At 45.0% G+C, this 57,671-nt stretch carries 48 protein-coding genes (2 of these 48 only partly in view); 15 read left to right on the forward strand and 33 right to left on the reverse strand.

Translation table 11 applies throughout. The features are described from left to right. The 4 genes in view from MJZ26_02375 to MJZ26_02390 are tightly spaced (each overlapping or abutting the next) and all read right to left on the reverse strand, a layout consistent with a single transcriptional unit that may run on beyond the window. Positions 1-485: the 5' portion of a 7-carboxy-7-deazaguanine synthase QueE gene (locus MJZ26_02375; protein ID MCQ2104614.1), read on the reverse strand. It extends 85 nt beyond the left edge of the window; only the first 485 of its 570 coding nucleotides appear in the window; its start codon is at positions 483-485; its stop codon lies beyond the left edge, outside the window. Then, entirely contained in the window at positions 478-1,146 is a 669-nt protein-coding gene (gene queC / locus MJZ26_02380) for a 7-cyano-7-deazaguanine synthase QueC (protein MCQ2104615.1), read from the reverse strand. Before queC ends, MJZ26_02375 begins: the two co-directional genes overlap by 8 nt. Beyond that, a complete protein-coding gene (locus MJZ26_02385; GenBank protein ID MCQ2104616.1) occupies positions 1,127-1,867 on the reverse strand; it encodes a hypothetical protein in 741 nt (246 codons plus the stop codon). The genes queC and MJZ26_02385 overlap by 20 nt, the downstream gene beginning before the upstream one ends. Further along, positions 1,867-2,337 carry a ParB N-terminal domain-containing protein gene (locus MJZ26_02390; GenBank protein ID MCQ2104617.1) on the reverse strand — a complete coding sequence of 157 codons (471 nt, stop codon included), beginning with the start codon at positions 2,335-2,337 and terminating at the stop codon, positions 1,867-1,869. The genes MJZ26_02385 and MJZ26_02390 overlap by 1 nt, the downstream gene beginning before the upstream one ends. Positions 2,338-2,548: 211 nt before the next feature. On the opposite strand from MJZ26_02390, the gene MJZ26_02395 reads away from it, so the two are divergent. Further along, the gene (locus tag MJZ26_02395) at positions 2,549-2,713 is read left to right on the forward strand and encodes a hypothetical protein (protein MCQ2104618.1); all 165 of its coding nucleotides are present in this window, start codon (positions 2,549-2,551) and stop codon (positions 2,711-2,713) included. 258 nt (positions 2,714-2,971) lie between these two features. Next, complete coding sequence (locus MJZ26_02400) at positions 2,972-3,949, forward strand: hypothetical protein (GenBank protein MCQ2104619.1); 978 nt, start codon at positions 2,972-2,974, stop codon at positions 3,947-3,949. Positions 3,950-3,997: 48 nt separating this feature from the next. On the opposite strand, the gene MJZ26_02405 is transcribed toward MJZ26_02400, so the two are convergent. The 8 genes from MJZ26_02405 to MJZ26_02440 are packed head-to-tail and all read right to left on the reverse strand — an operon-like array spanning position 3,998 to position 8,979. After that, complete coding sequence (locus tag MJZ26_02405) at positions 3,998-4,435, reverse strand: D-Ala-D-Ala carboxypeptidase family metallohydrolase (protein ID MCQ2104620.1); 438 nt, start codon at positions 4,433-4,435, stop codon at positions 3,998-4,000. After that, the gene (locus tag MJZ26_02410; protein ID MCQ2104621.1) at positions 4,432-4,887 is read right to left on the reverse strand and encodes a DUF1353 domain-containing protein; all 456 of its coding nucleotides are present in this window, start codon (positions 4,885-4,887) and stop codon (positions 4,432-4,434) included. The genes MJZ26_02405 and MJZ26_02410 overlap by 4 nt, the downstream gene beginning before the upstream one ends. Beyond that, positions 4,884-5,144 (reverse strand): hypothetical protein, encoded by a 261-nt coding sequence (locus tag MJZ26_02415; GenBank protein ID MCQ2104622.1) that lies wholly within the window; start codon positions 5,142-5,144, stop codon positions 4,884-4,886. The genes MJZ26_02410 and MJZ26_02415 overlap by 4 nt, the downstream gene beginning before the upstream one ends. A gap of 9 nt (positions 5,145-5,153) precedes the next feature. Beyond that, entirely contained in the window at positions 5,154-5,933 is a 780-nt protein-coding gene (locus MJZ26_02420) for a hypothetical protein (GenBank protein ID MCQ2104623.1), read from the reverse strand. 15 nt (positions 5,934-5,948) lie between these two features. After that, positions 5,949-7,016: a hypothetical protein gene (locus tag MJZ26_02425; protein ID MCQ2104624.1), complete on the reverse strand. Its 1,068-nt coding sequence runs from the start codon at positions 7,014-7,016 to the stop codon at positions 5,949-5,951. 9 nt (positions 7,017-7,025) lie between these two features. Continuing rightward, entirely contained in the window at positions 7,026-7,646 is a 621-nt protein-coding gene (locus tag MJZ26_02430; GenBank protein ID MCQ2104625.1) for a DUF2612 domain-containing protein, read from the reverse strand. Continuing rightward, positions 7,646-8,626, reverse strand: coding sequence for a hypothetical protein (locus MJZ26_02435; GenBank protein MCQ2104626.1), 981 nt, complete (start codon positions 8,624-8,626; stop codon positions 7,646-7,648). The genes MJZ26_02430 and MJZ26_02435 overlap by 1 nt, the downstream gene beginning before the upstream one ends. Before the next feature lie 2 nt (positions 8,627-8,628). Then, positions 8,629-8,979, reverse strand: a complete 351-nt coding sequence (locus tag MJZ26_02440) for a hypothetical protein (GenBank protein ID MCQ2104627.1) — start codon at positions 8,977-8,979, stop codon at positions 8,629-8,631. Between the two features lie 118 nt (positions 8,980-9,097). Here MJZ26_02440 and MJZ26_02445 point away from each other — a divergent pair, with 118 nt between their 5' ends. Beyond that, a complete protein-coding gene (locus tag MJZ26_02445) occupies positions 9,098-10,324 on the forward strand; it encodes a DUF2971 domain-containing protein (protein ID MCQ2104628.1) in 1,227 nt (408 codons plus the stop codon). Positions 10,325-10,634: 310 nt separating this feature from the next. Then, entirely contained in the window at positions 10,635-11,447 is an 813-nt protein-coding gene (locus MJZ26_02450) for a hypothetical protein (GenBank protein ID MCQ2104629.1), read from the forward strand. Between the two features lies 1 nt (position 11,448). Here the strand turns inward: MJZ26_02450 and MJZ26_02455 are convergent, their stop codons facing one another. The 15 genes from MJZ26_02455 to MJZ26_02525 all read right to left on the reverse strand — a co-directional run bounded on the left by MJZ26_02455 (position 11,449) and on the right by MJZ26_02525 (position 22,503). Beyond that, on the reverse strand, positions 11,449-12,153 hold the full coding sequence (locus MJZ26_02455) for a hypothetical protein (protein ID MCQ2104630.1): 705 nt from the start codon (positions 12,151-12,153) through the stop codon (positions 11,449-11,451). Beyond that, a complete protein-coding gene (locus MJZ26_02460) occupies positions 12,154-13,152 on the reverse strand; it encodes a hypothetical protein (GenBank protein ID MCQ2104631.1) in 999 nt (332 codons plus the stop codon). Continuing rightward, positions 13,152-13,496, reverse strand: a complete 345-nt coding sequence (locus MJZ26_02465) for a hypothetical protein (GenBank protein MCQ2104632.1) — start codon at positions 13,494-13,496, stop codon at positions 13,152-13,154. Before MJZ26_02465 ends, MJZ26_02460 begins: the two co-directional genes overlap by 1 nt. Continuing rightward, positions 13,493-14,212: a hypothetical protein gene (locus MJZ26_02470; protein ID MCQ2104633.1), complete on the reverse strand. Its 720-nt coding sequence runs from the start codon at positions 14,210-14,212 to the stop codon at positions 13,493-13,495. Before MJZ26_02470 ends, MJZ26_02465 begins: the two co-directional genes overlap by 4 nt. Further along, positions 14,209-16,074: a hypothetical protein gene (locus MJZ26_02475; GenBank protein MCQ2104634.1), complete on the reverse strand. Its 1,866-nt coding sequence runs from the start codon at positions 16,072-16,074 to the stop codon at positions 14,209-14,211. Before MJZ26_02475 ends, MJZ26_02470 begins: the two co-directional genes overlap by 4 nt. Before the next feature lie 267 nt (positions 16,075-16,341). Then, positions 16,342-16,743, reverse strand: a complete 402-nt coding sequence (locus MJZ26_02480; protein MCQ2104635.1) for a hypothetical protein — start codon at positions 16,741-16,743, stop codon at positions 16,342-16,344. Positions 16,744-16,746: 3 nt separating this feature from the next. Continuing rightward, on the reverse strand, positions 16,747-17,160 hold the full coding sequence (locus MJZ26_02485) for a hypothetical protein (GenBank protein ID MCQ2104636.1): 414 nt from the start codon (positions 17,158-17,160) through the stop codon (positions 16,747-16,749). 12 nt (positions 17,161-17,172) lie between these two features. Then, a complete protein-coding gene (locus MJZ26_02490) occupies positions 17,173-18,276 on the reverse strand; it encodes a DUF3383 domain-containing protein (protein ID MCQ2104637.1) in 1,104 nt (367 codons plus the stop codon). A 5-nt stretch (positions 18,277-18,281) separates the two neighbouring features. Beyond that, positions 18,282-18,752, reverse strand: a complete 471-nt coding sequence (locus tag MJZ26_02495) for a hypothetical protein (protein ID MCQ2104638.1) — start codon at positions 18,750-18,752, stop codon at positions 18,282-18,284. Next, complete coding sequence (locus MJZ26_02500) at positions 18,749-19,120, reverse strand: hypothetical protein (protein MCQ2104639.1); 372 nt, start codon at positions 19,118-19,120, stop codon at positions 18,749-18,751. Before MJZ26_02500 ends, MJZ26_02495 begins: the two co-directional genes overlap by 4 nt. Further along, positions 19,101-19,511, reverse strand: a complete 411-nt coding sequence (locus tag MJZ26_02505; GenBank protein MCQ2104640.1) for a DUF4054 domain-containing protein — start codon at positions 19,509-19,511, stop codon at positions 19,101-19,103. The genes MJZ26_02500 and MJZ26_02505 overlap by 20 nt, the downstream gene beginning before the upstream one ends. Next, positions 19,489-19,869 carry a hypothetical protein gene (locus MJZ26_02510; protein MCQ2104641.1) on the reverse strand — a complete coding sequence of 127 codons (381 nt, stop codon included), beginning with the start codon at positions 19,867-19,869 and terminating at the stop codon, positions 19,489-19,491. Before MJZ26_02510 ends, MJZ26_02505 begins: the two co-directional genes overlap by 23 nt. A 114-nt stretch (positions 19,870-19,983) precedes the next feature. Beyond that, complete coding sequence (locus tag MJZ26_02515) at positions 19,984-20,901, reverse strand: DUF2184 domain-containing protein (GenBank protein MCQ2104642.1); 918 nt, start codon at positions 20,899-20,901, stop codon at positions 19,984-19,986. An 18-nt stretch (positions 20,902-20,919) separates the two neighbouring features. Next, positions 20,920-21,354 (reverse strand): DUF2190 family protein, encoded by a 435-nt coding sequence (locus MJZ26_02520; protein MCQ2104643.1) that lies wholly within the window; start codon positions 21,352-21,354, stop codon positions 20,920-20,922. 3 nt (positions 21,355-21,357) lie between these two features. Continuing rightward, positions 21,358-22,503: a DUF2213 domain-containing protein gene (locus tag MJZ26_02525; protein ID MCQ2104644.1), complete on the reverse strand. Its 1,146-nt coding sequence runs from the start codon at positions 22,501-22,503 to the stop codon at positions 21,358-21,360. Between the two features lie 177 nt (positions 22,504-22,680). Here MJZ26_02525 and MJZ26_02530 point away from each other — a divergent pair, with 177 nt between their 5' ends. From MJZ26_02530 to MJZ26_02550, 5 genes are all read left to right on the forward strand, one after another. Further along, positions 22,681-23,310, forward strand: coding sequence for a hypothetical protein (locus MJZ26_02530; GenBank protein MCQ2104645.1), 630 nt, complete (start codon positions 22,681-22,683; stop codon positions 23,308-23,310). Between the two features lie 310 nt (positions 23,311-23,620). Further along, positions 23,621-24,805 carry a hypothetical protein gene (locus MJZ26_02535; protein ID MCQ2104646.1) on the forward strand — a complete coding sequence of 395 codons (1,185 nt, stop codon included), beginning with the start codon at positions 23,621-23,623 and terminating at the stop codon, positions 24,803-24,805. Between the two features lie 45 nt (positions 24,806-24,850). Then, positions 24,851-42,697 carry a hypothetical protein gene (locus MJZ26_02540; GenBank protein ID MCQ2104647.1) on the forward strand — a complete coding sequence of 5,949 codons (17,847 nt, stop codon included), beginning with the start codon at positions 24,851-24,853 and terminating at the stop codon, positions 42,695-42,697. Positions 42,698-42,720: 23 nt separating this feature from the next. Continuing rightward, positions 42,721-44,007, forward strand: coding sequence for an ATP-binding protein (locus MJZ26_02545; protein MCQ2104648.1), 1,287 nt, complete (start codon positions 42,721-42,723; stop codon positions 44,005-44,007). Next, positions 44,004-44,597, forward strand: a complete 594-nt coding sequence (locus MJZ26_02550) for a hypothetical protein (GenBank protein ID MCQ2104649.1) — start codon at positions 44,004-44,006, stop codon at positions 44,595-44,597. The genes MJZ26_02545 and MJZ26_02550 overlap by 4 nt, the downstream gene beginning before the upstream one ends. Before the next feature lie 10 nt (positions 44,598-44,607). Here MJZ26_02550 and MJZ26_02555 read toward each other — a convergent pair whose 3' ends face one another. From MJZ26_02555 to MJZ26_02565, 3 genes are read right to left on the reverse strand one after another with little or no spacing between them, the layout of a single operon-like run. Next, complete coding sequence (locus MJZ26_02555; GenBank protein ID MCQ2104650.1) at positions 44,608-46,095, reverse strand: TolC family protein; 1,488 nt, start codon at positions 46,093-46,095, stop codon at positions 44,608-44,610. Beyond that, positions 46,092-46,886 carry an efflux RND transporter periplasmic adaptor subunit gene (locus tag MJZ26_02560; protein ID MCQ2104651.1) on the reverse strand — a complete coding sequence of 265 codons (795 nt, stop codon included), beginning with the start codon at positions 46,884-46,886 and terminating at the stop codon, positions 46,092-46,094. The genes MJZ26_02555 and MJZ26_02560 overlap by 4 nt, the downstream gene beginning before the upstream one ends. A gap of 5 nt (positions 46,887-46,891) precedes the next feature. Beyond that, positions 46,892-48,382, reverse strand: a complete 1,491-nt coding sequence (locus MJZ26_02565; protein ID MCQ2104652.1) for a carboxypeptidase-like regulatory domain-containing protein — start codon at positions 48,380-48,382, stop codon at positions 46,892-46,894. A gap of 94 nt (positions 48,383-48,476) precedes the next feature. Here MJZ26_02565 and MJZ26_02570 point away from each other — a divergent pair, with 94 nt between their 5' ends. From MJZ26_02570 to MJZ26_02580, 3 genes are all read left to right on the forward strand, one after another. Then, positions 48,477-48,809 carry a DUF3467 domain-containing protein gene (locus tag MJZ26_02570; protein ID MCQ2104653.1) on the forward strand — a complete coding sequence of 111 codons (333 nt, stop codon included), beginning with the start codon at positions 48,477-48,479 and terminating at the stop codon, positions 48,807-48,809. A gap of 81 nt (positions 48,810-48,890) precedes the next feature. Then, on the forward strand, positions 48,891-49,985 hold the full coding sequence (locus MJZ26_02575; protein ID MCQ2104654.1) for an AAA family ATPase: 1,095 nt from the start codon (positions 48,891-48,893) through the stop codon (positions 49,983-49,985). Next, on the forward strand, positions 49,982-50,665 hold the full coding sequence (locus tag MJZ26_02580; GenBank protein ID MCQ2104655.1) for a DUF4276 family protein: 684 nt from the start codon (positions 49,982-49,984) through the stop codon (positions 50,663-50,665). The genes MJZ26_02575 and MJZ26_02580 overlap by 4 nt, the downstream gene beginning before the upstream one ends. A gap of 362 nt (positions 50,666-51,027) precedes the next feature. Here MJZ26_02580 and MJZ26_02585 read toward each other — a convergent pair whose 3' ends face one another. The 3 genes from MJZ26_02585 to MJZ26_02595 are packed head-to-tail and all read right to left on the reverse strand — an operon-like array spanning position 51,028 to position 55,490. After that, positions 51,028-53,250, reverse strand: coding sequence for a DUF262 domain-containing protein (locus MJZ26_02585; GenBank protein MCQ2104656.1), 2,223 nt, complete (start codon positions 53,248-53,250; stop codon positions 51,028-51,030). Between the two features lie 7 nt (positions 53,251-53,257). Then, entirely contained in the window at positions 53,258-54,304 is a 1,047-nt protein-coding gene (locus tag MJZ26_02590; protein ID MCQ2104657.1) for a hypothetical protein, read from the reverse strand. A 1-nt stretch (position 54,305) separates the two neighbouring features. Then, the gene (locus MJZ26_02595; GenBank protein MCQ2104658.1) at positions 54,306-55,490 is read right to left on the reverse strand and encodes an AAA family ATPase; all 1,185 of its coding nucleotides are present in this window, start codon (positions 55,488-55,490) and stop codon (positions 54,306-54,308) included. Positions 55,491-55,750: 260 nt separating this feature from the next. On the opposite strand from MJZ26_02595, the gene MJZ26_02600 reads away from it, so the two are divergent. The 3 genes in view from MJZ26_02600 to MJZ26_02610 are tightly spaced (at most 45 nt apart) and all read left to right on the forward strand, a layout consistent with a single transcriptional unit that may run on beyond the window. Next, positions 55,751-55,930 (forward strand): hypothetical protein, encoded by a 180-nt coding sequence (locus tag MJZ26_02600; protein MCQ2104659.1) that lies wholly within the window; start codon positions 55,751-55,753, stop codon positions 55,928-55,930. An 18-nt stretch (positions 55,931-55,948) separates the two neighbouring features. Next, on the forward strand, positions 55,949-56,722 hold the full coding sequence (locus tag MJZ26_02605) for a fibrobacter succinogenes major paralogous domain-containing protein (protein MCQ2104660.1): 774 nt from the start codon (positions 55,949-55,951) through the stop codon (positions 56,720-56,722). Positions 56,723-56,767: 45 nt separating this feature from the next. After that, positions 56,768-57,671: the 5' portion of a hypothetical protein gene (locus tag MJZ26_02610; GenBank protein ID MCQ2104661.1), read on the forward strand. The gene runs 299 nt beyond the window's last position; only the first 904 of its 1,203 coding nucleotides appear in the window; it begins with the start codon at positions 56,768-56,770; its stop codon lies beyond the right edge, outside the window.

Raw genomic sequence — 57,671 nt, forward strand, 5'->3', positions numbered from 1 at the left:
TTCTCGCGAACAAGATTGTCTCCATCAAAACAGGGGGAAAGGCACATTCTTCTCGCTGTCTTGCATGGGGTAGGTAACGGTTCGCCAGCCTTTATGACGAAACGAAGCTCGTCGATATTGTCCGGCTCGATCCTGCTTGTCTTGGGGCTGCAAACGATGTAGTCAATCCCTGCGGGAACTGGCTTTGTGCCGTTCGTCTCGATGGACTTGTACCAGCCTTTGAAGGCCTTGATAAGTTCCGCGTCAAGCTGGAGCGTCGGCTCGCCACCGCAGAAGGAGACGCTACGGCAATTTCCGCCAACTTCCTTCGCCTTTGCGATAATCTGTTCCGCGGTCATTTCCGTGAACGGTTCATGATCCGTATCGCAGAAGGGACATTTCATGTTGCATCCGCTGAAACGCACAAAGACCTGTGGCGTTCCTACGCGCTTGCCTTCGCCCTGGATGCTGAAAAAGATTGTGTTTATCCTGTAGGTCCTAGCCATTTTCACAGCCTCCCAGTTTCAAGGCGCGTTCGCGCTGTTTGCAGCTGTCGCACTTTCCACAATGGCGGTCTCCATTGTTGTAACAGCTCCAGGTGTTCTTTTCATAGTCGATTCCGATCTTGCGCCCGGCCTTGACGATTTCAGCCTTTTCCATCATGGAGAAGGGGGCGCGGATTCGGACGTTGAAGGCTGGGCTTGTGCCAAGGTTTGCTGCCTTCTCGAAAGCCTTGATGAAGGGAAGGGTGTCGTCATAGTATTGACCGCTTGCAAGCCCGTTGAAGCCTCCGTAGATTTCGCCTATGCCGTTCACTTCCGCGAACATGACCGCGTAAGAGAGCAGGATTCCGTTCCTGAACTCCACATAGCTTGTGGGTATGGAGGAATCTATCTGCTTGAAGTCCCTGTTTACGCTGATCTTCGTCTTGGAAATCAGAGAACACTTGCTTCCGGCAAACCCCAGGTCGATGGAGATAATCTTGTAGGGCTGTTTCAGTCGCTTCGCGTTCTGCGCGGCATAGGCGATTTCCTTGGATAATGTCTGCTTGTAGTCGAAAATGAGGCAGAAAACCTTCTTGCCCTGTTTCGTAAGCTGTTCCAGAACAGTCGTGCTGTCAATCCCGCCGGATAGCAGCAACACCGCATCACATTTTGATTTTTGCATATTGCATTGCCTTGAACCATTGTTGTTTGTTGTGGAATCCAAGAGTTTTCTTGTCCTTCTTGAATTTCTTTGGCAGATGGATGTTCTTCATGACTCCATCCTGAAAGAGGAAGCAGTTTCCGTACCTTTCGCCGAGGCTCCAGGTGCTTGAATCGCTGCTGAAAAAGTGGAACTTGCGCAAAAGGGGCCAGTTCGTACAGCCCAGCGCGTGAACCTTCGTGTTGTACTTCGCAGCCGTTTCCAGGAAGAAGTAGAGTGGCTTCCAGTCATTGGCCTTTAGCCATTTGCTAGAATCCGTGAATCCGGAGAGCGAGAGCGCGACGTAGGAAAAGTTCTGGACCATATCAAGCCAGCCTTCCTTCTTGCGTCCAAGATGCCAGACGGGGATGCTCTGCTTGCCTGTGGCCCGTTCTATGCGGTTGCGGATTTCCTTGACCTTCTCGTAGCCCACAATCTCGTCAATATCCATTTCGATATAGTTGTCGATATGCTCGCACTTGATCCAGTCGATATAGGCGTCGATGTACTTGTCGTCAATCTTCTTTCCGCTCGCCATGGCTGTGAAGGCGCCACTATCCGCGATGAAGTGGTTAAATTCACGAACGTCGTTGCCCATGAGCGACGACTTGTATTCAAAGGACGTAAGGATATTGAGTTCCTTCTTTGGGAACTTTGTGTAGAAATCGCCTACGAGTCCATCTGTTGCCATGTGGAGAAGCATTATTTCTCGAAACTCTTTCCACAGTGGGGGCAGGTGATAGTCTTGGGTTTCTTTTCCGGGTTTTCCTCGTTGGTGAGGAAACTGTCGAAGTCCACGTCCTCGCTGGGGTTGAAGCCGAACTGTTCGACGTCAAAGGCGATTTCATTGAGGAAGGACAGTTCCTCGTTGAGCTTCGTAAAATCCCAGCCACTAGCTTCCGCCACCTTATTGTCGGCAAGTCGGAAGGCCTTGACCTGGTTTGGGGTGAGATCGTCCGCCATGATGCAGGGGATTTTCTCCATTTCCAGCTGCTGGGCCGCGAGGTAGCGGGTATGACCGCAGACGATTACATTTTCGCGGTCGATGATGATGGGAACCTTGAAACCGAAATTCTTGATGCTGGCGACAACCTTGTCAATCGCCATCTCATTGTTGCGGGGGTTATTCTCGTATGGCTTTATGTCCGAAATTGGAACTTCTTTTATATCCATAAAAATTGAATCCTATGCAATTTGAATTAAATATAATGCAATAATAATTGTTTGTAAATGAAATTATTTGCATAGAAGTCAAATTTTTGTGGGTTTACACTCAAAAAAAGAAAACCTAACTTTAGTTAGGTTTTTGAATGGGGCAGAACTCATTTATAAATCAAATGACTATTGACTATCCTTTGACTATCGAAAAATATCGGAGAAACAGATGCCTGCTAAATGTCCCTGCTGTGGAGCGATCTTGACGGATGCCCAGGTGCGATCCATTCATTCACAGATGATCGGAAGCCGACCCAAGCCCACCTCCGCTGAAAACGGAAAGAAGGGAGGCAGGCCGAAAGGGTCAAAGAACAAGCCCAAGGAAAATGCATAAAAAATCCTCGTTCCAAGTGGAGCGAGGATTTTTTTGTCAATTTTTAGTTTTTCCTTAAAAAATTCAAAAAAAACTTGACTTTGTTTTTTTTGTTTATATTACTCCTAGTTAGATATAGTTATCTTCAATGCAAGAGGAGTAAATATGAGTTTTATTTGTAAGAAATGTGGACAGGGCGGATATCCCACTCTTAGAAGCCTGCTGGATACTCCCTGCGCCAGGGGTGATTATCACGAGCCTGTTTAGTTTGAGTTTTTTATGACAAATTACTATGGATATAGAATCAATACTTCAAGACGTGACTTTTTTAAGAAAGAGTTAATTGAGCATAAACGCCTTCGTCAAGGTTGGGGTTATGATCCTGGCCAAGATTTAAGAAGTATGACTGTAAACGAGGGGGCAGCTCGTAATAAAAGCATGTTTAAGGTTAAACAAGGCGATGTTCTGTTGGTTCCAGGCCTTTGCTCTCCAGATACTGTGGCGATTGTTCGGGCGACTGAGGATTTTGCTAAGGGATATCGTTTTGAAATTGACCCTAAAGAGGGGGACTATGGTCATATTTTTCCTGCGGAGTTTGTCACAGAATTTCGACGTCATAATCCTCTTGTAGGTTCACTCAAGGCTTCTTTACGAACTCCCATGCGTTTTTGGGGACTCAATGATTTTGCGGACGTCATAGAAAGAATGATCGAAGCGCCCAAAGAATCTTTATTGAGCGTAAAAGATTATTACGACCGTTATGATGATGTTGAAGAATCTGTTTTTGACGCTTTTTCTGAAGAAATAAAGGATAAACTGTATGTTAATATGAACTCCCAGTTTTCTGAATCAGAATGGGAATTTGCATTGGTTCGTGGATTGCAGAAGTTATACCCTCATTACAAGGTACTTCGTGTTGGTGGTAAGGCGGAAAAAGAGCATGGCGCTGACATAATTATTAAAATTCCATCACCACTCACTTATGATGAATCTTATTATATCATAGCAATTCAAGTCAAGGATTACAGCAATTCTGTAGGTTTCGGTCCTATTGATCAAGTTTTAAAAGCAGATAACTATCAAGAATGGCATAACGAGCAAAACAAATTGTTGGAGAAGTGGGTAATCCTTACCAAATGTCAGAAAAATCTGAACCTAGAATTTGTGCAGTATGCAGCGTCTAAAAATGTAAAAGTCATATGGGGTGAAGACTTAAAAGAGTTGCTTTATATAATTGCAATGAAGGGTAGTTTATAGTTTTTTGAAAAAAATGAAAAATCCGCCATTTCTGGTGGATTTTCTATATCACTTAAACAGTTTCTGTCCCCTGGGCGTCCCATCCGTCCAGCCGACATGAATGAACCTAATGGTCGAGGATTTGTCCCCGGCCTTTTTGTTATACATAATCAACTGGTCAATCTGCATTTCCTTCATCTTGCCTTCCAGAAGTGAATAAAGATTGCGATTGTCGCCCTCGTTTCCGGAATAGGCGCTAATATCCGCTGCAAGCGCCTGCAAGTGCATCGAAGTCTTTGATCCGTCCACAGCTTCATTTACCAGCCTGGAACGGTACACGCTGTTTACGCGGATAGCACGCCCAAACAGGTTTCTTACAGTTTGAAGTCTCTTGGCTGTTTCCAGAACATTTTCCAGCTGCTCAAGGGTTGAGGGAAAGTTTGGGAGACCTGTGTTCGTCACCAGCATTTCAGCCAGCGTGAAGTTCTTTATTTCCTTGGCGATCATACTTTCTCCATCGTGACAAGTTTTGAACATTTGAGGTTATCGTCACCCCAATGCAGACAGGCGAACCATTCCAGCGCCTTATCGGCACAGCCAGCCTTGAAACGGCTTATTCCGGAAATACGGAGGATGCCTCGGAAGATGCTGTCGCATTGCTCCCGCGTGAAAACGCCAAAGCCTTTGTTTCCGTAAAGTGCATCGTGAATGATGCCTGCCCAGTTGTAGATTCTGTTGTTATCGTCCCAGCTAGGCAAGAACCATTGGAAAATCTTGGGAACACTTAAACCGTCGCATTTATAGTCTGGCTTGAACTTGAATATGACCTTGTATTCCTTTCCGTCCAGCGTGTACGAAACGCAGACTTTCGTTGCGATTTGCAGCAAATAGCAATCACGTTTCTTTAGCCAGCAGGTCGGAGGGGCCTCGATTGCCGTTACATGGAGTTCCTGTTTCACTTGTGACCCGCCCTTATTTCTCCGATAAGCTGGTTCAATGATTCGTTCATCCTGTCAATCTTGCTGTCGAGACTCTTGAAATTGGAATCCCCATCATCAAGACGTTTGTCATTATGCTTCATGCGTTCCTCAAGAACTGCAAATCTTTCGTCGATGCTTTTCTTTGCCGAGGCAACTTTGCTGTCGGAGTGAAGTGCTTTCACGACAGCGCCTATGGCGGTGGCTACCGCGCCTACGTCAAGTCCTGTAATTTCCATGGTTGCTCCTTACGGAATGACATATCCCCGCCAGCTTACCTGGGGACTTCTGGAACCGCTGAAATTGGTGTCGCCTTCCAGCTTGAGATAGAGATTTGAATGGTCCTCGCTACCTCCGAAAGCGTATCTTCCGACGATTCGTCCGTAGTGCCATTCCTGATCCGTGTAGCCGGAAAAGTCGAAGGAGTCCACAAGATTATTGTTCCTGTCGAACAGCTTCACGACTGCATGGGAAAGCGGATAGGTAGTGATGTTCTTGAATCCAATGGTAAAGTCATAGAAGCCTCTGTAATACACTGGATTGAACAAGGTAACGTCCGCCAGAACGGTACTTGCGGAACCGCCGCCTGTGATGGTGACGCCCTTGCTTCCCTTGCTTACGGAAAAGTCGATGTTGTCTCCGCTGACGTTCCAAATCTTGTCAGAAGTGATTGCGCTATTTGCAATCTTGTCTCCCGTGACAGCGTTGTCCTTTAGCATTGCCGTGGTGATTCGATTGTCGCGAATTGTTGTGGAAAGCTGTTTGCCTCCTCGCGTATCAATGACAGAAAACCAGATATCGCCATGACGATGCTCCGGGCTGTCCGACAGGGAAAATTTCTGTTCAAGGGGGGCTGGGTATTCATCCTCGGAATTGACGATTACCTTGGCACAATGCAGCTGCAGTCTGGAAAGTTTCAGCTTGCGGTCGCGATCGCTTCCGCTTCCATGGACGATGTAGATGAGGTCGTTTTCGGAAAGCTCGCCAGCGTCCAACAGTTCCAAAAGGGTTGTAATATTTTCTGCCATTATGAAGTCTCCTTGCTACACGTCGGAAGCGCCGAAGGAAATGAATGGAATCTTTGCGGCTGTGTTGAAAGAACCGTTGATGGGGTCCATGAAGTCAACGCTGTTGCCGAGGGTTGATTCCAGGTTCTGACGGAGGTCAAAATCGTAGAGGTAGTTCGCGTTCTCGCGATCCTTTGCCGCGAGCTGTACGCCGACAGACCAGACTTGGACTATGTAGCGGGTGTTTCGCTTGATCTTGAGCGTTCCCTGCGATGTTTCTTTCATGTCAAAAGAACAGAGCTGCGTCCCGCTGGTAAAATCCTTGCCGACGTGGCGCAGACCTGTATGGCCCAGCAGATTACCCCTTGTGTCAAAGACCCCGATGCAGAGGCAGGCCCAGTCAAGGACGCTTCCAGCAAGAGCGATGGTGCATTTGGTGATGGAACCCTGGGCGTCCGAAATTCTCATACATTGGTAAATCTTCGCGTTGCAATAGCTGTAGGAACGGAACTCGTTATCGCCCCATTCCAGTTCCTCGAAGCCATCTTGAAGCCCGTAGGCGCCATAGTTGTTTGTGTTGCTGTCAATCTCGCTTTCCGGCATTGTGGTGAGCTTCGGGTCACTTTCTCCCGTCAAGTTCAGCCCGATGCGTAAAGTGCCGTTCATGGGCGTAAGCGTGATTTCGTCCGCGTCAGAAACGAGAATGTCTTTCAGGAAGCCAGCGGCAGAATCTTCGTCGATGGAAACCTTATGGTCGCCGGAAGTAGAAACATCATCTTCCCAATGGATGCCGTTTGGTCCGCCAATCTTGAGAACCTTCATGTCCTGGATTCCGGGAACGTCAATTTTGGGTACTAGGTAGCCAGCGACAACTCCGCCGACATTCAGCTGGATAACGGTAGGTGTTCGGACAGTATTCACGCTTACGTCCCCATGGACGGTGGGGGCGTAGGTGCTGGAGGAATAAGTCGCCAGCGAGGCGAACTGTGCGACCGGAACCTTGAAAGTCTTTCCGTCAATGCTTACGGGAACGTAGCCCTGCGCCTTGATCTCCGCGAGGGTGCTTTCTTCCAGCTCTAAAATCTTGACATTTTCTTCCGTCATTTTCTGTTCCTATAGGATGATGTGCCTGCCGTCTTCCGTTAGCAGGGGCAATCCCTGTTCGCTTGAGAGGTATCCGTTGTCGATGATGTTCTTGTCCTGTGCGACAGCGAGAATGAGCTTGTGTGGCTGTTCCACCGTTGCGAGCGCCTTTCCGGAAGTCAGTTTGAATGAAGCTCCGGGTAAGCCAAGGACGCCTGCAGGCGCCAACGAGGCGACAGTCTTGCGACTTAACTGTTTTCCCTTGGGTGTATAGACGAAAAAGACGCCATCAACCTCGTCAAGGTATTGCGGGTTTCTGTCCTTTGATAGGTCTGCCGCATTCTGGATGATGTTCTGGGGTGTTCCCGCGGTACTCTGCTTGAAAAGAATTTTCAGCCTGTCGCGGTAGCTTTTGTCACTTTCGCCATCATCGCGCGGCAGGTTTCGCAGTTTTCCGATAATATCAAGCCAGTTCCCGTCCGCTTCTTCGATATTCGCGAAGTTCGCAAGTCTGTAGGAACTGTCCTCAATGTCCTGAAAACAGCCTGTCACCTTCTCAATCAAGGCGAGAAGGTTGGTGGATTCCTTGTACTGGGTGATTACAAGGCTTTGCAGCTTTTTCCAGAGATTGTCTATATGTTGGAGAGCCATTATCCCTCCAGCGTTACGGAAACGTCCTCTGCAGCGATTGTAACCGTCGTGTCGTCGCTGACGGGGATTCTGCTGCTGGACCAGTTCTCGGAATAGACTTGTGCGACCTGGACCGTGATTGCATCCACGCCTGTGATTCCGCTGTAGATCGGAACGCACATTCTCTGCGGGATGATATCCTTTCCGCTGGTAAATTCACTTGAAGCCCAGTCTGAAATGAGCTGCTGGATTTTTTCAGCATAGTCTGTAGGTAGGGCTTCCTCATCATATTGCGTGATGGAGACCTTGACTTTGTAGGCGATGCCCTTGATGAACTGGAAACAGACCTTGTGAAGGAAACCTGCCGCATCCTTGGCAATGCCGAGGCTGTCTCCTGTTCCCTTGATTCCCGCAGGCTTGCAGTTCCAAATCTTCTGGGCTATATAGCTTTCAACGGTGTTTTCGCGCGTGGCATCCTCAAGAATGGAAATCCAGTCCTTATCGGTCTGGTCAATCATGTCGGTGGAGAAGCTGGAAGGGACATAGATGGCGAAATGGTGGGGAGGAATACCTTCGGTTTCCACGTCCTCGCAGTTTTCCTTGAGGGAGACGCTGGCTGTGATGTTTTCGCGAAGGTAGGTCAGCATCCCGTTTGGAGTAGCCAAGCCCTCAAAGGTTGCCTGTTCAATTCTTTCACGCAGCGATTCGTCGCTTTCGCCCTCGTTTCGCGTAAGTCCTGCAATGGAGGCGAGCATATCCAGGAACGCGCCTGTTGCTGTGGAAACGTCGATGTTTGCGCCTACAGTCTGGATCGCCTGGGCAAGTTCCGTGTACATATAGGCGAGAAGGTCCACCAGCATCCCATCGGGTGCGCTGGGGTCAAGGTTAATGCCTGTGCCAAAGACTTCCATGAACGCCTTGGCTATGGCCTGGCGGATTTCACGAAAGCTCTTGATGGAAATTCCGGAATTGCTGTCGATTGCGACTGCGCCTATTGCCATATCTAAAACGCTCCGATGATATTTTCATCGTCCTTGCTTCGGACGCTGAACTTTCCGGAAATGTTTCTTCCGTCTGCCTTGATTTCTATGGAGACCACCTCCTTGACGCCATCGACTTTTTCGATCTTCTCGCGGAGTATTTTCTGGGCGACGTCAAGATGGTTCATGGGAAGCCCCGCGACCTTTTCAAGCCAGGGGACGCCATGCTCTCGGTTCGTGAATGCTTCGCCTTCTTCTGTCCTTAAAAGACAGTGAACCGCCTGCTGGACGCGCTTCTGCATACGCGAAATGCGGCAGATATGGTCTCCTTGCAGGAAAATGTCGTGGGAACTGTTGAGGGCCAATTCATTCATGGTCCTTAAATTAGGTCAAAGGGATTTAATAGCGAGAATCACGCCAAATTAAGGCAAAAGAGACCAAAAAAACGATTATATTTTTTTTTTGTGTTAAACTTTTTTAGGGTAAAAGAAAATGAAGAATAATGACACAAATAATTCCCTACAAATCCTTGAAGACTTTAATAAAACTTATTTTGATAGAAAAACAACAAATAGTTCGGAAACTCAAATAGCTCAGTTGTTTGAAAATAATTGTTCAAATTGGGAAAAAAATATACACCTTCTTTACCATGGTAATTCTGTTGATGGAATGTATGGTTCCGCGCTACTTACATATTCTGCTATTATTGATCATATTGAAGTGTTTAGTCTCGATCGTTTAGAAAAATTACGAAAAAGGATTGACAATTACGAAAAAAAAGTAAAATTCCATTTAAAACGAAAAGCAGAATTGTATAGCAATCTTGCAAATGTGTACGCGAAAAAGAATCTTGATAATGATTCTGTAGAATGTTTCAAAAAATATTTTTTCTATTTATTTAGTGAAGCGAATAAAGAAATTCATGAAGAAATAATTTGTTTTGCATTTCATAGTCTTTCAAAACACATGTTTTACAATTTAAGTGAAGAAACGTTGAATGTTTCATCTCCATTAATGTTTAATGATGTTTTTGATTGTCCTTTAATTAAGTTGCTTGACAATGATGATGGCCCTTCAAAGTTAAAAAAGAGAGCCTTGTGTGACTGTGTAAAAATAGCATGTTTTGATAAGAACGAATTCTTGCCAACAGTTGAAGATTTGCTCTTGCAAAAGAGACGTAAAAAAAATGAAGAAAATAATGAAGATGAATATTGCAATGAACTTTTATGGAGTCATTATGCAGATTATCACAAAGGCATTTGCATTGAATATGTTTTTAATTCTTCTTTATTTAATTCCGCACAAACCGATTCCACGATAGTGTCTTTCTTTAAAGATGTTAACTATCTTGATAATATTGATTCAATAAAGAATGGGACATACATAAATTTACTTGATGGATTTTTTGTAAAATCAAGAGCTTGGCGGTATGAAAATGAACTAAGATTCTTCCATTTTGATTTGAACGGTTCTGGTGATTATAGTTCCGTAAAAATTCCAAATTGTGTGAAGTCTATAACATTTGGTGCTCAATGCCCTGAAAAGGATAAGATTCTCGTCATGAAACTCATGCATAATAGGAATTATTCCTTTAATGGTCGAAGTGATAATAAAATCGAATTTTATCAAATGAAACCTGACGATAAGATTTTTGGAAAAGTAAAAAGAGAATTGATTACGCTTAAAAAAGATAAAGTACATGTAAAAGGATTAATTTAGTGGAGGGTAAATCAGTTTTTGGGAGGTAAATAAACGCATGGTGAACCTTTTTCGCTATGCGATGAACGCGAGCGATGCTGTCTCTTTGCAGGAAAATGTCGTGGGAACTGTTGAGGGCCAATTCATTCATGAACATTAAATTAGGTCAAAGGGATTTAATAGCGAGAATTACGCCAAATAAAAGCAAAAGAGACCAAAAAAACATTTGAAAAATATAAATTGTCGTTTTGATTTTGGAGATTACGATTGTGAGAAAATTTAGTGAATTAGAAAAAAAATAATAAAGTCTTTAGTAGAGGGGGCAAATGATGTGAAAAGCAATTTCCCCATCAATATTCTTGATAAATGGTTCTGCACTTATAAATTTGATTTTTATGGAAACAATCCTGAAAAGCCGATCCTGATTTTTAGAGTTCCCAAGGGAAGTGTCGTAAAAGTGGATGATGTTATTTCAATAAGCATGAAGCTGTTTGAAATATCAATGCTTCTGAATTTTTTGGAGGAAAATGGTTTAATTCAACTAATAAATTATAATGGTATTGTTCTTCGTGAATGGACGCCTAATGGGAACATTACAAATTATGACGATCTAACTTATGTTATTGATAAAAAAGTTGCAGATGCTCTGGTAAAATGCATCAACAATTCAGTATTTGTTGGTCAGACTTTAAAGGACATGGTTGATAATGATTTTAAATCCATTGAAGAACAGGCATTAGACGAAGCAAAGAAACAGACTGCAAACTCACTGACCCAGCTAAAAGAGGCTCAGGCGCAAACTAAATTGAGTCTGTTTGCTGTAGTTGTAGCTCTTATTGGTGTTGTTGTTGCTGTTCTTTTAAGCCGTTGTTCTGTAACATTGGATGAAAAACAGGAACTTTTTAAACATCCAATAAAGGTTACCGATTCTACTTTGCAAAAAACTGTTGAAATTTCTTATGATAGTACTGTCAAATTATTTGATTCTATATTTGTTATCAAATCTATGGATTCTACGTTATTCCAACTAGAATCTATTAAAAGTATTGCCAAAGATATTCAGAATCATCAAGCTGACACGTTGGTGGTAAAAAAAATTATAAATATACCCCCAAAAAATCGTAAAGATTCATCAAAAAAATAATTTAGTTTGGCTGAGGCGGCGAATAAACCATAGGAGGCGCAGGTGCGCCAGTCGCAGCTGTTGCATGAGTATGACCCAGGAATGACAGCGTAGGCGTGGAGAAATCCGCGCCTTTTACGTTTCCAGACGCTTCCACATCGCCCTTGCTGGCGATGTTTCCATCAACGTCCAGCTTGCCTGTGCCCGAAATGTTGCCATCTACGCTCAAAGCGCCTGTGATTTCCACGTTTTCCGCAGAAAGTTCAACTTTTTTTGCATTTATTTTGACATTTCCCTCACGATCCACCGATATAATGGTTGCAGCTTCCTCATTGATGCGCCTCATGGGAATCGCTAGAAGGTTCAGCAGATCATTTCCGGAAAAGCTCATTGGAAGTGAGGCTTCTTCACCCCAGGTTTCCTTCTTCCAGTTTCGAATATCGCGGCTGCTGCTTATGCAAAGAACGGTGTCGCCAGCGTCCAGCTCATATTCCACATGAACGGTCTTTGTGCCGATCCATAGGACAGGCACATTCCGGATAGCCATCAGCTTTCCGTCCTTTAGAGGCTCCATCTGCATATTGCGCAGACAGTTTCGAACACTTGGACGTACATTGACGGAGCCATCATCGTTCACGCTGACAATGACCGCGGGGAAGGCTGTCTCAAAATCCTCCATCTTGTTATCGAAGAAGCGATCCAGAAGTTTTGCGATGCTGTTTGCCATTTACCAGTTTGCCTCGTTGGCTTCGCATTCAATCGTGAAATCCGAGCCATAGTTGGAACCGCGGAAATTGCATTCCGTGATGATGAAGTTTCCCTTGATTGTCATGGATTTTACGCTGTCATACTCGTCGCCGCAGCTTGAGTCTATGTTCACAAAGATGTTTGGCGCAAATTTTGGTGAAATAAGCGCAGTAAAGCGTACTTTCCTTGTTCGGTCGATTTCTTTGCTGGGCTTATTTTCAGCCGACTGTTCGTCGCTTTCATTCTGTGAGAAAAGGAAGAAGGTGGGGTCATCGCCAAAGTTTACCTTGTTGATGCTTTCGTCTCTGATTTCTTCTGCATGGAGTAAACCGCTTTGAAAATCCAGCCTGATTTGTTCCGTTTCCATTGTCTTTTCATCTTCACTAATGACAATCATTTCGTTATTGTCGAAATATAGGTGCATTCTGAACTTTGGAATAAGGATATTGTCGCGGAAACTTATGACAGCCTGACGAAATGTTGCCGAAACGCCATATTCTATGCCGATGGGTTCTGACAGCTTTGTCTGGCTTCCTGCTCGGAGAGCGATTCCGGCATAATCGCAAAGTTCCTGTAGACATTTTTTTACCGTCATATCCTCCTTAAAGAGGAACGCACAATTCAGACGTGCAAGCTGGTAGAACGTTCCACGCGCAGAAACGCAGGTGAGGATAAGCTCAACGTCCTTTCCGACGCGCCTGGGGACAGCCATTCCGATTTGGCCTACAAATATGTTTCCTACAGTCTCGTCTTGATGCCCTGCCTGCAACAGGACGCTGTTTCCTTCACTCATGACGAAGTTTATTGTGTCCGGGCTCGGATTATAAACAGTGATGGTAGCCTCGTTATCGTACCATTCGATGGAACGGATAACTTCAAAGTCAATATCGAACTGGGAAAGGTCCTTGCAGTCCTCGCTGGTGATGTTGCCAACAGCGAACTTTCCTATGAATAGTCGAACGATTCTGCCGAAGGCCATTAGAGCATACCCGCCTTTTCGAAGACGGCAACATCAGCCTTTGTTAGATAATGGAGAACGTAGGCTTTTCCTAGATTGTCGTGATTTAATTGTTCCTTGCAAGTCTTTTCTCGCTTAAATATGGCAAGATCGCCATTGTCAAGCACCTCATTTCTACTTTTTAACAGGCGAGAATTTGGGACAAGTCTGATTCCGCAACGTTTTCCGTTGACCGTTTCAAAGTCTGCAAACCAGTTTCCATCCCTCCAGTTCCAAAGAAGCCGGATTGAGAGCATGACGCCCTCGATATTGACTCGCTCCACCATGTAGGAGCCCCCGCTAGTCTCTATGGGTATCTTTATCATGCGTATTCCCTTCCTATGGATTCGTTCATCTTGTTTACGGCCTCGTCTGCGCTTTCGCTTGCGTCACCGCTGACGTTTCCTGCGTTGGCCTTCTTGCTCATTGCCTGCTGTTCCGCGTTGTTCTGGGAGGCTGGTTCTGCTGGGTTCCATTCTCCGCTGAGGTTTTCGCTGGAGAAGTTTGCTGTCCTGATCTCACGCAGGGTCAATTCGAACTTGACGCTTTCACCGTCCTCGGCTCCACGCGTCGCGTGTAGGCTTTGGATCGCCATTTCCTCATAGACTTCAAGGCAAGTGATGATACGGACTTTCTGACGCGCCTTGGCGATGGCACAGAGCTGTTCCCAGCGCTTGAGCGCGGTATTGGTGACAGCTTCCGCCTCCTGGATTTCAACCTTGTCCTTCCAGGTTCTGCTATTTCGTGTGCCATCCTCATTGACAAAGCCACCCTCACCGTTGATTGTGTGGTTTGTGAACATTCCCGTGACCTTGACGCTTCGCAGCTTCTGCTGGACGTGATCGCTGATTGTGGCACCGTTTTCAACGGCATGGTCGGTAATGTCAAATTCCAGCTCATGGCTTTCGTCCACAAGCAGGTCGAAGGGAAGGTTCTCAAGTCCGAAGTTCTCGTTTCGCGTGAACAGGGAGGCCGCTATGACGTGGGGCGGGTTCTTATATCTGGAATAGATATTGAGGGCTGTGCTGACAAAGCCAATCATAGTGCAAGCGCCTTGACCGCCTCGGAACGGTTCACGAAGGTGAGCTGGGACTGGAGAAGCGTCCTGAGGTTATCCTTGATGAGTCTTGCCATCATGTCGCTGTCCGTCTTGATGTTGTTCGTGTAGTCGATATTGGTGATGTTGGTGCTGCCCTTGGCTGTCTTTGCGACAGACTGCATGGCCTTCTGCATTTCCGCATCCAGATCGACGGGGGTGTAGGTGAAATCCACGGGCTTGAAGTCCACATCGGGGCCGTTCCCGCTGGAGTTCTTCCAGGGCAGGGAATGGTTCCTGTTCATCTTGGCCTGTCCCTGTCCGATAAGTCCCTGGTAATAGTCGTAGGCGCCCTTGGCCCTTGCCCAGTTGATAAGGTTCTCTGTCGCCCCATTGGGGAGGCTTCTCATGTCAAATCCTGCTCCAGCAGCCTTGTCCCAGCCTGGATTCCAGGGGATGCTTGGCATCTTCTTCATGAGTTCCTTTTCTTCCGGAGTCATGAGCTTTTCATAGTCCTTCATGGATCGCTGCCAGCTTCCTCTTTCCTTTGTTGCACGTTCTATTTCGCCAGCGGCCTCCTCCCTTCGCGCCTCACGCAGTTTTTCGTTGGCGAGGTCCACAAGAAGGTTGCCTGCCTCCCAAATCTTCTGCAGTCCCCAGACGGTTGCGGTAAACAGTCCAGCCTTGAGGAATCCTTGCCAGCTCATTCCTAGTCCGTTGAGGGACTTTCCGAACGCGATAGAACCCTTCTGGGCTGAATCCATCATGGGAATGACGAATTTCATGGCTCCTACAAAGGCCATTGTGGAGACGGGTGCCTGCGCGAAGATGTTCAGCAGGGTGGAAACACCGTTTGCGAACGAGGCGATTGCACCTACATTCTGGCTGAGAGTGCCGATGAGGGACTTGAGTACATTTCCGAAGCTGTGGAACAGTTTCCTTATCGAGGGCATATTTACCTTGATTTCGCGAGCTAAATCTGCAAATACAGGCAGAAGTTCCCTACCGACTTCTTCCTTGACGTCTCCAATCTCATTCTGGAGCTGGGTTATCTTTCCTGCGTCGGTATTCGCCATTTCCTTGGCGAATCCCCTTATGCTTTCAAGAGTCTTTTCCAGCGCAGCAACTTGCATATCCTCGGTGACGATACCGCCATCCTGCTTGATTTTCTGCAGTTGTTTGATGGCACTGGTATCAAAGCCCTGTTGTTCCAGCGTCATTGTACGTCCGGTAGTGATTGCGCCAAGTAGGGTCTGTGCATAGCTTTTGAGTTGATCTGCGTTTGCTTCGCCACCGTTGGTGGAGCGGGCGGCATAGTCCGCGACCATCTGCATCATTCTCTTGGAATTATCTACGCCCTTGATGCGGTTCGTCCAGGTTGAGGCTGCGGAAAGCAGGCCTTCATCGCCATACATGCTATTTTCCTGGATTCTTGATGCAAATTTTTGCAATTCGCCAAAACGGTCGGCATTGCCGTTCCTTTGCATCTGGAACTTCAGGCTACGTTCCGCTTGATCCTGCAGCTTGAAAGCCTCTACACCTTCCTTTCCAAAGCCAATGAGTTTGGAAATGCCTTGAAACCCTGCATAGGCAGCGACAGCGCCTGCGATAACGCCCTTGAGCTTGGAGAAAGAACCTTCCAGCTTATGTGTTTCCTTCTGGGCGTCCCTAGTAGCGTCCGCGATCTTGTGAGTTTCCTTGGCGGCTCTTTCAGCTTCCTTGCCGACGTTCGACGTTTCCTTTGAAAGTCTTGTCGCGTCGTCTCCAGTCTTTCCCATGGAGTCCTGAAAGCGTCCAAGGGCGGCGCTGAGGTCTCCATCGTCAACCTGGAACCGCACCGTCTGTACAAATTCGTTCTCGTCAGCCATTGTCTGGTTTGCTCCTTTGCTGTTGGTAATATTCGCCCCAGGCGCTCCTGTAATCGTTTTCCATATCCAGATAGGAACAGAAAGCCATCATTCGATCAAAAGTCCAATTCCTCTCTATATCGGAAAGCGGAACACGCGCCTTGCTGACTATGCGCCAGATTGGAGCGTATTCCGCTGCTGTTCCCTCCAGTGTACCGATTTTGCCGAGTTTTTGAAGGTCCTCTGCGTCGGTATCGCTGAAAGATGCCACTATCGGATTTGAATAGTTTAGGCTCCAGCCTGTTCCGTCGCCGGGGCCTCCACGAAAGGGCTGAGTTTCTCCAGCTTCCAGACCTTGAGAAGGATTGTGTACAACTCGCTGCGATTTGCAGCAAATTGTTCCGCGATGGCGTCACAGGAATCAAGTCTGTGATGCTTCTGCCCCTTATTGACGACCGTAACGCGGGAGAGGGTTGTTTCTACCAGCCAGCGGAAATCCTTTTCGGAAAGTTCCGAGATTGTGCTAGCCAAGGTGGCGAAGGCGTCAATTTCGTTGGAAATATCAATCCCCATCTGGGCCATGCGCCCAATAAGCCCGAGAACCTTTCTGTCAAGGTTCAGGGCTTCAAATCCGGTATGACAGATGAGCTGATAGTCGTTCTTGCCTACAGTGAAGTTAATTGTTTCCATAAATTATCCCTCAAATACGGCTTCGCCCTTGACGCGAAGCGTGACTGTCCTTGCCGCGGCTGCGCGTCCACGGGTTGCACTTCCCATACTGTGAATCCAGCATTGTCCGAGAATGGAGAAAGGACCGTTCAGATCAACGAAAGAAAACAGGTAAGGCCCTGCCTTGGTTTCCTCGTCGGCAATACGCAATGCTTCCAGCTTTGCAAGCTGAGGACTTGTTTGCATGAACGGAACAGTGACTGTGTAGAGCTTGCGCACCATGCGGGAGCGTTCGATACAGCCGTTGCTACCTTCTGTGACCTCCCATTCGTCACCCTCCTTGGTGATGGTGATGTCACCAAGGAAGTCGGAAAGTTCGATGCCTTCCACAGCCATATTGACCAAGGTATGGTCGTAGGTTCCTACAAGATTGGACATTTGCAGTTCTCCTTAAAGTGTAACGGTGAGTTCCACGTTTCTGACAGTGTGGATGGAATTGAGTCTGGAATAGCGTCCCTTTACAAGCGGAAGATTTCGCGCCTGGACGTCCACCGCGTAATTCTTCTTGAGGTATTCGTAATCCTTGATGTTTACCGTATAACCCTGCATGATGTACTGGTGATCGGTATCAGCCGCCTTGGCAAAGACCTGGAGGATTGCCGCTGCAACAGAATTGATTCCATTGTCGTCATAGGTGACTCCGTGACCGTCATTGGCTTCGCCAAGAAGGCTGTAAATCTTGGTCTGGATATTGAAGCGAATCCAGTCGTCCTTGGCGATACCGTCAATGAAGCTGGCAGGAGATTTTTCGCCTGTGCTTGCAAGCAGAACATTCTTTCCGCTAGTGCTTCCCATGAACACTCTGGATTCCCCCGCTGCAACCGTATAGACGTTGATATTGTCGGCGACGAGTGCATCAAAGTCGGATTTCTTGTAGCCGTCATATTCCACGTTCTTGACCTTCTTGTGGGCGAAAGTGCCGCGAGCGGAATCAAGGGCGCATCTGATGGAGACGATAGAGGCTGCGATATTCCCCGCTGCATGATGCTGGTAGAGCGCTACACGATCGCTAGTGGACTTGAGAAGGCTCTGGGACAGCTCCCTGATGGATGCAAATCCGTTGCTTGTATCGTCAAGTTCAAGGTGGATAATCTTGAAATTCTCGCCAAGATAGGCGTTCCAGCCACCCGTCTTGGTAAATTCCGTAGATGATGGAATGATGTCGTCGCCAAACTTGGCTACGATATGGTAAAAGTCCAGGGCTGCGTCCTGTGCGTTCTTGACGGCATCAAGAGCTTCCGCAAAGCAGCCTGCCTTGATGGCAATAACCTTTGCTGGGCAGGCACTCTGAGAAAAGGTGCTAGCAACCATTCCATAAAGAAGGCTATCCGTTCCGAAAACTTCCGCATCCTCGGAACATGAACATTCTACAAAGGCAGGTCCCTGTGAGGCTGGGCCAACAACAGCCATAGTGTTGACGCTTGTGGTGGAAACGGTTGAAATCGCCTCGTTGATGCTGATTCGGATAATGGAATCGATAATCTGCGCCATCATAACTCCTAGTTAGATTGGAGGATTAAGGGTTTGACTGTTTCGATCCTTGGCCTTTCAACCGCGATTTCATCCGTAAAGTTGACTTGGAATGAAAAACGCCATTGTCTAATGAAGAACTTTCCATCATAGGTGTCGATGGCGTTGATTGCAGTTGGTTGCCAGATCGTAAACCCCCTCTCCCTGGCGAACTCGGTAAATTGCGGAAGCTCCAGCTCATTCCTTGCCTTTCTAAGGATGTCTCCGTCGCCTTCGACTTCGACGAAGTGGACCATGGCGACTTGCGAAAACAGGAACTTTCCCTTGCCCGGAGGCGGAGACAGTTTGCGTCCATATTGTTCCACAGAATCGATTCCAACAGCGACATAGCACCCAACGGGGGCGGGGCTGTTCGTCGGACTCTTGATGAACTGGACTGAAAATCTTTCGCAGTCGTTGAAGTATTTGCATAAGGCTCCCTTGATTTCGTCAATGCTCACCGGAGCGCCTCCGGAATCTGGGCTGGCGGAATCTTGCTTGCTATGTATTTCCAGTGGGTGATGTTTGGCAGATTGCAGAAAACAAGCTCATCCACGATTTCGTACCAGTAGCCTCCCTGCTGGATATATCCGATGGCTTCTGCACCGTCCTGTGTTCGCGCAGCAAGCCTTTCGCTGGAATAGACCTTGACCATGCCCGTATTGCGCGAACCTTCGCTGTACGCGATGGCTTCTTCTCCCGTGACAGGCTGAATTGTCCCGCGAACAGTCCTTTCGGATTTCGTCTCGGAAACGGCGTTTCCCTCGGAGTCGAAATGGGGCTTGACCAGTTCGCAATAGCGAAATGTCCTAGCGAAAACCGTTGCCACCGCAGAGCCCCTGCATCCTTACTGCGCCCGTAACGCCCGGACGCGGTGAATACTGTTTTCTCAGCAGAAGGAACTGCTGTCCGAAGCTGGTGCTTGAAAGCCAGGCGTCGTCATCGTTACCCTTTGTGCTGCCATAGGAAACTGAAATGTCGCCTTCCCGCTTGCTTGTGACAGTTCCTGCATCCCCGTCGCTTCCCCTGGATTCCAATGCTGCGAGATGGGAAACCATCAGAGAAAGCGCATAGACGTAGGCCTTCTTGAAATAGCAGGCGCTTACATGGTGGGAGGCTCCCATAATCCAGGCGTCAAGTCGCTTGCTGTCCGCGTATTCCGTCGGAAGGTAGGCTATGAGTTCGTCCTTCTGTTCTTCACTTATTGGAAGCGGAATCATTTTGTTTTTTTGCCTCCATTTTTTCGTTCATTTCCTTTTGCTTGGCCTCGTCCCATTGCACGTCAAATTCGTCCAGTTCCTTCTTTCTTGCTACTGCGGCTTTCTTTACGCCTGCGCTGGTCTTTTTTACACACCCCTCGATTTCATCGACAACCTTCTGGGTGTTGGCCTTGGAAATTGCAATTTCGGCTACGCTGGGTGTTATCCTTTCCATGAAGGAGAGCTTGCCCTGTTTTTCCAGCGCCTTGATGATGGGGTGCTTTCTGTCAATAGTCCCGTCCGGAACAACATTGGAACCCGGCAGAAGCAACATGGATCCGATGTGGACGGTACATTTCTGGTTGTTCATGACTAGCATGGCGTCAAATCCTGTAGGCGAAAAGTGGGAAAGGTGAAAAAAGAGCTCCACCGCGACGGAAGGCTGGCCCTGTTAGGGAAAACGTCGCGATGGAGCCGGGGAGGGGATTCTTGACTAGAGTCCGTCTGCGTAGGCTACGGCGTTAATGTTCTTGAATGCTACGCCACCCACGCGACAATAGCAGGGAACCTTGTAATAAAGGGAATCCTTCTGAGGCGCGTCCTGCTTGAAGGGAATCGGCAGGCATCGAGTAACGACGCTTGGACTGTACTTGTAGATTACCGCACGTGTAGCGCCATCTACACCGGCATCATCGAGCTTGGAACATTCGCGCCAATTGACAATACCCTGACCTTTGAAAACCTTTTGCAGATATTCAAGGATGGTGATGTCTCCCCCCTTTTCATCCTTGGGGGTGGTAGACAGATAGACGAATGCGTCATGGGGAAGCAAAACGGTATCTGCCTTGACAGTGCGGTGGGTGTTGGTACGAACTGTGTCGATCATTGCCTGGAATGTTGCGATGATTTCGGTCAAGGACTTTCCCTTGATGGCCGTTCCGCCAGATGTTCCCGTAGGCACGACCACCAACGGAATGTTGGGGTTATTGAGGAAACCCGTTGTATTTGCTTCCTTGTCGCCAACGAAAAGAACCTCATCGACTTTTTCATCAATCTTGCGACGGGCGGTATCTGCCTCATCGCGTGAAAGGTCAATGCCTGCAGTAAGCCACTGCATGAGTTCAAATTCGCTGTAACCATAGGAAAGGCCCCATTCGCGAATATCGTTTGTCTTGATTTCAACACCGCGGCTAATAGGAGGAAAATCATCCCTATAGTCGCTAATGAGCTTTGCAACGCCCATTTCGTTGACAATCTTGTAACTCCAGGAACGCAGCCACATACCCACACCAGTCTGTGCAGGAATCAAACTGAGAGCGTCAAGATTTTCGCGGTCAAGGCCGTAAGTTTCATTGATGATTGTGTTGAACAGGCGGCTAATCCTGTTGAGTTCGTGATCCTTAAAATTCATGCGTTCTCCTTTTGGTGCCTATGCGATTTCCAGTTCAGCCAACCCGCCATCAGCTGCGTCGGTCTTGAACATTCCACCCACAATCTGGGTGCCGCCCGTTGCCGTTGCTGTAAAGGCATTGTTGGTGTCGTTGACGTAGGCGTCATCGCCTGCCTTGACTTCTCCAAGTACACGAACCCACAAACGCCCTTTCTTGACGACATTGATGGTCATGCCCGCCTTGTAGCTGTCGTTAAAGAGGGTTCGCTGTGCGATGCCGAGAAGTTTTCCGTTCTCCGGCTTATTCACATAGACCTTACCAGCTTCGTCAGCTTCGCCAGTTTTGATCCAGAGAGGGAATCCTCCTTCGGAGTCCTTGTCTTCCTGAATCACCCCTGTTTCAATGGAGTGGGGTACAAACGGAAACAAAAGCCCTGGAGCTCCAATTGCTCCATATTCCATTTCAAAAGCCATACGCTAGGCCTCCCTTGCAAAACTTGCGATGTTAAGCTTGTTGTACTTGTCGTTCATGGCTTCGAACGCCTTTTCCGTATCAGCATCATCCTTGAACTGTGTCATGTCTGGGGCAAACGGGGAATTCTTGGGAGGCTCATCTGAACCGTGGGCAGAATCCTTCAGCTTTTGAACGGCGGCTTCATAGGCGCCAGCCATATATTCTGCGCTCCTGCCGTCAAGAACCATCTGGGGGTAGGCTTTCTTGACCATGGCACTACGGATAGCCTCTACGCTGTCACTTGCCTTGACTTCTACGCCAAACTGCTTGGCACAATCGAGCAGGGCGACCTTCTCATTTACAAGACGGGCAATTTCGCTTTCATCCTTGAGTCTGGACTTGAGCTGGTCTCGTTCAGAAATTGCTGCATCACGGGAAGCAGTCATGGAGTCCAGCTTGCCTTGGAGTGCCTTGGATTCCTTTTCGGCTTCGTCACGGGCCTTTTGTGCAGCATGGAGCGTTTCAACAACTTTTTCGTCGGCCTCGTATTCGGCACCGTCAATAATGAGCTTTCTTGCCATTTCATTCTCTCCCGCCCCTAGGGGGGCATTGTCGTTTACATTGAAAATTCTGTCGAAGTCGGCACTGTCGCCGATTCTAAAGCGCACTCCGTCGCCAGCGCGCCCTTCGCGAACAAGTGCGATATGGTTGTAACGGATATTCTTCATGGCTTCGTCATAGGCGACGCCCTGCCAGTTGCCCTTGCCACGTTCTAGCCCAGCGTCATATCCGCAGGAAACAGCTCTTACACGACCCTCGCGCATTTCCTTGATGGCTTCTGCGTCCGTGATCGTCATTGTGACATAGGCGTTCAAACCGTCCCAGCTTGCATCCGTTCCGGTAAAGCCTACCTGGAGTTTCTTGGCGTTCTCTGGGGAAACGTCCTGCATGGGGTGAAGCAGGGTGACTGGTTTTGAATTGAGGCTCAGGATGCTGTCCTGTGCAGAAACTTCCTTGACCGGGCGCAGTCTGCGCTTTATTCCGTCCGTAGTCATGTAGCTGAAAACGCCCGCGCCTGTGACACGGATTTTGCCTGTAAGGTATCCTTCCGGGGTAGTCCTGAAAACAGTCTGGTCGAAGTCGTTATAGTCGCGGAGCGTTTCGTTCATGCCCCAAATTTAGAGGCGCAAACAGGCTATACGGGGGTTTCACCTAAAGGCATATAAACAGCCCCAAAAACACCAAAAAACAGCGGAAAACGCCGCTACAAGCGCGGTACGCTACCCCACAATTGACTGAATTTGTCTATGATTTGTTAAAGGATAGTTGAATCAAGGAGTTTGTATATGATTCCCGAATTATTTTCTGTAGGTAAATCACTCAAGGCTGTTTACGATTTTTCGCAAAAGGCGTCAAATTTCTTTTTGACAAAAAAGATAGATGCTTTCAACGAAAACCCGCAAAGCGAAAAGTCAAAGGAATTTTGGGCGAAATTAAAAGATGATTATCAAGAATTTGAAAAAATTATGGAGCTTCTGATTCATCATTTAATTTCAGCAGAATCTACCGTAAAAGCCAAATACATAAGAAATTTAGTGGATTCTTATAGTGAAGGAAAAATTGACTGGTTAATGTTTTGCCGAATGAATTTTATCCTTAGTCAAATTTACACCTTTGATTTAGAAAAAATAGTTGAATTCTATTATGGCAGTGAGTCCAAATTAGAAAAGAATGATGAAGAACGTTTTTTTACTTTAGGCTTGGTAAATCATGTTAGAAATCGTTCTAACGTCGTTGATTTAGCAATGACGAAAGATTTAGAAGTCAAATACGAGAAAAATGACTTGGGAGAGATTTTTGTTGATTGTGTTCTTCATGATGAAAAAATCAAAATTTCCCAGCGACACCAGAAGGATGTAGAGAAATCCTTTGATTGCTTCAATAAAGTAATGAAAAATTTATTGCATCATAAATAAAATCCAATCCGTAAAATCTAAAAACGATTACTGATTCTAAAAAATCATTATGAAGCCCCGTTTGGGGCTTTTTTTTGTGGCAAGCGTCATTTGTATACTACGCGGTGTATCATATAGGAAAAGTGCTTGTTGAACCGGTGGTTGAGGCTGTGTTTGCCAGGTGCCGTTTTGACCTGTTTTTGTATGATTCTGCCGGGATGGAGTTTGATTTCTTTAATATCTTTTGTTATGAAAGTTTGCCTATGAAGAGGCCTGGGAACAGGGCGTATTCCGTAGGTATGATTGAGATTTTAAAATTAGGAGATTCTGTATGAATACGATTAAGAGAATTGGTTTGGTGAGTGCGGTGGCTTTTGCGCTGTTCGCCTTTAACGCTTGCGGCGATGATTCCAACTCCACCAGCGCATCCGGTGAAAACAGTGCACTAAGTTCCGCTGTTGAGGACGAAGAATCCTCCTCCAGCATCAACGGCGACTCTGCCTCTTCTGTCATTCCGGGTTCCTCATCAAGTGTCATCCTGAGCGATAGCGAAGGATCTAGCAGTAGCGTCAAGGGCAGTGCCCCAGCCGATGCGTCATCTTCTTCAGTCATTTCCGACCCCGATCGGGAATCTAGCAGTTCCTCGGAAAAATCCAGCAGCAGCTCGGCTAAGTCCAGTTCCTCGGTGAACTCCTCATCAAGTGTCAAATCTAGCAGCAGTTCTTCCGTGAAACAGTCGAGTTCTAGCGAGGATCAATCATCTAGTAGTGTGCAAAATCCTTGGGGAACATCTGCGGAATGGTATCCCTTTAGTTGTAATGCTCATGGGGGGTGCTTAGAATTTACAGATGACAGGAATGGCCGGACTTATAAATATTTGAAATTTGATGGTAAAAAATGTCTAAATTACAGTGAAACTGGCAAATGCATCTCTACTAAAGATACTTCAATTTTTGCAATGGTGGAAAACCTTAATGTCGGTGATATAGTCCGTGGATTCAAGGATCAAAAAGATGATTCTAAAATTGAACGCTATTGTTATGACAATGACACATTGAACTGCCATTATTATGGAGGGCTTTACCAGTGGGCTGAAATGATGCAGTTGCCCAGTGAATGCAATACCAAAAGCTGTGCTGATCAAATCGAGCCAAATCATCGGGGAATATGCCCTGACGGCTGGCACTTGTTAACATACGATGATTTCTTTATTGTTGTCAATAGTAATGGTAATCAAGATGGTGTAAAAGGAGTTCGTTCGACATTTGGCTTTGGAGGAAGCAATGACACCGGTTTTAGCCTTGTGGGTGCAGGGATGCGTATAACTCCGATGGGCGGTGGGGGTTTTAAAGAATTAAACCAAACTGCATATTGGTTTTATCCAACAGAGAATTCCTACAAAGATTATGCTACTGCAGATAATGGATCTATGGGAAAAAATGAAAAATATATGAATAAGAATGCCTTATATAAAGAGACCGGTGTGTCTGTCCGTTGTGTTAAGAATGAGAAATAAATTCTCTAATAAAATTGCAGTTAAAATTATCTAAAGGATTTTGCTATGTCCAAATCTAAAAAAAAGAATAACGAACACAACAACTACAAAATTGAACAACTCGAAATTAGAGAGATGATGAGTGCTGATGCGCCAATTGATTTTTCTGATGTTGAGGAAATTGATAATCGATTGGGTGTATTGTACTTTTCTCTAGAAAGTGACATAGAAAATTCTGTATCAAGTCAAACGAATGATGTTGGTTATCTGATTAAAGATGAAATCGGAAATACATTCACTAATATTTCAGATCTGTTGGGTGAAGTTTCTGCCGATATAAAAGCAAATGTCCAAAGTGCCTTTGCAAATGCAAAGGCGCAAGCAGTCGAAGAACTTGAAGATAATGAAAACTCCGTAAATGCATCAACGCTGTTAGGTTATCTCGAAGAAAGTTTGCCGCAGGGGTTCTCAACAACGGTTGTTGGTTCCAAGATAACTGTTGGGTATGATTTGGTTCAGTCTGTGACTATTGGTGAACTTGGGCTTAATCTTGATTATTTGGACAACATATCGTCTGGTGCAGAACTTGATATAAGCGCTCATGTTTCCTTTGACATTGATCTTAATGCTGATAATGACAATTCGGCGCTGGAGAATGGGGATGTCTTGATTGATTCAGTGTCAATTAGTAATATTTCTGCTAAAATTGATAATCTTGGTGTGAATGCTAAGTTTATGAATCTGGGTGTCTCTGAAATTGAGGACACTTCGGAGACTGAACCGGACTTTAAGATCGAACAAGTTTCTGGAAATTTGAGTAGCACATACGATTTGGAATTTGCCTTAACGACAGATGTTTTCTCGCTAGCAAATAATTCAAAATTGGGTATTTCAAAGGATAATCAAGGAAATATAAACGTTGATTTTCCTGATGTTTTAATGAATAATGATTTTACATTGGATGGGCTTGTTCAAGCAATTGATGTAAAAAGACTTCCCTTCTTGAAGGATTTCAAAATACCTTTTAATGGCGGTGATGTTGACTTTGCTGATGTTGGTGATGTCGTAAAAACCTTTAATGAATATTGGGCTCGTATATCGGTGGCTCTTAACGGAATTGTTGACGCTTCCGGCGAGATGAACTTCAATAAATTGCAAACATTCTTCGGAGTCCTCATTCAAGAGAATGAGTCTTATGCCAAGGCAATTTTGAATACCATCAAAGTGTATGAAAGTAGCTCGCCTGCAAATTTTGCATTTGCTTATGTTAATCCAGACTTGACCCTTTCAGAATCTTCAAATTTGACCGAAATAAGCCTAGGCGATGCAAATAATAAAAAAACACTGACCTTGGAATTCTCGCCCCTGTTCGGATTTTTTGCTGATAAAATAGATTTTAAATTGTTCTCGTTAAGCGGTTTTGATGTCAACGCAATCCTAAAAGTTGATGTAGAAGTTTGGCTCGATACCGATGGAAAACTAAAATTTGGCAATTTTGCCTTGAATAATTTTGAATTGAAAATAACAAAGAATGTAAATGTTTCTGATTTACAGTTGGGTTTGTTTGAAACTTCGTTGGATGGAACTCTAGAGTATGTAATATCTGCGGATAATACCGGATTAAAAGTTCCGACTCTTGAGTTGCATTGCACTAATGCATCGTTAAATTCTGGCTCTGTTAAAATTGCTGATGAACAGGATTGCAATTTTTCGTTCAACATGATTGAAAGTGTTTGGGAGTTCCCGGAGGAATTTAAGCAATATCTGGCTTTGTCCGCTGAAACTCTTGCAAATAATGTTGCCATATACCTGAATTCTTTACGAACATCGCTTCGAAATCTGATTGAGGACAAGGTAAATCTTGATTTTCTTGATGGATCTGCTGGAAGCTTGTTCGCTGATAGCATTGCAAAAATTGATGAAGTTTTATACGGAAAAGTTAATGACCAAAATATCGATAATAAGAAGGGACTTTTCAAGGTCGATAATGGCGCTCTGGTTGCAAATTTCAATAGTGTAGAGAACTTCGCTAGTGTGTTTAATACAGCATGGAATAAGGCCTTTGAAAAAGAAGGTTCCCAACACTGCCTGCTAAAATATGTTGATGCATGGGGAAACTCAAAAACAGTTGAAGAATTTGATTCTTTGAATGAAACGCAACAGCAGGCTTTCGCTTTTGATCATTATGTTCTAGAATTCACTCTTGGTTTTGATATCGCAAAGACGTTGGATTTGAATTTGGTTGATTCGCTTGGAAACAATTTCAAAAACGTCTCCACATACGGCGCTGTCACTGCTAGTGGCGACGCGGGGATAAAATTTTCTCTTGATGTAAATTTTAGCAGTAAGAAGATAAACGATGACGGACAGGCAACAAAGTTAGAAGATTTTTGGGGACTAAAAGATGATGAATTGCTGCCGTTAAACGAGGATTATTTTGAAGTAAGTGTAACGGATTTGATTTTCGGAATGGCTCAATTTGATGTCTTAGAAAATAATACGGTCATAGACACTGTTTCAATAAGTTCGACCGATAATATTGATGTGGCAAAATCGGTTGTAGACTGTATTTTGGAAGATAATCGAGTCGTTGTTACACGAAATAATGCGGCCTTTAACTTGGGTTCCTCCGTAAATCAACTGGCTTATGCAGAATTGGGGCTCGGCGGAAGTTCGCTTCAAACAACGGTAATTGCATATGTCAATGATGTAAAAAACTGGTCTAGCGATTTAACACTAAATTTTATTTCTAAAGATGGAACGGCAAATAAAAACTTAGTGATTTCATCTAGTGTCCTTAATGAGCTTGCTGACAAGAATATTATTACAGGTGTCAATGATGCAGAAACACTAAAGAACAGCCTTAATCAGTATTTCAACTTGCAATATAACGCCAAAAGTCAGGTTGATTTGGGCATGAAGGATTCGAACGGTGGCAATGCTGTTCTTACTGGGCGAACCATCATGAATACATTCGGTCTATATGTTGTGAGTGTCGTTAATAACGCATCTAGTAACGGTTATACGATTCGGTTTGGTTGTGATTCTTCGCGAATTCAAGGATACGGAAATGGCAAACTTGATAAATCAGCGCAATTTGACTTGAAAGACGGTTCGAATGTTGTCTATATGCGTGTTTCCAATGCATTGAAAAAGACAGGTGTTATCGGAAACAAAAATGGTTTGATGCTTGAAAGGTATACAATAGGAATAAGTGATCAATTACAGTCTGTACAGAAATATGTTGACCTGAGTTCTGTGACTGGAATACAACCTGATAATTTGTATGATGAATCGGAAATAGAAAGTGCTAAAAGTGCGTTGGGAACAACTCTGCTGAATCTGGGATTCGGTGGATATGTGGTTGAACAGTATGAATGTGAAATAAATGGTCAAAAGTCCTATTCGCTAGGAGTGTCGGCGGAAGAATATTCAACTTTTATTTACAAATGTGATGTTGATGATCAAAATCATTGCCAGATTAATTTAAAAAAATACAGAATTGAAAACGAAACTTTAGTCTTGGTCGAAACAAAAAAATTAGAATTAAAATATGATTTGTCTCAGGAATACACAACGGAAGAACAGAAAGAAATCGCTGAAGAGAGACTCTTAAATTTAGAAACTACTTTGAACAGTAGCTTTAATGATGCTTTTAAAGCGAAATTTGATGAAAATACATATAAAATAGAAATTGTTCCCAAACAGACGGAATTTTATCGTGCTGTAATGTCTAATAAATTCCTGGAGATCGCCGTTACACCTGTTGGAACCTCGGAATCAACTGTTCTTCGCCTGAATACGGAAAATTGCCGTGACTTGACTACTCTAGCTCATTCAATAATTTCGGCTGCTAAAAAGGCTAATATTGTTGGGTTTAATTCTGTTGCTGTACAAGGTGATAGTATAGTGTTTGGCGTAGCAAAAGGCACTTCTGTAACATTGTCAGATACATCAATAAATTTCATTGGTTCGGATGATTTTGAAATTAACGGTAAAATCTTTGATTTTGAAACACTCCGTAAGTCTGATAGTGGTAATGGTGTTGATTTTGTAGATAAGACATGGTCTTTAGATGATGTTGTTAGGCAAATTAATAATGCATTGAATGCAGATGGAGTTGTAGTTTCATTGGAATACTTTGATAGAAATGCCGATGGAACTGCAAAGGTTGATGAAAATGGAAATGTCTTTTATTGGGATCATTTAGAATTTCGATCTCAAAGCGATTTTGAAATCAAAAGCCTTGGTTCAAGTAAAATTTTAGATAAATTAGGCTTTACTGCAAAAAAGGCGACCGAATATGCGCGAAATGATTATCGCATTGTTGGTAGAACGTTGCTTGGTATTGATTGGTCTAAGTTGATTGACTTTACAACTAATGCTGAATTAAACGTTTTTGCAAATGCCCGACTAGATGTAGGACAAAATTTTATTGGTACTTGTATATCGGATGAAGATGAAAAGATTGTATTGGAATCTAGTGAAAATTTGAATTTTGTTGTTAATGCTCTTGTGAAAGCAGCAAATGAAAATTACTACAAAATTCTTGATGTGGAAAAGTTAGAAAGTGAGGATCCTAGTGATCCGCAAATGAAAATTGTTACAACTCGTGTGACGCTAAGTCAATTTGCTGAAGGGAACCGTGTAATTGAACAAAAACTTACTTCAGCCTATATAACATCAGATGTTAATGCTACTTCAACGAATCCAACCAATTATTTCTGCTATATGGGCGGCGCTGTTGCGACGGTTGGTTTTGTTGATGTTAATCTTGTGGCGGCTGGAGCAGTCGGCTTTAACGCAAGTTTTGATTTAAAAAAATTGGGTGATAATGAAAATGCAAACAATATTGAAAATGTAGTACAGAGCTATGAATTGAAAACACCTGGTGCATCTATTTTATCAGGCTCGAATGGGAAGAATACTTTTTCAATAGAGACTTTTGTTGACATTGGAGATTTGATAAGTGAGAATATTGGCTCAGCATCGATTGCTCTCGGTGAGGATGGAAAACTAACCGTTGATTCCAAGTTAGATGGTATTGTAGATAAAGCCATGGCTACTTTTGGTAGTTTTTCGGCAGAAGATTTGTTTGCCATTCTAGATAGTTTGGTTGAACGATTACGTGACATAGCAAAGAAATCTAATGTAAAAATTCCTGTAATCAACAAGTCGGTAAGTGATCTTGTGGATGTGTCAAATAACATGCGAGATGTTGTAAACAAGTTACGCACTGATAATGTGCTTAGTTTACAAGTTCTTAATGATCGACTGAATAAGTATTTGAAGGATTTTGGCTTGGTTGCCCACGATGGCGTTGGAGGTTTATTTGAGAATGCTAATCCGTTTGTTATAGAATTTGCAGATATGGTTGATTCTACAACAAATGAAAAGGTTTTGCTATTTTCGTTCAATATCAAAAAATCGTTTGAATCGGTTCATCAGTTTAGTTTTGGTGACGATAACAAGGGCATCAGTGGCAACACAGACTTGAATGTTGTTGGTGATTTCTGGTTCTCCATGAGAGGTAAGGCCGTCCTTGGTAAAGGTACTTTTGACCTTAATCTAGAAAATGCCATTGAATTTGGGGCGAATGTCGATATTGTCGGTGAAAAACTTTCGTTCAATCTTGGTTTTGATAATATTGCCGATGTAGATTTGCTGGCAAATTTGATTACCGTAGGTTCCAACAAGAGTGATTCTTATGTTTGTGCAAAAGCTTCTTTGCTGGGAAACTTGGGACAAAGCGGACTGTCACTAAAGACCTTCAAACCAGATAATGTTGAATTTAATTTTGCTGTGCCTGTTGCTATAATGGGTAAGTTGCCTATAAGTGTAAGTAATATACCTTTGGGTGATATACTGCTGGGAATTGGTAATGGAGATTCCTTGTCTGTTGATGCTAATATTAGAACTGCAAAGGCTAACTTAGATGGAATTCTTCTCAATTATGCAAATTATTGGAATAATAAAAAACAAGGAGATTCCTTAAATGATGTTGAAAAACCAGCAGGTTTGATTGAATTTGAAAGTCTTGATGTAAAAAAATTCTTTAAGTTGGTGACTGATTATGATTATTCGCAAACAAGTGGAAATATCATTGCTGATTTTTCCGCAGTCTATAATGGTATCGGTGAACTTATAAATGGCGATATTGGCTGGTTCGAAAAGATAAAACTCGCTATTACAGGTTTCAATAAATTGTTTGACACCCTCGAATCAAGCTTAAATAGTGGCATGACGAGTAGTGTCAAGAATGTGCCTGTTGTTGGTAATGCGTTGAGTGGGGGTGTCGATTTCTTGGGAAATCTTAAGAAAAAAGTCCTTGAACCCCTGTCAAATTTCCTTTATGAATCGACAGGCATGAATGCTGAAATGGTTGCGCAGAAATTAAACGAATTATTTGGAACCTACCTGCGCACCGTGAACGTTGATGGCAGAGAGTTAGATAATGATTGGATTTCTTCTACATCAACAGGTAATCAAACGTTCTATCGTGAAGGTAAAAATAATGGCAAGAGTTATGCAGAGTGGTATCTCAGTATCGGAGATACGTATTCGTTTGGCTCTGATATAGGGTTCGATTTGGGTTTTCCTGGATTAGGCTTGAAGTCTGATGCCGGTGTGAATTTGGAACTTGAATGGAGTTTGGATTTTGGATTTGGTGTTTCTGAAGAAGGGGGCTTTTATTTCATATTTAATGATGGAGCCGAAGTGCATGTCGAAGCAAATGTTGATATCAGTGGCGTAATAAATGGCTCTCTAGCGGGACTTGGGCTAGAGATGATTTTCCCTGAAATGGATGGTGAAGGGAAAGAAATTAAAGAAGTCAAACTTGAATTTGGCGTAGATTTGGATGGCGCAAGAAGTGGAAATACAAAGGCTTATTCGATGCCTACCAAGTTTGGTGATAGATTGATTGACTATTCGAAATTGACCTTCAATAAGATAGAATTTGATTATGATGCATCTGTTGATTTTACAGCCGAAATTACGGTTGGTATAGTCCGTGATTTGCAGAGTATAGGGGATGCTCCGAAATTTCCGAATTTGAATGGAAATTTTGATTTCCATTGGAATGCTACTAAGGGAGTTTCTGCTCTTAGTTTCAATGATTTCCAATTGGATATGGGAGCTTTTATTAGCGGAGTGCTTGGCCCCATTGTGTCGAAAATACAGAAGGTCGTTGAACCACTTGAACCGCTTATTGATTTTCTCACGACTCCATTCCCAGTTCTTGATGACCTTGGCTTTTCCTATACGCCGCTGAGTCTTGCTAAAGAATTTAGTAAAGGCAAGTTCGATGACCGTATGGTGTATGCAGTAAAAGATCTTATAGAGATTAGTAAAAAGATAAGCGCTTTTAATGGTACTGGTCTGAAAATTGATTTGGGTAGTATGGAATTGGTTGAAAAGAATAACATTCTTGGGTTGAATGATAATGCCAAATCGCTTCTTGACGGAACCCTCTCCGTTTCAAATTTTGATGTCACTTCGGGCTATGCTAACGTAAGTTCTAAATTGCAGGGCGAGGCATCTTCGACGCTCATGAGTGCAGGTCTTAATATGGGCGACAGTTCCTGGCACTTCATATGGGATAATCCGACAGACGTCTTTAAGCTGTTGTTGGGTCAGGATATCATGTTGGTAGAATATGATATGCCAAAGCTCTCCTTCAATTTTGACTGGAGTACATTTGTCCGCATCTATGGCCCATTAGGCGCTCGCCTTGGGCTTTCACTTAGCGCAGATATTGATTTAGGCTTTGGCTATGATACGCTTGGAATTCGTCAGTGGATAAATACGGATTGTAAAGACTATGGCTGTTTACTAAATGGATTCTATGTCAATGATCTTCACGATGGGGCTGATATTGATGAACTTTCATTCCATGGAGGTCTAACAGCTGCTGCAGAACTTAATGCTGGTATAAGTGCTGGTGTTGGAGGCGGTGTTGGCATCAATGTGGGCTTCAACTTGCATGACCCAAATAAAGATGGTAAAATCCGTTTAGGTGAAATGACGGAAATGTTCAAAGAAGACGGTTTGTTTGGCTTCTTTGATGTAAATGGCGCCATCACTGCAAAACTTTACGCATATGTAGATTTGCTGTTTTATACAAAGGAATGGAATATCACCGGTGATAAGACCTTGTTTGAGTTTAAGAACGAACGCAAGGATAAACCCGTGATGATTAGTAAATCCGGTAGTGATGTTGTTGCTAACATTGGTTCAAATGCGGCAAATCGTATTTCAACTAATGGTATAAACAAGACGTTGACTGATGATGATGAAATATTGTACTTGAAGGTTGATGGTTCAACTATTTCGGATGATTATGATCATTGTGAATCTACAACGAGTAAATTGATTGTCAATGCCGAAAAGGGAAATGATAAAATTATTCTAAAGTCAGAAAAACCTGCCGAATTTGATATCATAATCAACGGCGGTGATGGTGATGACATTATTGATTTGTCTGGCTTAAAGGTTGCTGCGGGTCATTATGTTTTGATCAATGGTGGTGCTGGTGTTGACCATATAACCGGTGCTCAGGGTTTGAACATTATTTTTGGTGATACGGGAACGGTCCGCGTTGATAAGGAAAAAGACGAAAGCGAAAAGGATGTTTATAGATTAGTAGCAGAAGCGAATGTAGATGCGGATAAGGCTGGCGGAGATGTTATTCTAGGCGGTTCCGGCCATGACATTATCTTTGGCGGTGCTGGTGATGATAAGATTGCCGGCGGTGATAGTACCGATTACATTTTCGGTGATGGCGGTTCTTGGTCAATACTGACAAATAAAAATGATGTTGTTGCCGCACTGCATGAAATATCTAATGGTCTTGTAAAAGATAATGTTCGTATTTCCCGTACGGATATCAGCCTAGATGGCGGTAAGGATACGCTCATTGGCGGAAATGGCGATGATGTTATTTACGGCGGTGGCGGTGATGACCATATTGATGGCAGTGCCGGTAATGATTTAATCTATGGCGAAAAGGGCCATGACCGCATTCTTGGTGGTTCGGATAACGATACCATCTTTGGTGGCGAAGGTATGGATATTGTCTTTGGTGACAGGATTACGGATGGCTCCAAAGATGTTGCAGCTCCCTTTGCCGTTGATACAACGAACAAGACTGCTGCTTTTAGTCAGGAATTTATTGATGCGCAGTTTGCAAAGGATAGTCCAGATAAATATAAAATCGCACAAGATGAATTTGAATTCAATATCGAAAAATTGAATGAGAATGGGTCTGTATCTACAATACATGTGGGCAATACGGATTCCTCTGAAGACAACGGTTCCGATATCATCTACGGCGATGAAGGCAATGACCTAATCTTCGGCGATGATGGTAGCGGTACTACTAATGGTGGCGCTGATAAGATTTATGGTGGCATAGGTAACGACATCATTGATGGTGATGGTGGTAACGATACCATCAGCGGTGGCATCGATAACGACTTGATTTATGGCGGTGCCGGTGATGACATCATTGACGGTGGTGCCGGTAACGATATGCTGTACGGCGATAATGGCGTCATAGACTATGACTCGACAGGAATTACACTTTCTGGAGAAACAGGAAATCAGCTAGGAAACGACAAAATCGTTTTCGGCGATAATCTTGGCTTGCATGGCGAATTATATGCCAATGCAAAGGTAAAACCCAATGCCAATGGGGGTAATGACAAAATAACTACTGGTCCGGGCATGGACTTCGTTGATGGTCAGGGCGGTAGTGACAAGATTACCGTTAAGTTGCTGGGCGACAGTACCACGAATTACACCAATGTGACTGATTCGGGGTTGGATGGTTCCGATACACTTGTTGTTGAAGGTACGGAAAGTATTGACCGCTTGCTGTTGCGTCAGAATGAAGAACAAAACTTGGGCTTTGTTGCGCTTCTGCCAATTACAGAAAATGATTTTGACTCTGAAATTAGCGAGACTGTAAAAAAGAATCTCAATTCCAACATTGAACGTGTGAACTACACCCAGGGAGTCGATGTCCTGAATGTTAACGCAAATGGCGGCGATGACCAGGTGTATATCGATGGAACCGCGAAAACGACCAATGTTGATGGCGGTGCAGGGGCTGATAAATTCTATGTTGGGCAACTCTACAATTCTGATAGAGTTCCTGGCACTTCGGCCAATATCCAACCTGTTGATAAATTTAATGCGGTAAAGACAAACGAAGCGTCATACCTAAGCGACGGAGTATCCTCCAAAACAAAGCTCAATATTGAAGGTGGCTCTGGTGCCGATGAATTTGTTGCTCTTAACAATGCGGGTTCATTGAGTATGTCTGGTGGTTGTGGCGACGACACCTTCAGTGTATACTCTTTCCGCAAGGAAGATGGGGTAACTCCGTTTGACCGTGGTGCAATGACCATTGATGGCGGAAAAGACACGGATACGCTGAATGTTCGTGGAACCGATGCCGAGGATGTATTCGTCGTGACTAAGGAGGGCATGCTGAGTGACCTTGTTGCCATCAAGGCTGCCGGTGTCGAAAGTACTCAGTTCGATGCCGCTGCCGGTGACGATATGTTCTATGTCGTGGGCAACAAGTCTACCGATGTGACAGAACTTAATGGCGGTAAGGGCAACGATACCTTTAGCATGGGCGGTCTCGACAAGGAATACACACTCCGAAGCGCCAATATTGACGGTCAGACCGTTGATGTCAAGTATGAATTCGTTGATGCAAATGGTGTAGTCGATACGAGCAAGGAATCCTTGACAGAAAGTTTTACTGTCGTTGATTCTGATAGTGCGCCTGCCGTTTTCATCGTTGAAAACAAGGGATCCCAAAGTCAGCCCGACTATGAAATAAGGGAATCCTATGATGTGTTTATATCAAGTGAAGGGAATGCGGCAATGGCCTCCTTCTTTGTCGGGTGTGCCGGGCTTCAGGACAACCAAACTCTTGATGTAACGATAAGTGCTCCTGTTCCATCAGCGGTGGACTCTAATCGTGGAGACCGGGGTTTCCTTGTTGGATATTGGAAAAATGAGAGTGCTTCCATTGTATGGGATGAGACCATAACGGTCCACCCGACGAACGATAGTCCAGTTGAAGTATTTGTAAAGGCCCTCGAAGATGGATTGACCGAAGAATGTGCTCGTAGGGCTATCTCGATTTCGAGTACATGGAACAGTGGTTCCTCCAAGACCGTCTTGACGAAATCAGTGACTTCTGTTGGAGTCACTTTCGCTGGTGAAAAAAGAACAGACGACGTTGTCGCAGGGAAACCGCTAGTCTTTACCGAAGAATTCATTATTGGCGCAAGCAATGAGTTCAAGGTGAATTCCATTTATGTGCGACCATCCGATTCTAGTGAGACGGCTGATATAAATCAGGAACTATCTTTCTATGTGGACGGAGTAAAGCAAAATTGGACAATAAATAATCAATATAAATTATCCGACAATGTGGTAACGATTAACTCGAATCTTTTACAAACAGAAAAAACACTTACAATATGTGTGCGTTCAAATGTTCTCCGTGTTGACGATTCCAAGGTTTATCTCGCATACGAAGACATGGTGATAAGCTCCGTTAAGGTTGGTAATAAATCTGTTGGAGGTTATACAGAAGGCTGTGATCGGTACTATGAACTCAACGGCAATGTCATTACGTTCTACAACAGCATTACAAGGCAACCGATGACAATCCATGATGCCGTGACCGTGAATGCAAATTTGCCAAATAGTTACGACTGGGAAATTGCAAAACAAACAACAGCAAATGCGACTAGTTTGTCGAATGACTTGCTGACAATTTCAGCGCACAATTCCGTATTGTCCGAATCTGGAAGGCGCGATTTTACTAGCACTTCATACAATGTTGAATACAATGGCCCGTTGTCTAATGGTCAGACGGTATATGTAAAAATTACTCCGGCCCGGCTGTTGGCAAATTCGGAAGCCCTTACGGAAAGTGATCGCCTGATTGTTTCATGCCCCGGCTTTACCTCCCTAGCCGATGGTTCTATTATTATAAGTTTTGATAGCGAGAATATTTGCCGTTCCATTACCGTAACTGCAGTTCCCGATAACGCTTTGGATGATTATGGAGTCACCAAAGTAGGGCCAAGAGAAGAAAGAATCAATGATATTGATGGTGCTGTATACGCGTACGGTTATGGCAAGAGCATGATGCTTGATACCGGTAACCCGGCCATGCTTAATTACAGGCATATTGTTGAGGGACAAGGCGGCATGCAACAGGCCTCGAACTTTAATGAACTGAACAACTTTGACGAAGGAATGTTGTTCAGTCTCCAGGTTGTCGATGGCGCTGCAATGTTAGACCTGTCTTCGTTATCAGAAGCGCAGGTAGCAGTCTTGAATGGTATTATAGGAACAGAATGGAATGACGACTTGTCTGATTCACAGATATTGTCCCTGTTCTACCACAAGACTTTCAAGTGGGTCAACCAGACGACAAAGAGTGTCGGAACAACTAAGGAGCCCGTTAATCAAATTGAGTCCACGGTTGCAGACAAGTGGTTTAGAATTGAGAATGCTTCTTACGATTCAAGTTCGCATATATTAACCCTTGTCTTGAACGAGCCTGTTGTTTTGCCTACTGGTGGTGTTAACTTTGCCCTGATTTCGGGTAATAGGGATTCTCTGTTTGTTGACGAGATGGCGTCTGTGGACCGCTTGTTTGTAAATAACCAGCAGGATAGTGTTGATGCCCGTGCATCGCTTACTGGGTTTGTGAATAACAATAGGAATGAAGCCGAAAAGAATGTTGATGCCTATGACTCGCATGCTGTTCGCTTTACCCATACGGAACTTGAAGCGTTCCCCGAAAAGCAACTTGCCGAAAATGATGATCCTTTGATGATGCAGAGCGGCATCACTGCGGCGCAGATGGAATATGCTGAATACAATCTGGGTAAGGGCAAGGATACTGTTGATATCAACAAGACGCTCTACCGTGAAGATGCTTACAGGACATACACGGTAGTGAATACGGGTAATGCAGCCAACGAAAACGCCGAATTTGGATTGCACCTTGGCGATGCGGGGATTGCCGCTGAAAATGCCGCTAACGGTGCTTCGTTCAATGATGGCGTTTACCATTACGGCTTGACGCCTATTGCAAACAATGGTGTTAATGTTGTTCGCGAAGAATCTGACACCGAAGTTTACTATGTCGAAGCGATAATCAAGAAACAAGATGTTCCCCCTGCTGAAGCCGATAATTTTGTTACCCAGCGTCGCGAGGTAAAGGGCTCGTTCTCGAACCAGGATGGTTTCGATATCGAATATGACTTTGTCCTTGCCGAAGGTGAATACATAGATGGTTTCCGATTCTATCAGGCGGAGTTCGATGACGACATCAAGGTGAATAGCTACCAGGCGGACCATACAAGAAACTTGATTTGTTCCGGGACAATTTCTTCACAGCCGCCTGTGCTGAACCTGGGTGCTGTTACATACAGCTATGCAATAGATTCGGATGATTCGAGTTTGTTCGTGTCTTGGAAGGAAAAGTTTGATTCGCTCAAGGCTACAGCCGACAACATCCACAAGGATGCGCCGAACGGCTACGAGTTCAATATGTTCGTGGATGCCACGCTGAGCGACGGCAGCGTTCAGCGCCGTGCCGTTTCTGAACTGACCAGTAGTTCGTTCTCGATTTCACGGGACTTTACCTTGACAGCGGGAATTTCGATTGTATCGCTCAAGTTCGCCTATGGCTATGAGGGTGACGGCCAGCTGGTCATCAACGCACAGTCGGGCCATGACCGTATTGACGCATCGAGTACAAATGTAACTCGCAACGACATGGTTGTTTTCGGTGGTCTCGGTGACGATACCATAAACATGAACTGTGGCGGCATAGCCTTCGGTGACCGTGGCCAGGTCCTTTATAATAATGGTCAGGTAAATGGCGTAGATGTTGGCGATACGGTGCTCGGCTCTACGGTTGGCGATATTGATGCAGAAAATCCAGTGTTCATTGACGACTATACCACTGGAATCGGCAAGACTCCGGGACGTACTGCCGATGAACAAGGCAATCCAGTACACCGTCTACAGACAGATGGCGTGAACCGCGATGCTTATCGCATTCAGTCGGTAGATGCCGAAAAAGGTGGCACCGACATGATTAAGGTCGGAGGCACGAATAGTGTCGTTGTCGGCGGTGCCAAGAACGATGTAATAGTCATCGGTGGCGACAAGAATGTTGCCCTTGGTGATAATGGACGTGTTACGTACAATAATGCTGAAAATGACGAGACTGTTTATGGAGATAAGCTTGGTCTTGGCATGCACCTTGTTGAAACGACTAACGACAACGTTGGTGGAGTCGATAACATTGTTATTGCAGGCGACAAGAACGTTGCCATGGGCGGTTTCGCCGGGGACTCTATCCGTATTACCGGTTCCGACAACGTTGCAATCGGCGACGGCGGTCGATATACCGTTACACCGGAACGTCTCTATGCAGAGAGCAAGAACGAAGGGGATGGTGGCCAGGACTACATCAGTACTGGAGACGGAAAGAACGCTATCATTGGTGGAACCGATAAGGACACAATCCGCACAGGTGCAGGCAACGACGCCATTGTAGGCGACGGTGGCAAGGTCATCATGGACCTTGAGCGCAATGCGTTGATGGTCACTAACGAGGGCTTCAACGTGGGCGAGGACCTGGGAACAGCCGGAGCCGATGACATCGACGCTGGTGACGGTGACAATGTCATCTTCGGAGGCCTTGGCAATGACAATATTCGTACCGGGAGAGGGAAGGATGTTGTGTTCGGCGACAATGGCTTTGCGACATTCAGGGGCAACGCCTCGGAAGCTCTGTCGCAAGTTCACGATACACTGGCTGTCCCCGAAATCCGCGACGAGGCTACCCTTTCGTTTAATTTCGTGGGTAACTCGCAGACGGGACTTTCGTCTGAAGCTGTCGCGGGTGCGCTGAATGCCTCTCATAACGATGATTTCCGTAGTGACCACTGGAACAACATCGGCGGACCCCTTTCCGGCACTTACGGCAACGACGACCGCGAAATCGTGCGTTTTGACGACGGCACTCGCGCAAGCGCCGTGAGCGTGAGCTACGGCGGTATCGAAAGGCACCGCACCACAGGTACCGACAACCGCATCAACCTGCAGGGCTACAGCCACAACTTCGCCAACTCCTCCACTGACGCAAATGCGGCCCTGATGAACAGCGGCCTCATGACCACGGCACCGAACTCCCAGAACGAGAACAAGCTGGAAGTTTCCGTTGACGGCCTTGCGCAGTACTTCACGCACTACAGCGTGATTGTGTATCTGGACTTGCCAGACTCCCACTCTGCGGACACAAGCAGCATCCGCAAAGTCAGCCTCTTCCTGGAAGACGAGATAAGCCCAGTCACGAGCTACTTCGTAAATGACGCTGCGAACCATAACTTCAACGGTTCCTATGACCGCGGCACGGCAACGTCTGCCGAATTGGCCACAAGCGCCAACTATGTCGTATTCGATGTCGCCGCGGGCACTTCCATCGACCGCTTCCGTGTGGTAATCGAGGAAGCCTTCCCGGGACAGTCACCCAACGGCAAGAATCTGCCGGGCATCGCAGCCATCCAGGTGAATGGTTCGCTCCACGCCCAGGATGTGGCTGCATCTTCCGACATCACCCACGGTGGCGACGACACAATCTCCACAGGCGGCGGTGACGATATCGTCGTTGGCGGCACGGGTGGCGACAAGATCACCACTTATGGCGATGAACGCTACGGCATTTACGACAACGACGTTGTTTTTGGCGACAATGCCAAGATGGTCTTTACAGACCGTGACAACTCCGGGGCTACGGCCTCCATGCTTTCCATGGCCGAGTCCCTGGATTCCCGCGATATCGAAGGCAATTACGCTGACCGCATAATCACTGGCAACGGTAACGATGTCGTGGTAGGTGGGCTGGGTGCCGACTACATCGATTCCGGAGCGACTGCCGATGCCGACTCCATGCTGGATGGAATCAAGGTCGTTTCCTTCAACTTTACCCGCGAGAACGCGACCGCAGTCGAGATGGTTGCTCCAGGCGAGTATATCCCAGTGCTGGATGATAACAATAGCCCCGTTTATGAGAATGGCGAACAGAAGTTCAACTTTATCCCGCACGAGACTGCTGGCGTCGTGGCAGACAACGACTGGACAAACCTTTACATAAAGAACAACCGCCTGCATATCGTTGGCGAAAACGAAAATAACTCCGACACCCCGGTAAAGCACGATGGCGTCGGGATTTCGCTTGTTGCCTATGACACGGCCGTTGGCAATGGAACGCAAAATTCAAGCCTTATGCTGAAGGATGACGCCCAGCTGGACGGCGACACGTCAAACTCCAGGCTGTTCAACGCCTACTATGCCGCCCAGCAGCAACAGGAAATCAAGCTCACGCTTACGGGCCTTGACACGTTCCGTACGGGGAGTGAACTCGGTGCGAGTGCGGCTTGCGATGTGTATGTTTACCTTGGTGGCGACCAGCAAGGGGTTGACTCGTACAACTACCTGTTCGATGTTTGTGGTCGCCAGCCCGGAGGCAACGCGCTCGACCAGCATTACTACCTGAACGACTGGACTGGCAATCATTTCGACGGCGACTATCGCCAGGTTACATGCTCCGTATCGCCTACTAAGGAAGATCTGCTTTCGCAGGTCGCTCCCGACATGAGCCTGATCGGAAACTACGTGGTGTTCCGTAACGTGACTTCTGCGACTTTCGAAGTCCGAATCCGCAATTTGTTCACCGATACGAACCAGTGGCCGCTGAACCTTCCCGTGATAACGGCCGTGCAGGTCGTTGCCGTGGCGGACCGTAAAGATGATATTGCCATTGGTGGTGACCACGACAAGGATCTTGTCTTCGGTGACGACGCCCGCGTAACTTTCGATATTGACCTCCCGTTCGCCCGCAACGAGAACCAGGCCGATTACGCCAACCGAGCCGTCGAGGCGCAGAGCATCCATATCGACGGCAACGCCGTGGAAATTCCGCTTGATCGCGACGGGAAGCCTGTCGAAATGGGAGACACGATCCTGACCGGCAGGGACCGCGACGTGATTGTCGGCGGCGACTTCGGCGATACGATTACCATGGGCGACGGGGACGATGTGGCCCTTGGCGACAATGCCTCGTTGATCCTCGAACACAACAACCCCGTGGGCGTGTTCGCTCCCAGCGTGGAAATCATGCTGGAGCAGCACTCCGTCAATACTTCCAACGGCGAGGTGTTCCTTGGTAATGACAACACCCAGGCAAGCCAGATTCAGTCCAAGTTCGAGAATGGTGGCGTTCCGGGCGTGAGCCTTGTAGCTTCGACAAACGGTGGTACAGACACTTTCACCGATGTGACAGGCAAGGACTGGACCCTGCAACAGGAAACTTCGTCAACAACTGAATCGGGGACAGGTGGCTCAACAACCGATTCGGGAACGGGTGGCTCAACAACCGATTCGGGAACGGGTGGCTCAACAACCGATTCGGGAACGGGTGGCTCAACAACAGATTCAGGGACGGGCGACTCAACAACTGATTCAGGAACGGAGGATGATACCACTTCCGACATTACGGTTGATCTGTTCTATATCGAAGAACCTCTTCAAATTCAGGCAGGAACAAAACTTCACATTGTATGCACAGGGATTGTTCCAAATCCGTGGTGGCGTCCCTATGTCGTTATATTCCCTGCAGGTTCCTCCCTGCCACAACTCCGCTATCTTACGGAAGACGGCACCCCAGGCGAAATCATTCAACCCGAAAACAACGAATATCGTATTCTGATACCGGAAGTCTCCAACGGTGAAGTATCTCCTGTAATTCACGTTGTTAGTGATGGGAATGGTTTGATTAATGCTACTATGGGTTAGTTTTTGTTAATTTTGGAGTATAAATGCTGAATTCTCTTGATACAGAAAATGTCGGACCAATTGCAAGACTATCCGTCGGCTTCTCCAAGCGCTTGAATGTTTTGACCGGGGATAACGGCCTTGGCAAGACTTTCTTCCTGGACACGGTCTGGTATGCCATGACTCGCAAATGGCCTGCAGAAATAAACCAGAATCTGTTTTCTGGACTTATCGGCAGACCGCAAAATCCCACCTTTGAATCCTCAATTCGCTTTGCTTTGACAACCGAATCGGGGAATGTCGTGAAATACACGGCTAGTTTTGACCGTGAGGAACAGGGGTGGATAGGGCAGGTTGGCAGGCCTTACAACGCGGGGCTTGTCATTTACGCCTTGGCTGATGGAAGCTTTTGTGTGTGGGATCCTGCTAGGAACTACTGGAAAAAGGGAGCCTCTGCAGATATCCAAGAACGCAGACCTGCATTTGTCTTTTCCTCCCGTGAAATCTGGTACGGACAAAAAGATGGTGACAAGTCCATCTGCAATGGGCTGCTTGCAGATATTCTCAAGTGGCAGAACCAGAAAGGGATGGAACTTGAAATTCTCGAAAAATTGCTTGAGAGTATGTCTCCGCCTGATTTCAAACTGAGACTATCTGCACCAACGCGACTTTCTGTTGATGATGTTCGTGACATTCCTACGGTTTCAATGCCGTATGGCGATGTTCCTGTACTTCATGCTTCTGCCGGTATCCGTCGCATTCTTGCTTTAGCCTATTGCCTTGCATGGGCTTACAGTGAGCATCGCAAGGCCAGTGAACTTAGAGGCGTAACGACTACTTCGCAGGTGACATTCCTTATGGACGAGGTGGAGGCACACCTGCATCCACGCTGGCAAAAGAAGGTTCTCAACTCCATTCTTGGAGCCATTGAGAATATGTATGGTTCTGGAGCCGAAGTGCAGGTTATCGCATCGACGCATTCTCCACTGGTCATGACTGCCCTTGAGGATGTTTTTGATTCTTCCCGCGACAAGTGGTTCGATTTGGATTCTATTGAAGGCGGAGTCATTGAATTTTCAGAACGTCCATTTGTTAAAAAGGGCGCTTCAGACTCTTGGCTTACCAGCGAGGCGTTTGACTTGGAATCTTCCCGTTCACCTGAATCAGAAGCCCTGTTGAAAGAAATGAACAATGCTTTGCGCGAAGATTCCGGTTGTTCTCCAGAATACGTCCGTGAACTTTACGTTAAACTGTCGGCACGTCTTTCTCCCTTGGATGATGACCTGTTCGTTATTCGGAGAATCTGCAAGAAGAAGGGCTTTATAGAATGATTCCTGTGAAGTTGCAGATTGAACCTGCCGATTTTGATACGACTGTGCGTAAACCGGGCAATGCCTGGCTTCTATCGAATCCAGGGGTAAAGCCCAGCAGGTACAAAAATTTCTGGAAATACTGCCTGAAAGATCTTGCCAGTCTGTATGGACATTTTTGTGCCTATCTCGCCATCTACATAGAACCCGCGACTGGTGCAGAATCGGTGGACCATTTCGTTCCCAAGTCCGACCCCGTAAACGGTGCAAAATTGGCCTATGAATGGAACAACTACCGCCTTTGCTGCCTTGGCGAAAACCGTAAAAAGCGAACCTCGATTCCCCCGCTGGACCCTTGCGACCCGAACATGAAACCGGATTCGTTCTTCATCAATTTTGGAGATGGTTCGATTTACCCGAACCCGGCTTTCGACGTTGCCTACAGAAAAAAGTGTCAAGACACGATCGATGCCCTGAAGCTTGACGGAAGCGACTGTAGGGAAATGCGTAAAAGATGCTTTGAAAAATATGCTCGTGGTATAGTTTCTATTGCAGACTTGAAGGAAGACGCACCGTTCATCTATCAGGAAGTTGTACGCCAGGGCCTTTAGACTGCTATTCCTATTCCGCGGTCAAGTCCTCTCTTAAAACGAGTTTGCCGCCAGTCCAAGATTCCAGCCCATTCTGGAGCAGCAGCTTGCCAGTGGCCCGTTGCAGCCTTACGTCGATGATCCGCAATGCCCTCATATTTTCGAGCTGCCTGCGTTCCGCCTCGCGAAGGTCTTCTTCCATCTCGAAAATTTCGCGATAGTTGCTCTTGCCCAGGGCTAGCTTCTTGAATTCCTCTTCCAGTTCCTTCTTGTGGTATTCCACGGCGATCTGGCCGTAACGCCACTGTTCGCGGATTTCCTTTGCCCTGTTCTGCAAAATGCGGTATTCCTCGAATATCTGAGCCTGCAACAGGGTGAGCCTTGAACGTGCCGCCCTAACGCTGTATTTCTGTGCCGAAATTCTATGGCGTTCGGCAACTCCACCAAACAGGGGAACGTTGATTTCAATTCCGCCCGCAAGTACTGTCTGTCGCTTTTCCTCGGTCTTGAAGTTCCTCACGGCTTCCCGTGCGTTCTTGTTCCTGCTTCTTATGCCATAATTGCCCACAAGGTCAACGGTCGGAAGCCAGTCAGCCTTTCGTGCAGAAAGTTCCGATTCTCGGAGCATGAGTTCCGCTCCCTGTGAAAGGTATGCCGGGTGCATGAGCGACATGGAATCAAGGAATGTCACGGAATCCTGTTCCGTGGCCGGTTCAGGCTCCATCCCGGGCGCCATAGCGATAGGGCGTGTGTCGTGCATGTATTCTCCGGAAGAAAGAACAAGCAACAACGCGAGCCTTGCGCTTCGCAACTTGTCAAGGGCGTCGAGCCTTGCGGACTCCCTGTCGGAGTATTCTGCCTCAGCCTTGCTGTAGTCCATGGCTGAAAGCAATCCCAGCTGCAATCTTTTTCCGGCATCTTCCAGAATGTCGCGAGCGACCTTCGCAGATTCCGTGGCCGAAGCCAAAAAACGGTCCGCGTAGTAATAGTTCCAGTAGGCATCACAGAATTTTTCAAGAATTTCATTCAACGCATCACGGAACTTCTGGTATGCGATTTCCTTCCGCAACCTTCCTTGTTCCAGTTCGTTCATCGGCGACAAAAATAAAGGGCCGTCCTTGAGCAAGTGCTGGCGTAATTCCCCGCCAAAGTAAAGCTCCGACGTGTAGTCGCTGTGTGTATATGCGGCCTGGTTAAAGCCCACGTTGTACTCGGTGCCTGTAGGGAGTGCCCCCTGTACACCGATCTTGTATTCTTCCTTTGTTTCCGTGAATAGTGCACCTGGTCTTTCTGCGGTTTCCTTGAAGGCTCGACCGACAAGTCTTGGCTCGAACTTGCCCAGGGCGCTGGATGCCGACTCCGATTCCGACAGCCAGGCAAACTTGGCTTCGTTTACGTCGGCATTGTTTGCAAGCGCCGTCTGCAGCGCCGTCTCAAAATCAAGGAACAGCGAGTCACCCTCGGCAAAGGCGAATGCCGTGGCGAGCAAAATGACGGTGTATATCGCGCGGAATTTCATTTCAGGATGACTTTCCCCGTGACACCTGGTTCGATTGCCTTGTCAGCATTGTCAAAGACGATCTTTATGGTGCGAAGCATGCTGGCCTTGTCAACCACAGGCGAGACGAACTCGATTTTACCCTTCTTGCTTCTGCTCTGCTTGCGACCGTCCAGGGTAAGGCTCACCTTCTGTCCGACTTTCAGCTTGCCAGCCTTGTCTGCGATTATGTAGGCGACCATGCGGCAGGTGCGTACATCCGCGATTTCCAGGATTGGCTCCAGCGCCTCGACGCTTTCGCCGTTGTTCTTGGAGATCGTTGCCACCTCGCCGTCAAATGGGGCTATAAGGAACCTTTTAGACAGCTCTACCTTGGCCAGGTCATGTTCCAGTTTCGCACGTTCCTTATCGTTTGCTGCGGCGGAGTATTCGGCTGAGGCCACGTCGTAGTTCATCTGCTTTTCCCAGACCTGTTCAGCGCTCACGGAGTTGCTGTTCTCAAAGAGGTTCTTGGTTGCATCAAGGTCCTTCTTGTAAGTCTCCAGCTTTGCCTTTGCCGAATGCAGAGCCGAGGAGTCCTTCTCTGCCATCGCCGTAATGCGAACCCGCAGCTGCTCCTCGTTGTTCTCCAGGCTTATCAGCGTATCGCCCTTGTGCACAAAGGAACCTTCCTTCACCCAGATGCGTTCAATCTTGCCCGATACGGTGAAGCCGATGCGAGCCTGGTTTATGGGTTCTGTAATGCCATCGAAAGTACCCTGGGCAAATGCTCCCATGGCAAGCCCAAGGATCAATACGAATTTCCTGACCATACAGGCTATTCCTCAGCCTTGCTAGAAGAACTGGCGACGCTGGAAGAACTTGCTTCCGCAGAGGAACTGGATGTTACAGATGAACTAGAAGCCTCGGAAGAACTGGATTCCGGAGCCTTGGTCAGTTCAGTGAGGATGGTTAGCCCTTGCATGTAGAGGCCGTTCCTTGCGTGTACCGTAAGGTTCATGCCGATGGTATCGCCGGCAACAAGGGAGTCGTCGAAGGTCTCGAACATCTTGACGAACAGCGTATCCACCTTTGTCCATGCGTCCGCATTCGGCGATTCATTCCCTGCATAGACAGTCTTCTTTGTCTTTGGAGTCTTGCTCCATTGCACTCCGCTCCTGTCTGTTGCGAGAGTGTCGGAGAATTTAATCCACAGTGTATCGTTTACGGAGAACGTGGCGCGGTAACTGCTGTTGGATGCCCAGGCGTTGCTGGTGACCACGTACATTCCGCGACCGGTCGTAAATGCCGCATCGCCGGATAGATTTTCGGTAAGCCTTTCGCCCGACTTTGTATAACCCACGATGCTTACGGAATATCCCTTTTCTGCCTCGAAGGGAACCGCGTGACGAAGGTAGAGCGTATCGCCCTTGACTTCCGGGGTGAGCATTACGGTAGAATCGCTTGCGATACTAACTGAGAGATTTTCCTTACTCAGGGCTTCGCTGAAAACATAGTAGGGCGTGGTAAGCGGCGAAACGTTGCTGTAACCCATGCGGTTTTTATCCATCACGTTGGATGCGATGATGACTGGAGCACTTTCCATGAGGGTGTCACGGGCGAGGAACGTTCTACCAAGGTCGTAAACAGCGTCTGAACGAAGTCTTGGCAGGACCTTGTTTGCAAAGCGGTAGGTCTTGCCCTTGTAAACGAAGGATTCTGCCGTAAGCGTAAGTCCAGAATCTGCAGGAAGCCCCTTGAACGAGAAGGCCCCTAGGGAGTCTGTCGTCGCAAGGAACGTCTCTGGAGCGATGTTGATGAAGCTTGTGTCCTGATGGACGATTCTGAGCTGCACCTTTGCTGCCGGGGACTTTACGCCAGTCGCCTCTTCCTGGATAAACAGTTCGCCAGAAACGCCTGCGTTAAGCGGCGAAAGCCTGATTACACGGGAACTGCTTGCAACCACACCCTCCATATAGCTGGATTCGCCCGTAGAAGAAACCGTTACAACCTTCGGCGCATAGAACAGCGTATCGCCATCATCAACGTCATAATGGCTGAAAGTGAATGTCCGCTGGCCGTATGGCAGACCGTCTATGAAAAATGCGCCAGACTTGTCGGTAGTCGAGGTCTTTTGTTTACCGGAATCATCGACGTATTCGATTGTAGCCCCGTCGAGACCGATCCCTGTGGAGCCATTTACCACGCTACCGGAAAAGGTCCACTTGGAGTAGTCGTCGCCTTCGGAATCGGAAACGGAACAGCCCGTAACAAAAGCCATGGCGGCAATCAGCAATGAAAAAACGGAGTTGGTCTTTGACAGGTTCATAAATCCCCTTGTTTAGACAAAAAAATTTAGTAAATAGGTTATATTTTGCTAAATATCTATAAGGAATTAAACTAAAAAAACAAAGGAACTTGATATGGCCGAAAATAAACAGCCCACAGTAGAATGGAATGACAAGGACATGCGCACCACTTACGTGAACGCAACGAACGTAGTTGCCGGTCGAGAAGAAGTGATGATGATCCTCGGTGTAAATCAAGCCTGGCAGATGAACCAGGAAAAGGTCGATGTCGCAATCTCTGACCGCATCGTGATGAACCCCTACACCGCAAAGCGCCTCGCTATCATGCTCAGTGCTACCGTGCGCGCCTACGAAAACAAGTACGGCAAGATTGACCTCGGCTTGACTGCCCCGGCTGCAAGCCCGGCCCCGACAGCTCCCGCGGCAAACCAGAAACCTGCGAAGTAAGTGGGGCTATTTAGACCAAGCCTTGAGGTAAGGCGTTGAAGATTTGGCAAAGTTTGGACAAATACTGAAAGGGCTTTGTATATGAAATTAAGCAAGATAACGGTCCGTGGTTTTAAGTCGTATAATCAAGATTTGCATGAACTTGAGTTGAGTGATGTTACAGTTCTCCTAGGTGCAAATGGTGCAGGAAAGAGTAACTTGATTTCCTTCTTTAACTTGATTGCTCATGGGATGACAAATGCTTTGCAAGACTACATCAAGAAGAATGATGTAAATTCATTGCTGCACTTTGGTTCTCAGAACACTCAGGACATGAGCTTCTCATTTCGTTTTTTGGACGACAAGGCTGTTGATGAATACAAGGTTTCACTTTCTTATGCCAAACCAGAAAGACTTTATGTGAGCTCGGAATCGTTCTGTTATACAAAAAAAGATTGTGAAAAGCCCTTTGAAAGACAATTGGACGGGGATTTTGAGTTTGCCCTGGCTCGGGAAAATGATGATACAAGTGCGTTTGTGAAGAGACTACTTCAGAATGTACGCGTGTACCAGTTTCATGACACGTCTGACACGGCAAGGATAAAGCAATCTTGCTATGTTGATGATTCCGCATATTTGCGCAATGATGCTGGAAACCTCGCTGCATTTTTGTACAAAATGAAAAATACGGAACCGAGATACTATGAACGTATCGTAAAGTATATCCAAAAAGCGATGCCGCAATTCAAGGATTTCAGCATTGATTTAATTGACGGAAAAAGAGTCCGTCTAAACTGGATTAGCTCCGATAATGCTGATTATCTGTTTGGTCCGCATCAGTTGTCTGATGGCTCGCTTAGATTTATGGCCCTTGCAACGTTGCTGTTGCAGCCTCCTCAAAATCAACCCAAGGTGATTGTTTTGGATGAACCAGAACTTGGCCTACACCCACAGGCTGTATATGTGCTTTCGTCCATGATAAAGATGGCGTCACGTAATGCTCAAGTAATTATTTCGACCCAGTCAACAAACCTTGTGGATGAATTTTCTGCAGAACAAATCGCAATTATCGATCGTGATGAAGCAAAGAAAACTTCCGTCATAAAAAAATTGGATACAAGCGCTCTTAGGGAATGGCTTGATGAATACTCTCTTTCGGAACTTTGGGCGAAGAATGTGCTTGGGGGACAGCCATGAGAATGCTGAATGTGCTAGCGGAAGGATATTCTGAGAAAAATTTTGTAGAGAAAATGTTGGGACGGTATCTTGATCCGCGGAACAGAATGATTTTCTCACGGTGCGTAACCACTAGCATAGACCGCCGAAAAGGAAAAATTCATCGGGGAGGAATTTCTTCTTATGTCAAGGTGAAAAACGATTTGCAGAAATGGCTGAAGGAATGTCCCGGCAGCGATGTTCGTTTTTCTACAATGTTTGATTATTATGCCTTGCCCGTAGATTTTCCTGGATTTAACGAAGCTAATCAGAAAAATGACGTGTATGAAAAAGTCAAGATCCTAGAAGAAGCTTTTGCAACAGATATTGGAGATTGGCGCTTTATTCCATATATCCAGCTTCATGAATTTGAATCCTTGATTTTTGTTGACCCGCAAGCATTGGATTTTACCTATATCGATAAAGAGGACTCCATCAGTAATCTCGTAGAGATTGCTCAAGAATTTGGCAACCCAGAATTGATAAACAACGGACCCGAAACTGCACCTTCCAAGAGGATTCTCAAGGAAATTCCAGAATATGACAAAGTTGTTGCAGGTGTGGACACTTTGGAACTTATTGGCGTAGATTTGCTTAAGCAATCATGTAAGCATTTTTGTGAATGGGTTGGAAAACTGGAAAATGTTTTTAGGGATGCGTGAGTGATATCATTCCCCCAAAAGGTTAGTTCACCCTGCGGGAGGTTTTCTTCATACCAACAAAAGCCCAGTCTGTCTGACTGTTTTTTTTCCCCAAGTGTGTTCGTGGCCCAGCAGCTTGGCTAACCCCTCCCGCGTGGCACGGGCGAACCTTTTGCCGAACCAGCCGCTCTTGCGGTAGAGTTCGTCTATCCTTGCGCTAGTGAGCGTTGCTACCAGGTGGATCTGGGCGGACTCCTCGTCGTCGAAGGGGTGCGCCCAGCGTTCGGCAGCGCCTTGATGATGGCGCCCTGGTCGAACTGCGGCTTTTCCTGGTTCTGTGCGGTCATGGACTGTCGGTTAGGGTGTGGTTTGGGCGGAAATAATTAAGATTTAAGACTTTTTATCTTTTCCCATTCGTTTCGGTGCTGTATGCATTCGTTAATAATTTTGGATAATTCATTTTCATTAGTTAGCTTTAATGCGAACTGTTTCTTTGCGATAGCTTCATCTAATGAGTTGTTTTGCAATTTGAGATTTTGTTCGGCAAGTGCATTTGCAATGTTAGCTTTTTGGATGAAGTAGGCCATATGGTCCAATACAGAATTGATTATTTTTGCGTATACAGCATCAAATTCTTTACTGTGGTATGCAAGTTGTTCTTCTAAAAAGCGAATTTTCTTTTCTAGAAGAAAAGACTCTTTTCTATAATATGGTGTTGCTAATTTTTCAATAATAGAGTTTGCTGCGGAATCTATTGATTTGATTATATTGTCGATATTATCTTTTTCAGAATCGTAAATGTGATATCTGAATTCAACATGATGTCGTTCGCTAAGATCTTTTTTATTATTCGTGATTTTAATTATTTTTATTGCGCAAAAATATCCGTTTGAATTCTCTAGGATAATGACATTCCCTGCAACTAGCGATTTGCACCTTGAAGTAAAATTAAATGCTTCAGGAATGTTTTGATATTGAGGGAAATCTACGATGTCTGGATTGAAAAATAGGCTTTTGACTCCGTCTCGATAACAATAAATACTGTCATCGCCACATTCACTCCATCGTGTATCGAATGCTTTTTTGCCGTTTCCTATAATGAAACTGCCATTGTTTAGTGTGTAGTCTAAAATTATAGAGTCTTCTGAATTCGTGTTTACGAAAATAGGAAGTTTATTTTGTTGTGAAGAATTGCTTTCTTTTGGCATGTGTACCAAGTTGTTACGTTCAAAATAACGTAAGCCAAGAGATTCCACAAAAGACATTTCCGCCAACATTATTTCATTTTTGTGATTCTCTATATAGTCTGAATACTGTTCGTCTTGTAAATTTGGATTGTCTGTTTTTAAAAATAAAATCAATGCTTTTGAACGCACTGCTCCGAGTGAGATTTTTTTGGGAAACGCATATGTGGTGTATGGATTTTTTTCTCCATCGTCATAGAAGATTTCAGAAGATGCTCCACAAGCGTAATCAATAAATTGATTGTATGCTTTTCGTTGATAAGTTAATGAGTTGACAGTAAAGTAATTGCTGTATGAAGTTTTCCAAAACCAATTTTTTAAATCATTAATTTGTTTTTCTGAGGGGTTTGAAATCTTTCTAAAGAATTCCATTATAAAAATTAACTGCATGTTATAAGGCAGGTATTTGTATTTGTTTACATGCAATTCGTTGTGAAGGAATTGTACCGCCTTTTTGATAAAGGGGATGGTTTCTCTCGTCGTCTTTGCAAAATCATCTCGTTGGGCTAAATGCTCAATGTCTGTTTGGTCAAAATATAATTTGCCAAAAGAACTTTGAATGCAACGAAATAGAACATTTCTTGATGTTTTTTCAAATCCGAATTCTTTTAAATCGCGCTGTGTTTTTGTAATTTCATCGGAAAACTTAAAATTGTTTTTTTTGTACGACAACGCATTGACCATCCAGTCAAAAGAAATGTCTACGCCTTTGGAATTTAGCCTAGAAAAGATTTCAACAGCTTCTTCAATATTTGCATCATTAATTTCAATACATGCGATTTTATATTCGATGAAACGACTTGCAAGGGAGTCTGCTCGGTCTAAAAGATTGTCGATTTCGTCTTTAGGAATCTTTGGCTCTATGTTTGTTCTAGAATATTGGCGAAAATCACTGCTGCTCAATAAAACGTGAAGCGGGACCTGATACGGTTGCTTCATTACATCGTTACGTGGGTAGAAAAATTCTTCGTTTTTTAAATCGTAATATAAGTTAAACAAAGATTTATACATTTGCTCATCACAAGCAAAACTTGATTTATCTGGGTTTGTCAAGCAACCGAACATTGAAGAAAGTCTTTGAAATCCGTCAAGAACATACCATTTTTGGTCATTGTTTTGGGGTAGCTCGAATGGTCCAACTTTACGAGATTCTTCCCAATTCATTTTTTCTGAAGGCTTCCATAGCAGAAGAGATCCTATGGGATAATTTTTTTTAATGCTGTCAAACAAATCCTTAATATTATCACAAGTCCAAACAAAATCTCGTTGGAAGGGGGGGACGCAAACTAGCCCTTGTTTTACTTCCGTGATAAGCGAGCCTATTGTTTTGATTTTTGTGTCAATAGTAAGTTTTTTGCACATATTCCCTCTATAGAATTTTTTCAAGTTCTGAAGCAATATCGCTTAGTTCGTTAGGATTTTGAGACATTCGTTTTTGCAATGATTGTCTGTGCACATAAGATGATTCTTCAAATTGTTTTGACAAACGTTCTTTAAAATTTGCAATACCAGATCCATTCGACAAGTAATTCCAATTAGAGTCACTTATAGTAGAATAAAGTTTTTTTATTTCCTCTTTCATGAAATTTCTATCACATGCTGTACAAACAACCATTTTGTCAGGATCCTGTTCAGGTGTATATGACGAACGAAACTTGTTTCTTATTCTAAATCCACATTGAATGTCGTAGAAATCCTTTTGTATATCAGTTAAATGCATAAAAGCATTGAACCAATCGCTATGTACTCCACATATTTCTTGTATGGCATCTTCAGGTAAATAATTTTCTGCTTCTCTCTTTTCAAGAATGTGATATTTTATATTCCACTTATTCAAGTCAGATATTGCCCGATCGTATTTATGGTTTTCATCGCCGAAAAATTCCCTGTCGCTGTCCCAAAGAACATAATATCTAAAGAATTTTATTTTGTTTTTAAAATCTTGTTCTTTTCTAGAAAAAATTGCTTTTGTTGAACCACACCCGCCTAGATGCTGTGGAAGAATTTTATTCTTCTCTAAAGCTTTTTTTATTCGAGTACTTCCAAAATGCTTTATAATGCAATTAAGAAAATAACCATCGTTTTGAATGTTCTCTACATAGACATACATTGGCAAAGTAACATAATCTATAGCTTCTTGAATATTGAAAACTTTTTTTACGATTTCTGAATGACCATTCATGCAAACGTCGATAACTTCACCGCGATATGTGGGTAATGTCATGTTAACGTTAATTGATTGCTTAATTATATTTTGTAAACTTTGGGGAAGAGATTTGAACGATCCGGTTTTCAAAGATTTCGGTCTGACGAGAATTGAGTTTATTCCTGAACTAAGAGATATGATAGAAAGTAATCCTATCAACTCTTCTATAGCCCCCCTTTCAAAACAAGAATCATCAATCCTACAAAGCATTTTATACCTTATTTTGTGCTTCAAAAATAGCTATCGATTCTGCCAAAGTTTCTTCAAAAACACCTTCTGGCCAGTAATTTACTGATCCATCTTCATTTATTTCGACTGAAGCAAGTTTGCTACAGCACTCATTTTCATCAAATTCTACAGAATAAAGAGCGACGTCATTAACAGAAAGTTTTCCTTCTGCAATTAATCTTCTTAAGCGTAGAATAAAATTGATTGAGTGGGTTTCTACAAGATAAGATTTGTTGCAATCATTTTTTGTGCTTAAGGCGATTAATTCTGCAAGGTTTCCATGAGCTGCCGGATGCAAATGTGTTTCCGGTTCTTCTAGTACAATAATGGTCGGTTCCTCGCATGTACGACTTGCTCGCGTAACAATCGGAAGGGATTGGGCTATGCCTACGCCAGCATCTGTAATATTTATATTTAATTTGTCTGCTTGTTCAATTTCAATGGAGTAAACAGGATCTCTGTCACGATTTACTTTTATTTTCCATCCATTGAAATTGTTTTCATACCACTTTGAAACATTTTTTAGAAGTTCTTGATTAACTGTTTTTGAATCATCAATTAAAAACTGGTAGTTGATGCGACCATCATTTTCTTCACAAGATTTAAATGTGTTTGATTGTAAAAATGCGTATGGAAGCCAACGAAATGCTCCAATGTAATCAATGTTGAAGCGCAATGTGTTTATAATTTGTTGAGCAAACAGCTTGTATTTGTCATGACTTGGCGTAATTCCGTTAAAATACACTCCTGGAACGGGATTTTTTGTTACAAGATCATGAAGTTCGTCGTCCTCACCAGGTTCAAGTCCAATTTTGTCGTCTTTGTTTTGAGCTGTCCAGCGTTCTATTTTCGAATGGCCATTTTCTTCGTTGAAAAAAAAAGAAAATTCAAGAGAATTTTTTTTGTTATCTTCAAAAAAGAATGAAACAGCTCTATGACCACGACCATACACAAGGCTTCTCATATCCTCGATGTGTAGTCCGTTTTTTGTAGGGTCGAATACTTCAGCAGATTGGCAGTTAATGGCTGATTGTAAAATCGATGGTATTTTGAGAATAGCGCTTTTGCCAGAGTTGTTTTTTCCAAAAATTACTGTGACGGGTTTTAATGAAAGCGTCTGTTCGTTTTTGAAAATTTTATAGTAGCTAAAACGAATGTTTTTTATCATATTATCACCTAATGTGTATAATTTAGATTTAAATAACCTATAATGATTGCTGAATTCAAAAAAAAAGATGCTTTTAAGAATAGTTGTCCTGTTTTAATGTCATAACCTTGAAAAATATCCCGGTGTGACGTGTTTCACGCTGGTTGTGAAATGAATACGGTTATAATACGCCCACGTTCCAGCGGTATACAAAAAAAGTCGGACTGCGGGGCGGGGTGTGGGGTGAATATGGGGGCGTTTTACCCTCTTTTGGGGTGTTTGTGGCTGGTCAAATAGCTTTCTTTATTATCTTTTTCTTAAAAATAAGAACAGATTTTGTTCCTATGAATGAATCGGATGTAAAAGTAAAAGGGCCTAGCCCCTATTCGATTGCGCGGTTGAAACCGCGATTTATGGTGGATGCCTTATCCATCGAGATTCTGCTTTCAAAAAAAGTTTAATAACAGGAGTACCAAAAGATGAACAAGTTCAAGACACTACTTTTCTTAGCCGTGTTTGGCGGAATAGGCCTTTGGGGCTGTGACGATTCTTCGTCGGCAAGTGATGACAGACAAACCAAAACATCTTCATCTAGTTCAATTGTGTCAGCGACATCATGCAAGGACTGCGAATACGGAACATTGACCGATTCACGTGATGGTCAAACATATAAGACCATTGTTATTGGCACGCAAACCTGGATGGCTGAGAACTTAAACTTTGAGACGGAAGAAAGCTATTGCTTGGATGATGACGCGGTCAATTGCTCCAAATATGGTCGCCTGTACAAATGGGCTGCTGCGATGGACGGTGCGGGAACATGGACATCAAATGGTAAGGGTTGTGGCTATGATGTGACTTGTTCTCCAATATACCCGGTGCGTGGCATATGCCCCGAAGGCTGGCATTTGCCGGATACTACCGAATTCAAGACTCTGTTCGATGCCGTTGGCGGCGCTTCCACCGGAGGTATTGCCCTCAAGTCCACTAGCGGTTGGAAAGACAAAGATGGTTCCAGTGGTAATGGAACGGATGCCTATGCTTTTTCTGTTTTGCCTGCTGGTGAAGCGCGCGACTATGGGAGATATGATGGGGAGGGCGGTGCTGCTCGCTTTTGGAGTTCTACTGAAGCGAATAAAGAGAAAGCGTACGATATTAGATTGTTGTTTCACAAGGAGGATGTGTCCATTGATATCCTTTCCCAAAAGTTCAATGCATATTCTATCCGCTGCGTAAAGGATTTGGAAAATTAAAAATTAGGGATTGAAAGACTAAAATTTCAAAAAAGGTTCTAAATTATGAAAAATTTAAAAATGTTGTTTTGTATAGTCGTATTTAGCGTGATTGGTTTTTTGGGCTGTGATGATTCCGCTTCAAGCAATGAACCTGATGAAAATGCCTCCGTTGATTCTTCATCGTCAGTCTGTAAGGATTGTGACGACGAATCAAGTAGTTCTGCTAAAAAGATTGATTCTTCTGCTGAGAAGAATGTAGAATCATCGGATGATGCTGAAACTGGCACGTCTTCTTCAAGTAAGGGGAGGGTAATAAGTAGTTCTTCTGAATACACTACTTTATCGAATGCGTCTTCATCAAACGACAATGCTTTAGAAACATGTTCTGAAGAATTTGAAGGAATGGTAAGAATAAGAAAGGATTCGTCAGGAACTCAGTTGAAGTGGGATTGTACAGATGGTTTTTGGATTTTAAGATCTTCCAGTTCTGCGGCTTCAAGTAGTAGTTATTTCGATACCACAAAGGTTTTTAACCCTAATGTAGAGTATGGCTCCCATACGGATTCTCGCGATGGCAAGGTCTATCGCACGATAGAAATAAACAACGGGTTTATTCCCTTCACATTTTTTGCCGAAAACCTGAATTATGGCAAGATGATTGAAGCCGGAAAAAATCAGTCTGATTCAACGAAATACTGCTATAACAATGATTCATGGTATTGCGAGCACGGCTTTGGCGGACTCTACACTTGGAGCAATGCAATGGGATTCCCGAGTGCTTGTGATAGTGTTTCTGTCGGTTCGGATAAATGCCCTAGTGATTTTACATATCCACTCTCTGGAAATTCGGATTCTGCATTGTATGTATATCATCAAGGCGTCTGTGATGAAGGCTGGCATATTATGAATGCTGGAGAATGGGGACAAATAACAAAATTTTCCCAATCTCTTGCTGCGGTTATTACAT

It is taken from the genome of Fibrobacter sp. (genome assembly GCA_024398965.1).
In the GTDB taxonomy this organism is placed as follows: domain Bacteria; phylum Fibrobacterota; class Fibrobacteria; order Fibrobacterales; family Fibrobacteraceae; genus Fibrobacter.

Bases quoted from the DNA above. Each gene is read 5' to 3' on its own strand.
- queC (MCQ2104615.1), bottom strand. From the start codon at position 1,146: ATGCAAAAATCAAAATGTGATGCGGTGTTGCTGCTATCCGGCGGGATT.
- MJZ26_02385 (MCQ2104616.1), bottom strand. From the start codon at position 1,867: ATGCTTCTCCACATGGCAACAGATGGACTCGTAGGCGATTTCTACACA.
- MJZ26_02390 (MCQ2104617.1), bottom strand. From the start codon at position 2,337: ATGGATATAAAAGAAGTTCCAATTTCGGACATAAAGCCATACGAGAAT.
- MJZ26_02395 (MCQ2104618.1), top strand. From the start codon at position 2,549: ATGCCTGCTAAATGTCCCTGCTGTGGAGCGATCTTGACGGATGCCCAG.
- MJZ26_02400 (MCQ2104619.1), top strand. From the start codon at position 2,972: ATGACAAATTACTATGGATATAGAATCAATACTTCAAGACGTGACTTT.
- MJZ26_02405 (MCQ2104620.1), bottom strand. From the start codon at position 4,435: ATGATCGCCAAGGAAATAAAGAACTTCACGCTGGCTGAAATGCTGGTG.
- MJZ26_02415 (MCQ2104622.1), bottom strand. From the start codon at position 5,144: ATGGAAATTACAGGACTTGACGTAGGCGCGGTAGCCACCGCCATAGGC.
- MJZ26_02420 (MCQ2104623.1), bottom strand. From the start codon at position 5,933: ATGGCAGAAAATATTACAACCCTTTTGGAACTGTTGGACGCTGGCGAG.
- MJZ26_02425 (MCQ2104624.1), bottom strand. From the start codon at position 7,016: ATGACGGAAGAAAATGTCAAGATTTTAGAGCTGGAAGAAAGCACCCTC.
- MJZ26_02430 (MCQ2104625.1), bottom strand. From the start codon at position 7,646: ATGGCTCTCCAACATATAGACAATCTCTGGAAAAAGCTGCAAAGCCTT.
- MJZ26_02435 (MCQ2104626.1), bottom strand. From the start codon at position 8,626: ATGGCAATAGGCGCAGTCGCAATCGACAGCAATTCCGGAATTTCCATC.
- MJZ26_02440 (MCQ2104627.1), bottom strand. From the start codon at position 8,979: ATGAATGAATTGGCCCTCAACAGTTCCCACGACATTTTCCTGCAAGGA.
- MJZ26_02445 (MCQ2104628.1), top strand. From the start codon at position 9,098: ATGAAGAATAATGACACAAATAATTCCCTACAAATCCTTGAAGACTTT.
- MJZ26_02455 (MCQ2104630.1), bottom strand. From the start codon at position 12,153: ATGGCAAACAGCATCGCAAAACTTCTGGATCGCTTCTTCGATAACAAG.
- MJZ26_02460 (MCQ2104631.1), bottom strand. From the start codon at position 13,152: ATGGCCTTCGGCAGAATCGTTCGACTATTCATAGGAAAGTTCGCTGTT.
- MJZ26_02465 (MCQ2104632.1), bottom strand. From the start codon at position 13,496: ATGATAAAGATACCCATAGAGACTAGCGGGGGCTCCTACATGGTGGAG.
- MJZ26_02470 (MCQ2104633.1), bottom strand. From the start codon at position 14,212: ATGATTGGCTTTGTCAGCACAGCCCTCAATATCTATTCCAGATATAAG.
- MJZ26_02475 (MCQ2104634.1), bottom strand. From the start codon at position 16,074: ATGGCTGACGAGAACGAATTTGTACAGACGGTGCGGTTCCAGGTTGAC.
- MJZ26_02480 (MCQ2104635.1), bottom strand. From the start codon at position 16,743: ATGGAAACAATTAACTTCACTGTAGGCAAGAACGACTATCAGCTCATC.
- MJZ26_02485 (MCQ2104636.1), bottom strand. From the start codon at position 17,160: ATGTCCAATCTTGTAGGAACCTACGACCATACCTTGGTCAATATGGCT.
- MJZ26_02490 (MCQ2104637.1), bottom strand. From the start codon at position 18,276: ATGATGGCGCAGATTATCGATTCCATTATCCGAATCAGCATCAACGAG.
- MJZ26_02505 (MCQ2104640.1), bottom strand. From the start codon at position 19,511: ATGATTCCGCTTCCAATAAGTGAAGAACAGAAGGACGAACTCATAGCC.
- MJZ26_02510 (MCQ2104641.1), bottom strand. From the start codon at position 19,869: ATGCTAGTCATGAACAACCAGAAATGTACCGTCCACATCGGATCCATG.
- MJZ26_02515 (MCQ2104642.1), bottom strand. From the start codon at position 20,901: ATGAATTTTAAGGATCACGAACTCAACAGGATTAGCCGCCTGTTCAAC.
- MJZ26_02520 (MCQ2104643.1), bottom strand. From the start codon at position 21,354: ATGGCTTTTGAAATGGAATATGGAGCAATTGGAGCTCCAGGGCTTTTG.
- MJZ26_02525 (MCQ2104644.1), bottom strand. From the start codon at position 22,503: ATGAACGAAACGCTCCGCGACTATAACGACTTCGACCAGACTGTTTTC.
- MJZ26_02530 (MCQ2104645.1), top strand. From the start codon at position 22,681: ATGATTCCCGAATTATTTTCTGTAGGTAAATCACTCAAGGCTGTTTAC.
- MJZ26_02535 (MCQ2104646.1), top strand. From the start codon at position 23,621: ATGAATACGATTAAGAGAATTGGTTTGGTGAGTGCGGTGGCTTTTGCG.
- MJZ26_02540 (MCQ2104647.1), top strand. From the start codon at position 24,851: ATGTCCAAATCTAAAAAAAAGAATAACGAACACAACAACTACAAAATT.
- MJZ26_02545 (MCQ2104648.1), top strand. From the start codon at position 42,721: ATGCTGAATTCTCTTGATACAGAAAATGTCGGACCAATTGCAAGACTA.
- MJZ26_02550 (MCQ2104649.1), top strand. From the start codon at position 44,004: ATGATTCCTGTGAAGTTGCAGATTGAACCTGCCGATTTTGATACGACT.
- MJZ26_02555 (MCQ2104650.1), bottom strand. From the start codon at position 46,095: ATGAAATTCCGCGCGATATACACCGTCATTTTGCTCGCCACGGCATTC.
- MJZ26_02560 (MCQ2104651.1), bottom strand. From the start codon at position 46,886: ATGGTCAGGAAATTCGTATTGATCCTTGGGCTTGCCATGGGAGCATTT.
- MJZ26_02565 (MCQ2104652.1), bottom strand. From the start codon at position 48,382: ATGAACCTGTCAAAGACCAACTCCGTTTTTTCATTGCTGATTGCCGCC.
- MJZ26_02570 (MCQ2104653.1), top strand. From the start codon at position 48,477: ATGGCCGAAAATAAACAGCCCACAGTAGAATGGAATGACAAGGACATG.
- MJZ26_02575 (MCQ2104654.1), top strand. From the start codon at position 48,891: ATGAAATTAAGCAAGATAACGGTCCGTGGTTTTAAGTCGTATAATCAA.
- MJZ26_02580 (MCQ2104655.1), top strand. From the start codon at position 49,982: ATGAGAATGCTGAATGTGCTAGCGGAAGGATATTCTGAGAAAAATTTT.
- MJZ26_02585 (MCQ2104656.1), bottom strand. From the start codon at position 53,250: ATGTGCAAAAAACTTACTATTGACACAAAAATCAAAACAATAGGCTCG.
- MJZ26_02590 (MCQ2104657.1), bottom strand. From the start codon at position 54,304: ATGCTTTGTAGGATTGATGATTCTTGTTTTGAAAGGGGGGCTATAGAA.
- MJZ26_02595 (MCQ2104658.1), bottom strand. From the start codon at position 55,490: ATGATAAAAAACATTCGTTTTAGCTACTATAAAATTTTCAAAAACGAA.
- MJZ26_02605 (MCQ2104660.1), top strand. From the start codon at position 55,949: ATGAACAAGTTCAAGACACTACTTTTCTTAGCCGTGTTTGGCGGAATA.